The following is a 57543-nucleotide window of genomic DNA, read 5'->3' as shown; positions in this document are numbered from 1 at the left end:
TCCGTTGACCGGCTCGACGCCGAGCAGGAAGTCGCCGCTGATACCGCCCCAGTCGCCGAGCGGCAGGCCCAGCAGCGGGTCGAGCATGTCCTCGTGCAGCTCCTCCGGCGGGTGTCCGAAGGCCTTGACGATCAGCGGCGCGAAGATCGCGACGACGATCAGCAGGAGCACGATGACACCGCCGGCCAGCGCGACCTTGTCGCGCTTGAGGCGCAGCCAGGCGATCTGCCACGGGGAGCGCCCCTCGATCGCCTTCTGCGGAACGTCGGGGGCGGCCACGGCTGCGGGCTCGGCCGCGCTGGTGTCGTGCAGTGGTGCCGTCATCGTGGTGGGGACCCCTCTCGGCCGACGGTGGCCGGCCCATGCCCGCCGCTGTGGCGGCTTGGTTCAATCGGCGTCGCTGGTGGTGCGATTGGCGAGAAATGTGCCGGAAGTGCACGTGAAGAGTCGGTGCTTGCGAGATGGACCGGCCTTCGGTGGGGGGAGTCTTCAACGCCCTCTCAACCAGCCGCCAGACCCCCCGGGGATGTGATGCGCAACCGTGATCTGCGCCTACACCTTCCGTTATCCGAACCGCCAGACCTGTTGAGCGGTGAAACACCGCATGTTCGGCGCGGAACGGACATCCGACCCAACTGCCCTTTCGTACACGGATCTTGGGTGTAATCCGCCGAAAGACCGAAGGCCGCACCGATGGGTCCGGTGCGGCCTTCGAGATGGATGTCTCGGTATGCGGATGTCGTGTCGAGGTGTTCCCGCAGGTCGGGGAACGCCGGGGGCGGACCGGGTCAGTACGCCGGGGCCTGGCCCTCCCGGTCGTAGAAGGGGCGGGTCTGCGCCCGCAGCCACATCGCCACGGGATCGTGCTCGTCCGCCAGCGCCACGGTGCACACCGGGACGCCCTCGGGGACCGCCCCGACCGACTGGCGCATCATCTCCCGTACGGATTGCAGCGCCGGCGCGGAGGCGTCGTACAGGTCGAGCCCGACCGCGAGGTACGGGGACCCGAGCGCGGGCTGCACCCAGGCGCGGCGCAGCGACCGTACGGCCGGGGTGCGGTGCGCGTGCTGGGTCAGCAGCCCGTAGAACTGGGGCAGCTCGATGCTGGGCTCCGACAGCCGCAGCGGGCCCGCCGGCATCCGGTCCAGGCCGGTCGCGACGCGCCGCAGGTCCGCCCAGGGGACACCGAGGCCCCCGCCCTGCGCGTGCGGGTTGAGCCACAGGCCCCAGCGGTCGGGGTAGAGGGCGCGGGCGATGTCGCGCCCGGTGACCACCTCGTAGCCCCTGTTCCAGCCGCTCGCGGCCAGCTCCTGCGGGGAGGTGACGCACGGCGCGTAGCCGAGGCCGTCGACCTCCATGCCGCCGTACTGGGCGTCCGGTGACCCCGGCTGCCCCTGCCACAGCAGCATCCACAGCCGGCCCTCGGAGAGGGCGTGCAGCAGTGACTCGTAGCTCTCGTAGCGCCCGGGGGTCACCTGGCGCATCATGTGCTCGACCTGCCCGGCCGCGGCCGTGCCTGACGCACTCACCCGGTACCCCTCTTCGTCCGCCCGTCGCTCCACGCGTGCCTCACCCCGGACCGGCGCTCGCGCGTGCGGCCGGGAGATGTCACCAGCTTAAGCGGCCCTACGCGAGGTAGAAGGGGCGTACGCGCTCACGAATCCAGTCCGTGACCGGGTCCTGGGCCGCGTCCAGGAGGATCAACTGCACCGGCCACGGCGCCGGGACGCGCGTCAGGGCCCGCCCGAGCGCCTCCAGCGGGGCCTCGCGCACCTGCGGCTCCCATCCCACCAGGCGGACACCGATGAACAGTTCCGGGGCCCCGCCCTCGACGCTGGCGAGGCAGCGGTACGCCGCGGCGACCACACCGGCGGCACGGAACTCCTCGCCCGCCGCGGCCAGGAAGTCCACCGGGTCGTCCTGCCAGTCGGGCTCGTAGAGCCGCACGCGACCACCGGTGGCCGGGCCGTCGAGAGGGCTGCGGCCCGCCCGGCAGAGCTCGGCGACGGCGGGCGGGGGCAGCGGGACGCCGACGGCGCCCTCCGGATTGACCGCGATGCCCAGCTGCGGAGGCAGCCCCCGGGCGAACTCGACCGCCGGAGCCACCGCGAAGTCCATGCCGGGGCCGACGCAGGCGAGGAACTGGGACTCGGAGCTGTACACGGGGACGTACGCCGCCCCGCCGATGTCCATCGTGGGCAGGTCCAGGGCGGCTGCGTCGGGGCCGCCGCCTCCCGGCAGGGGCACCCACACCCGGCTGCGTCCGAGCACTTCCAGGATCCGGCCGCCGGCGTCCGGCTGCCCGAGCGCCGCCCCGAGCACCTGCTCCAGCTCATTCTCCGGCCAGCCGCTGCCCTGCATCCCGCCCCTGCCTCCGTCTGGTCCCTCGCGTGTCGCACCGCAGGCTACCGGCCCCCGGCCGGAGCGCGCCGCCGGGGCCGGACGGCCCGGAAGGTCAGCCCCGGAAGTCGATGCCCGTCACGGCGGCGGCCGAGCGGCGGTCCAGGAGGGTCGCCGAGGCGCAGCCGGCGGGCGGCCGGCCGGCCTCGGCGTCGCGCAGCAGGCGGCCCACGGCGGAGCGGTGGCGGGCGAAGGCGTAGGCGGACACGCGGCGGCCCCGCGCGTGCTGCCCGGAAAGGGCCTCCTCGGGGCTGCTGTCCAGGAGGAGGAGGTGCAGCGCGCGGCCCCGTCGGCGCGCGGCCGCGGCGAGCAGCCCGCGCACCCACGTCTGGGTGCCGCAGTCGTGGACGACCACGGAGGCGCCGGAGCGCAGGATGCGGTGGAGGCCCCAGTAGTGCGCGGCGCGCACGAGCGGGCGGTACACCGCGTAGGGCAGGGCGGCGGGCATCCGGCGCTCCCAGCGCTCACGGGTGTCCTGGGAGTCGACGGCCCCGCCCTCGGGGGCGGCCCGCTCGATCAGGGTGCTCTTGCCGCCGCCGGGGAGGCCGGAGACCACGACGATGTCGCCCTCGGCGAAGGTGAGCCGCCGCGGGCCGCGCAGGGCCGGGCCGCGCAGGTCGCGTACGAGGCCGAGGCCCCGGTCCGCAGCCCTCCTGCGCTCGCGTGCGCCGCGCCGCTGCGCCGGCACCGCCTCCACGGTCCCGGTCGTCGCCACCACTCCGAATCTCCGCACAGCCTCACCCTCCCCCGAATCGGGTCACCAGGACCTTCCCCACTGAGTGTAAAGAGACGGTGATCGGCATGTCCGGTTCCGCTCGGGCCGCTCGGACGGGCGTACGAAGTTTCGGACCCCGACCCCCGATCTCGGGCATGGCGTGCAATGATGTGCGCCATCTGGACCAACTGCATACCGGCCGCTTGAATCCGCGCGGGAGAGTCCCGGCACGCCGCAAGGCCGTGCCCGGGCGCCGAAGGAGCAAGAACCTCCCTTGAATCTCTCAGGCCCCGTACCGCGTGGATGAGGCAGATCTGAAAAGCGAGCTGCCCGGCAGCTCCACCCAAGGTGCAAGTCGCGGATACCGGCGATCGATGGATCGGCGGAACTCTCGGCGAACCTCTCAGGTTCCGATGACAGATGGGGAGGATCGTCCTCGTCATGTCATGTCGATGCCCTGGGACCCGGGAGCCACACCCATGAGCACTGCCCCCCGCCTGACCGCCCTCGATGCGCTGCACCGCTCGCTCGGTGCGACCATGACCGACTTCGCGGGCTGGGACATGCCGCTGCGGTACGCCAGCGAGCGCGACGAGCACAACGCCGTCCGTACGAAGGCCGGCCTCTTCGACCTCTCGCACATGGGCGAGATCACCCTGACCGGGCCGGAGGCCGTCAAGGCCCTCGACTACGCGCTGGTCGGCAACATCTCCACCGTCGGCGTCGGCCGCGCCCGGTACACGCACATCTGCCAGGAGGACGGCGGGATCCTCGACGACCTGATCGTCTACCGCCTCGCCGAGACCGAGTACATGGTCGTCGCCAACGCCTCCAACGCCCAGGTCGTCCTCGACGCCCTGACCGAGCGGGCCGCCGGCTTCGACACCGAGGTCCGCGACGACCGCGACGCATACGCCCTGATCGCGGTGCAGGGCCCGGAGTCCCCCGGCATCCTGGCGTCGCTCACCGACGCCGACCTCGACGGCCTGAAGTACTACGCCGGCCTGCCGGGGACCGTCGCGGGCGTGCCCGCGCTGATCGCGCGTACGGGCTACACCGGTGAGGACGGCTTCGAGCTGTTCGTCGCCCCCGGGCACGCCGTGGAGCTGTGGCAGGCGCTGACCAAGGCCGGCGAGGGCGTGGGCCTGGTCCCGGCGGGTCTGTCCTGCCGTGACACCCTGCGCCTGGAGGCGGGCATGCCGCTGTACGGGCACGAGCTGACCACCGCGCTGACCCCGTTCGACGCGGGCCTGGGCCGGGTCGTGAAGTTCGAGAAGGAGGGGGACTTCGTGGGCCGCGCCGCCCTGGAGGCCGCCGCCGAGAAGGCCGCGACCAAGGCGCCGCGCAAGCTGGTCGGCCTGATCGCCGAGGGCCGCCGCGTCCCGCGTGCCGGCTTCGCCGTCACGTTCGACGGAAAGGTGATCGGCGAGGTCACCTCGGGCGCCCCGTCCCCGACGCTGGGCAAGCCCATCGCGATGGCGTACGTGGACGCGGAGCACGCCGCGCCCGGCGCCTCCGGCGTCGGCGTCGACATTCGCGGTACGCATGAGCCGTACGAGGTCGTGGCGCTGCCGTTCTACAAGCGGCAGAAGTAACCCTCCGCGCACGACGTCCGCCGTCCGGGTACCGGTACGGCGCCGTCTCAGTACCCAAGACCGCAGTTCGTATCCACTCCCCCGCATCCAGGAGAATCAGGCCATGAGCACCCCCGAGAATCTGCGTTACACCAAGGAGCACGAGTGGCTGTCCGACGTCGTGGACGGCGTCGCGACGGTCGGCATCACCGAGTTCGCGGCCAACGCGCTCGGTGACGTCGTCTACGCGCAGCTCCCCGCGGTCGGCGACACCGTGACCGAGGGCGAGACCTGTGGCGAGCTGGAGTCGACCAAGTCTGTCTCCGACCTCTACTCCCCGGTCTCCGGCGAGATCGTCGAGGCCAACCAGGACGTCGTGGACGACCCGGCGCTCGTGAACACCGCCCCGTTCGAGGGCGGCTGGCTGTTCAAGGTGCGCATCTCGGAGGAGCCCAAGGACGTGCTCTCCGCCGAGGAGTACACCAAGCTCACCGCCGGTAACTGACCCCAGGGGATCCTGATGTCCGTACTGAACACCCCTCTCCACGAACTCGACCCCGACGTCGCCGCAGCCGTCGACGCCGAGCTCGTGCGCCAGCAGTCGACCCTGGAAATGATCGCGTCGGAGAACTTCGCTCCGGTCGCCGTCATGGAGGCCCAGGGCTCGGTCCTGACCAACAAGTACGCCGAGGGCTACCCGGGCCGCCGCTACTACGGCGGTTGCGAGCACGTCGACGTGGTCGAGCAGATCGCGATCGACCGCATCAAGGCGCTGTTCGGCGCCGAGGCCGCGAACGTCCAGCCGCACTCCGGTGCGCAGGCGAACGCCGCCGCGATGTTCGCGCTGCTCAAGCCGGGCGACACGATCATGGGTCTGAACCTGGCCCACGGCGGTCACCTGACCCACGGCATGAAGATCAACTTCTCCGGCAAGCTCTACAACGTGGTCCCGTACCACGTGGACGAGTCCGGACAGGTGGACATGGCCGAGGTCGAGCGCCTCGCCAAGGAGTCCAAGCCGCAGCTGATCGTCGCCGGCTGGTCCGCGTACCCGCGCCAGCTGGACTTCGCCGCCTTCCGCCGCATCGCGGACGAGGTCGGCGCGTACCTGATGGTCGACATGGCGCACTTCGCCGGCCTGGTGGCCGCGGGTCTGCACCCGAACCCGGTCCCGCACGCCCACGTCGTCACCACCACCACGCACAAGACCCTCGGCGGTCCGCGCGGCGGTGTGATCCTGTCGACGCAGGAGCTGGCCAAGAAGATCAACTCCGCGGTCTTCCCCGGCCAGCAGGGCGGCCCCCTGGAGCACGTGATCGCGGCCAAGGCGGTCTCCTTCAAGGTCGCGGCCTCGCCCGAGTTCAAGGAGCGCCAGGAGCGCACCCTGGAGGGCGCGAAGATCCTCGCCGCCCGCCTGGTCCAGGACGACGTCAAGGCCGTGGGTGTGGACGTCCTCACCGGCGGCACCGACGTACACCTGGTCCTGGTCGACCTGCGCAACTCCGAGCTGGACGGCCAGCAGGCCGAGGACCGCCTGCACGAGGTCGGCATCACGGTCAACCGCAACGCCATCCCGAACGACCCGCGGCCGCCGATGGTCACCTCGGGTCTGCGGATCGGTACGCCGGCCCTGGCCACCCGCGGTTTCGACGCCGAGGCCTTCACCGAGGTCGCCGAGATCATCGCGCAGGCGCTGAAGCCGGCGTACGACGCCGAGGGCCTCAAGGCGCGCGTCTCGGCGCTCGCCGCGAAGTTCCCGCTGTACCCGTCGCTCTAGGGCACCGGCTCGGGCGGGCCCGGCCTTGTTCCACACAGGGCCGGGCCTTTTCCGTGGCCCGGGCGCGGGCCTCGACGTCGGGGCCGCGAAAGTCGCCGTACAGGTCGGCGTAACCGAGCCCCTCACGAACTGACGTACGCTGATGAACCGGGCAAGGGCGCCCACGAGGTGGTCTTTGCCCGCAATCCCTGCACAGTCCGCACCCTCCGTCGGCCGCCTCGCTACGCTGCGAGAGCGACTGGACGGTCCGTTCCCCGCCACCGCGGGGATGACCCGGGAGTCCGCCACCGTGGCCATTTCCGTTTTCGATCTCTTCTCGATCGGCATCGGTCCGTCCAGCTCGCACACCGTGGGTCCGATGCGCGCCGCCCGCATGTTCGCTACGCGGCTGAAGAAGGACGGCGTGCTCGCCCAGACGGCCTCCGTGCGGGCCGAGCTCTTCGGCTCCCTCGGCGCGACCGGCCACGGCCACGGCACCCCCAAGGCGGTGCTGCTGGGCCTGGAGGGCCACTCCCCCCGCACCGTGGACGTGGAGACGGCCGACGACGAGGTGGAGCGCATCCGCAGGAGCGGCCGCCTGCGGCTGCTGGGCGCGGAGATAGGCGATGGCCACGAGATCGCCTTCGACGAGCCGAACCAGCTGATCCTGCACCGCCGGCGCTCCCTGCCGTACCACGCGAACGGCATGACGCTCTTCGCGTACGACGAGGCCGGCACCCCGCTGCTGGAGAAGACCTACTACTCGGTCGGCGGCGGCTTCGTCGTGGACGAGGACGCGGTCGGCGAGGACCGGATCAAGCTCGACGACACGGTGCTGAGGTATCCCTTCCGCTCCGGCGACGAGATGCTGCGCCTGGCGAACGAGACCGGCCTGTCGATCTCCTCGCTGATGCTGGAGAACGAGAAGGCCTGGCGCACGGAGGAGGAGATCCGCGAGGGCCTCCTGGAGATCTGGCGGGTCATGCAGTCCTGCGTCTCCCGCGGCATGTCCCGCGAGGGCATCCTCCCCGGCGGCCTGCGGGTCAAGCGCCGCGCCGCCGCCACGGCGCGCCAGCTGCGCACCGAGGGCGACCCGATGATGCACCGCAGCGAGTGGACGACGATCTACGCGATGGCGGTCAACGAGGAGAACGCGGCCGGCGGCCGCGTCGTCACCGCGCCCACCAACGGCGCGGCGGGCGTCCTCCCGGCCGTCCTGCACTACTACATGAACTTCGTCCCGGGCGCGGACGAGGACGGCGTGGTCCGCTTCCTGCTGGCGGCGGGCGCGATCGGCATGCTGTTCAAGGAGAACGCCTCGATCTCCGGCGCCGAGGTCGGCTGCCAGGGCGAGGTGGGCTCCGCCTGCTCGATGGCGGCGGGCGCCCTCGCCGAGGTCCTCGGCGGCACCCCGGAGCAGGTCGAGAACGCCGCCGAGATCGGCATGGAGCACAACCTGGGCCTGACCTGCGACCCGGTCGGCGGCCTGGTCCAGATCCCCTGCATCGAGCGCAACGGCATGGCCGCGGTCAAGGCCGTCACCGCCGCCAAGATGGCGATGCGCGGCGACGGCTCCCACAAGGTCTCCCTCGACAAGGTCATCAAGACCATGAAGGAGACCGGCGCCGACATGAAGATCAAGTACAAGGAGACCGCCCGCGGCGGCCTCGCGGTCAACGTCATCGAGTGCTGACCCCCGCCGGCTGACGTGGGCCGGCCGGACCCGCGGCAGCCGGGGCACGGGCGACGCACGGGTCCCGGCGCGCGGCTGCGTGCCGGGACCCGGCCGTCATGCGCGCAGGGCTTCGAGGCAGCCCTTGGCGAAGTCCTCCACGGACGCGTCGAACGCCTTGAGGCTCTCGGGGGTGGGCAGCGAGCGCGCCTCGGCCGTGACGGTGATGTCGATCATCAGGTTGCTGTCCCGCAGGCGCAGCTCGCGCACCTGGCGCCGGTCGTCGGGCTTGTTGAAGGCGAACCGGTAGGCCTCCCTGCCCACGCCCTCGACGTCCACGAGGACGCTGTCCGGCGAGGTCGTGCGCGTGTTCTCGCGGTTCCTGGCGAAGACGTCCTGGGCGAAGTCGACGCTCTCGGTGTAGGCGAGGTCCAGCTCGACCTTGACGTTCCCGTACTTCGCCGGGCCGGACTCGGCGAGCGGCTGGACGCACTGGACGCCCGGAGCTCCCCCGCCGGACCGTTTGATCCGATCAGCGGCCTCCTCCCGCGCACCCAGCGGATCGGCGAGCTCCCCGTACGGGAGCACGTTGCAGATCTCGTCCGTGGCCTTCCACGGGTAGCCGCCCTTGCCCTCCTGCGAGACCTCACGGTCGGCGCCGCCGCCGCAGGCGGTGGTGGCCAGGACCAGGGCCACGGCGACCGCCGCGTGGCGGGGAAAACGAGATCGTCGCATCCGGTTCTCTCCTGTCGAACGGGGCCGGTTCCACTGAACCACCCTGCCAGCAACGGCAGTCGCGCATCGGCGAAAAGCAGAACCAGAACGGGAACCACCGGCTCCGTGGCGGCGTCCTCAGCGGTGTCGCAGTCCCGTCACTCGAGAATCGAGGGGACGTCATGATCTCTCCGCGTCTCCGGCAGTTCGCGGCCCTGGCAACCGGCGTTCTGCTCGCCACCTGCCTCTCCCTCGCCGCGCCTGCCTCGGCCTCAACGACCGCCACCCAGACCCAGACCCCGCTCGTCGTCAATGCCCGCTGGGGCGGGCACGCCACGTTCGACCGGATCGTCATCGACCTGCAGGGGTATCCCCCCGGGACGACCGTCACTCCCGTCGCACAGCTGATCTACGACGGGTCCGGGAAACCCGTGCCGCTGGCCGGGAAGTACTTCCTGGAAATCCGCCTCAACCCCGCCGCCGCGCACAACGACGCGGGCGAGAGCGTCTACCAGGGGCCCAAGCTCCAGAAGGTCTACCTGAGCAAGCTCAAGGGCATCGCCCTGACCGGCGACTACGAGGGGTACGTGACCTTCGGCGCCGCCTTCGACACCCTCCCCTACTACCGGGCCTACAGCCTCCACTCGCCCGAGCGGTTCGTCGTGGACATCGCCCACTGAACCGGCGGTTCGGACGGCCGGCCCGGGGCGTCGCCCGCCCCGGGCCGGCCTGTTCTTCACCTGCGCCAGAACAGGTGGTGCGTCACGCCGCTGCTCGGGCTGGGCACGACCTCCAGGTGGAATCGGTCGAGCAGCTCCTCGGGCGCCCTCCACAGCCGCACCCCGGAACCGAGGTCCAGGGGTGCGACCGCCACGTGCAGGGTGTCGACGAGGCCGGCGTCGAGGAACTCGCGGATCGTGGTCGCTCCGCCGCCCAGCCGCACGTCCTTGCCCCCGGCCGCCTCCCGGGCCGCCGCGAGGACCGCTGCCGGGTCGTCGTCGACGAAGTGGAAGGTGGTGTCGGACAGGGTGAACGAGGGACGCGGGTGGTGGGTCATGACGAAGACCGGGGTGTGGAACGGGGGCTCGTCGCCCCACCAGCCCTGCCACTCGTGGTCGGCCCAGGGCCCGCGCTGCGGCCCGAACTTGTTGCGGCCCATGATCTCGGCGCCGATGTTGTGCGTGAAGTCGCGGGTGAAGTAGTCGTCCAGGCCCCGGCTGCCGCCCGGGTCGGTGCGGTTCGGCCAGCTCGCGGTGGCCCCGGCCCACGCGAACAGGGGCCCGGGGTCGGCGTGGCCGAACGGCCGTTCCAGGCTCTGGTGCTCACCGGTACCGAATCCGTCGCGCGAGACGCAGAAGTTCTGGACTCTGAGCAGTTGCTCCACGGGCTTCCTCCAGTCGTGTCGTCCCGTTGAGACCGTCCGGGCGCGGAGAACTCGTCGGCGTCCGGGACCGGGAAGGCCGCTTCTCGGGGGCGGTCGCGCACCCCAGCCTGCGCACCCCCGCGCGGCGGCCGCCAGTGGGCCTGGCCCGTACGGGGACGGCTGCTCGGAGGTGAACGCCGTACCCGGGCCGCGGCAAACCTAGGATGGCGGCATGTCGCTGCCGCACGCCATCCTCACCGCCCTGCTCGAGAAGCCCTCGTCCGGACTGGAGCTGACCCGGCGGTTCGACAAGTCGATCGGCTACTTCTGGTCGGCGACGCACCAGCAGATCTACCGCGAGCTCGGACGGCTGGAGGAGGCGGGGCTGATCCGGGCGCTGCCCAGCGAGGTGCCCGTGCGCGGGCAGAAGAAGGAGTACGAGGTGCTGCCCGCCGGGAGCACCGAGCTGGCCCGGTGGGTCGGCGAGAGCCAGGACCCGAAGCCGATGCGCGATCCGCTGCTGCTGCGGATCCGCGCGGCGGGCGTGGTGGGGCCGCAGGGACTCGGTCCCGAGCTGCGGCGCCATCTGGACCTGCACCGTCGCCAGCTCGCGCAGTACGAGGCCATCGAGGAGAAGGACTTCCCGCCGGGCCGCGACGCGGTGGAGGACCGGCTGCGGCGGCTCGTCCTGCACGGCGGGATCGCCCTGGAGACCTTCTGGCTGGCCTGGCTGGAGGAGGCGCTGGCCGAGGTCGAGGACGTGGCGGACCCGTCGGGGCCGGCCGCCTGACGCGCGTTCCCGCTCCGGCCCGGGGCCGGAGCGGGAAGCGGGAGACTACTGGTCCAGGGAGGCCCAGAACTCGTCGAAGCTGAGGAGCTTGTCGCCGTTGGCGTCCTTGGAGGCGACGACGGAGTCCGCGACCGCCGGGCTCACGTGGGCGTCGCCCATGGCGCGCATCGCGGCGCTGTACTCGTCGGCCGTGATGAAGCCGTCACCGTTCACGTCGAACCGGTCGAACGTAGCCCGTGCGCTCTCGATGTCCGCCACTGGGTCCACCCCTTCTTGGTGCTTGTTGACCGGCCCAGGGTAGCGGCAGCCGGGGGCGGACGGACCCCCGGGGCCGGACCCGGGGCCGGAGCCCGGGGGCCGGGCACGGGGCCGGGGCGCCTAGCGGAAGATCCCGGTGTGGCCGAGCGAGTAGCGCCCGGGCTGCGGGTACACGGCGAGTCCGTGGGGGCCGCCGCCCACCGGGATCCGGGCGAGCTGCTTGCCCGTCGTGGTGTCGACGGCGTACACCTCGGAGTTGTAGCGGCCGGAGAGCCACAGCACCTTGCCGTCGGCGGAGACGCCGCCCATGTCGGGGCTGCCGCCGTCCGGCAGCGTCCACTTCTTGGTGAGCTTCTTCTGCGGGAAGTTGTAGACCGAGATGGTGCCCTCGCCGCGGTTGGACACGTACATCTCCTTGGAGTCGCGGCTCACATAGAGGCCGTGGCAGCCCTTCCCGGTGGGCAGCAGCTTGGGGGTCTCGAAGGTGTCCCCGCTGAGCACCCACATGCCGTGCGCCATCATGTCCGCGACGTAGAAGGTCTTCCCGTCCGGGGAGACCTTGACGTCCTGCGGCATGGCGCCCTCGAACGGCAGCTTCTGCTGGCCGACGACCTCCATCCGCTCGGTGTCCACCTTGAGCAGTTCGCCGGAGAACTCGCAGCTCACGATGAAGTAGCGGCCGTCGGCGGAGAAGTCGGCGTGGTTGACGCCGAAGCAGGTCACCGGGACGGTCTTCACGCGGTCCATGGTGTGCGGGTCGCGGAAGACCAGTTCCTTGTCCAGTGAGGCCATCACGATCGCGTACTTCCCGTTGGGCGTGAAGTACAGGTTGTACGGGTCGTGCACCTCGACGGGCTTGCCGGCCTCGCCGGTGGCGGGGTTGATCGGGGTGAGCGTGTGGCCCCGGTTGTTGTTCACCCACAGGGTCTTCAGGTCCCAGGAGGGCACGACGTGCTGGGGCTGGATCCCGACCGGGATGGTGTCGATGACCTGGTAGGTCTCGGGGTCGATGACGGACACCGTGTTGGAGTTGGTGTTCGGCACGTAGACGCGGGACGGGAAGTCCTTGACCACCGGGGACAGCTTGCCCGGCCGGTCCGCCGCGTAGACGTCGTTCGGGTCCAGCAGGGGCGGCATGCCGGGCAGCCCGGGAGGTGCGGCCGGCACGGCCTTGACGGGCTTGGCGGGGCCCTTGGTGCCGAGCGCCTCGGCGGGTCCCTTGCCGGCCGATCCGCAGCCCGCCAGGGCGGCGAGGACCAGACCGGCCAGCAGGACGCCGGCATTCCGGGGAAGGCGGGTGGTCTTCATGGGGTCAGCAGCTCCGTGGTGGTCACCGCGCGCAGCTTGCGGCGCGCGAGTTCTTGGAGGAGGGAGGGCATCGCGTCCACCGTGTCCGCGTAGCCGAAGTGCAGGCTCACCACGGATCCGGGGCGGATCGTCCCGGTGACGTTGCGGACGACGGCCGCGGCGCCGGGCGAGGTGAAGTCGAGGGAGTCGACGTCGTACGACAGGACGTGCGGGTAGCCGGCCCGCTGGGCCAGCTTCCGGACGAGCGGGGTCGCGTACTGCGTCCGGGACGGCCGGAACCACGTGCCGATGGAACCGGTGAGCCGCTTCAGGCGCTCGGCGCAGCCGGTGATCTCGGCGTACGCCTCCGCCTCGGTCAGGTCGTTGATCGCGAGGTGGCGCCGGGTGTGGTTGCCGAGCTCGTGGCCGCCGTCGAGGATCCGGCGGGCCATCTCCGGGTGGGCGTCGAGCCAGGAGCCGATCGCCAGCACGGTGACCCGCGCGCCCTCCTTCTCCGCCGCGGCCAGGGCCGCGCGCGCGAGGGCGGGCTCGCCGTTGCCGTGGAAGGTGAGGGCGACGCGGTCGCGGTCACGTGGACCGTGGCCGATCTCGACGGGCTGCCCGGCGAACCGGCGCGGGGCGGCGGGGGCCGCCTGGGCGGGCCGGGGCGGACGGTCGGGGCCGGGGGGCGGGGAAGACGGTCCGGCGGGCGCGGAGGCGGTGCCGGCGGCAGGGCGCCCCGGGCCGCAGCCGGCGGCGAGGCCGGCCGTCGCGGCGCCGGCCAGGCCGAGGCCGGCCGTTCGCAGCGCCGCACGCAGGGCCGCACGGCGGCCTGGAGGGGAGAGCACCTGCCCATTTAAGAGGTGCATGACCCGAAAGGTAATGATTGACCCATTTCGGGGTGATCATCGAGGAGGCGGATGCGAGGGCCCCTCCGCCTTGTGATCAACGATTTACTCAGAGCAGTCAATACTTATTCATGGATTGCGAGGTAGGTGGCCCACCTCACCTAAGATTTAGCTAGAAAGTCTTATGATTTGCCCACTTATGTCCAAGTAGGGACTTTTGGCGTTCGAGCCCTCGTCTGTCATAGTCGAGGCACGACTTGCCCATTGACCCGAGCGAAGTCGCCACGCCGAGGATCACACCCCCTTCGATCCTCGGCGCTCCCATGAAGCCCCCACACCGCCCCACCGGGCGAGCCGGGGGCTTCAGGCGTTCTGGCGGTCCGCCACCCGCATCTCGAACCAGGTGATCTTCCCGCGGGGCAGCAGGTCGGCGCCCCAGCGGTCGGAGAGCTTGTCCACGAGGAACAGTCCGCGGCCGGTGGTGTCCAGCTCGTGGACCGGCATGAGGCAGGGCAGTCCGCGCGAGGGGTCGCGCACCTCCACCCGGATCCAGCCGCGCCGCCGCAGCATGCGCAGGCCGAAGGAGCGGGCGCCGGTGTGGCGGACCGCGTTGCCGACGAGCTCGGAGACCAGCAGCACGGCGTGCTCGGAGATCTGCGGCGAGAGGCCCCAGAGGCGGACCACCACGCACTGGGTGAGCCGGCGCGCGGTACCGGCGGACTCCGGCATGGACGGCAGGGTCACTTCGGCCTCGGCGGGATTGCCGTACAACTCCAGGGCCCGGAGTCCCTGTTCCTCCTCGACGGCCGCAGTGAGCCGTACCGCCGAAGCACCGCCGCGTTGCCGCGGCTGTTCCACACCCTCCAGGCCCGCCATGCACCCATCATGGACGGCAGGCCTGCCCGCCCGAGGCGTTCCCCGGGAAAACGCCCCCCGGATTCAACCAGTCCGAGGGGGCGTCCTGTCATATGCGGAGGGCAACAAGGGGACCTCACGGCGGGCCTGACCTGGTGTGACGCTCCGCACGGAGGTGATCACAGCGAGTGGATCACCCGAGCGCCTTAAGGCTGCCTTAAGGCCTGGCTAATCCACCCCCACGGAGGACCGGCAGGGCGCCGCGGTCAGACGAACTTCGCCTTGCCCGGGCCCTCTTCGACGAAGCTGCGCATGCCGCGCTCGCGGTCCTCGGTGGCGAACAGGCCCGCGAACCAGTTGCGTTCGATGGTGAGGCCGGTGTCGATGTCGGCCTCCAGACCCGCGTCCACGCACTCCTTGGCGGCGCGCAGCGCGATCGCCGGCCCCTGCGCGAGCTTGGCCGCCCAGGCATGCGCCTGCTCGTACACCTCTGCGGCGGGCACCACCCGGTCGACCAGGCCCAGGGTCAGCGCCTCGTCGGCCTTCACCATGCGGCCGGTGAAGATGAGGTCCTTGGCCCGGGAGGGTCCCACCAGCCGGGACAGCCGCTGGGTGCCGCCCGCGCCGGGGATCAGGCCGAGCAGGATCTCGGGCTGGCCGAGCTTGGCGTTGTCGGCGGCGATCCGGTAGTCGGCACACAGGGCGAGCTCGCAACCGCCGCCCAGCGCATAGCCGGTGACGGCCGCGACGACGGGCTTGGGGATGCGGGCGACGGCGGTGAAGGCGTCCTGCAGCGCGCGGGACCGGGCGACCATCGCCGCGTGGTCCATCGTCTGCATCTCCTTGATGTCCGCGCCCGCCGCGAACACCTTCTCGCCGCCGTAGAGGATGACCGCGCGGACATCGGCCCGCTCGGTCGCCTCCACCGCGAGCTCGCGCAGCCGGTCCTGGGTGGCGATGTCCAGGGCGTTCATGGGCGGCCGGTCCAGGCGGACGGTGCCGACGCCTTCGGAGACTTCGAGAGAGATGGTCATACGGGTCAGGTTAGCGGCGGTTAACGCGAAGCGGCCCGGTGCTGTGTGTCACAGCACCGGGCCGCCGTCACCGCGTACGGGCCGGGTCTACTTGATCCACTCCGCCCAGTCCATGTTCCAGCCGTTGAGGCCGTTGTCCGGGGCGATCTGCTTGTCCTTGGAGTTCTTCACGATGACCACGTCGCCGATCAGCGACTCGTCGAAGAACCAGGCCGCGGGCTGCTTGGAGTCGCCCGCGCCGCGGACGTCCTTCAGGCCGATGCAGCCGTGGCTGACGTTGGCCGAGCCGAAGGTGGCGGCGGAGGCCCAGTAGTTGCCGTGCACGAAGGTACCCGACTGCGAGAGGCGCATGGCGTGCGGGACGTCGGAGATGTCGTACTCGCCGCCGAAGCCGACGGTCGCGCCGTTCATCCGCGTGACCTTGTACTTCTCGCTGATGACCATCTGACCGTTGTAGGTCGTGGTGGCGGGGGCGCCCGCGGTGATCGGGACGTCCTTGAGGACCTGGCCGTCCCGGACGACCTGCATCGTGTGGGCGGCCGCGTCGACCGTGGAGACCTGGGAGCGGCCGATCTTGAAGGTGACCGTACGGGTCTGCTTGCCGTAGACGCCCGGGCGGCCCTCGACGCCGTCCAGGGCGAGCTTCACGGTGACCGTGGTGCCGGCGGCCCAGTACTTCTCGGGACGGAAGTCGAGGCGGTCGTTGCCGAACCAGTGGCCCTCGACCGGGACGGCCGGGTCGGCCGTCACCGTGATGGCCTTCTCGACGGCTTCGGGGTTGGTGATGCCGCGGGTGAAGTTGATCGAAACCGGCATGCCCACGCCGACGGTCGCGCCGTCCTCGGGCGTGTAGTGGCCGATGAAGGTGTTGGTGGGTGTCAGGGTCGTGAAGGAGGTGTCCTTGGCGGACTCCCGGCCGGCCTCGTCCTTGGCGACCGCGTGGACCTTGTACTCGGTGGCCGAGGCCAGGTGGCGGGCCGGCTCCCAGCTCGCGCCGTCGGCGGAGAGCTTGCCCTCGACCGCGTTGCCCTTGGTGTCGGCGACGGTCACCGTGCTGAGCTTGCCGCCGGTGCTCGTTATCTTCAGGACGCCGCTGGTGGCGACCTCCTTGGCCCCGTCGTCGGGCTTGACGCTGACGACGGCCTTCGAAGCCTCGGTACCGGCCTTGCCGCCACCCCCGGCGTTGTCGCTGCCGCTGCCGTTGCTGTTGCCGCCGCCACCACCGCCGCCGCAGGCGGTCGTGAACAGCAGGGCCGCTCCCAGCAGCAGGGCCGGCAGACCGGTCCGGGCGCGGCCGCGTATCGGCTGCAGGTTCACTCGTGTTCTCCCCATGTCCCCCGCGCGCGGACAGTCGCGCGCATGTCGACAGGAAAGCACACGGGAGGATCACGATGAGCCACGGTCGTGTCACCGTTCCGTCCCAAGTGCCGCGACACGGACGGAACGGCTTGGCGGGTCAGTCCTCGGTGCCCGGCTTGGTGCCCCAGACGTAGACGGCGTCGCCCTCGGCGAGCAGGTTCCAGAGGCGTTTGGCATCCGGTTCGGTGAGGTTGACGCAGCCCGCGGAGCCGCCGCCCTCGTAGAGGGTGCCGGGAGAGCCGTGCAGGGCCTGGCCGCCGTCGAAGAACTGGGCGTACGGCATGGGCGATCCGTACAGCGTGGAGACGTGGTCCTTGCTGCGCCAGTACACCTCGTGCCAGCCGGTCCGGGTCTCCTGCACGTCGCGGCCGGTCCGGATGGGCACGGGCCGCAGCACGATGTCGCCGCCCTTCTGCACCCACAGCAGTTGGCGGTCGAGGTCGACACAGGTGACACGGTGGGTGCGCTCGGGGCAGTCGCCCGCGGCGTTGGGGTCCGGGCGGGCCGTCACGACGAGCATCGTGCGGTAGGTGGCCACGCCCGCGTAGCCGTCGGCGGGGCTGACAGCGTTCGCGTGCTGGAACGCACGGACCGCGCGGCAGTCGGCCGGGGACTGCACCCCGTCGACCGGCCGGCCGAGGTGGTGTTCGAGCTCCCGCTGGTAGGGGCCGGTGCCCGCCACGCACGCGCTCTCCGGCTCCGCCGCGGCGGCGGCCGCGAAGGCGGGGTGCGGGCCCGCCAGGGCGAGCAGGGTGCCGAGTACGGTCGCCCGTGCCGTCCGGCCTGTCCCCTGACGTACGGCCATGGCGGGCCTCCTCGGTCTGCGAGCGCGACGGTCGTACCCCAGCCAAGCCGTGCGGCCGGGGTACGGCTCGCGCTGCTGCGCCGCCGGGGTGAGGAGGTCACTCCACCGGCGCACACCGGGCTACGGGGTCCGGGCCCGGTGGCCGTCCGCCTTCGCGCCGGCGCCCCGGCTCCGGCTCTTGGAGTTCAGCGGGATCGGCTCGGCGCGCCGGGTGCGGACGGTGAGCACCAGCTGCCGGCCTCTCGCGCCGTCCAGCCGGTAGGGGCCGCTCACCGGGCTCTTCGGCATGACGTACCCCTCGGGGACGTCCTTCTCCACCAGGAAGTACCCGCCGTCGGCGAGCCCGTCGAAGGTGCAGGTGCCGTCGGCGTCGGTGGCGCAGCCGGGCCTGACGCGCTGGTCGGCGTCGGTCCCGCCGGTCTTGAGGCCGGTGGTGCCGTTGGTCTCCTTCCACACCTCGAACACCGCTCCGCGCAGCGGCCGTCCGGTCTTGGCGTCCTTCGCGCGGACCTCGACCCAGCCCTCGTACGCCGTGTCCCGGCGCCGGTTCGGGACGTTGACGACGAGCCCGTTGCGGGCGGCGGCCGCGCCCAGGTCGAAACCGGTGGCCGGTTCGTCGACCCAGGCGTAGCCGGCGGGGACGGCGACCTGGAGCGCGTAGTACGTCTCGCCGGTCGCGAGCTCCACCGTGCACAGGCCCTTCGCGTCGGTCAGGCAGCCGCGGTCGCGCTCCCTCTCGTCGGCGCCCTGGCCGGTGCTCTGGAGCCCCGCCCGGTCGTTGGTCTCGCGCCACAGCTCGAACCGGGCGCCGGGCAGGGGCGCCCCGGTGTCCAGGTCGGTGGCCCGCAGGACCACCTTGGCGTCGCCGTCCGCCGCCGTGGGCGGTGCGGCCAGGGCCGGCGCCGCCGCGGTGAACGCCACCGCCGCGGCCAGACCGATGGGCCACACCCTCGTCGTCCTGGCTTTCATGCCGCTCCGTCCGTCGTACCGGGCCGGGGACCTGGTCCGGGATCAGGCCCGGGGGCCCTTGGCGTCCTTCGGGTGCTGGGAGTGCCCGTCCTGGCCCTTGCCGTGGTCGCCCTCGCCCTTGCCGTGGTCACCCTTGCCCTTGCCGTGGCCGTCGCGCTCGTTGCGGAGCGTGATGACGAGGCGTCGGTCCGGCGTCGCGGCATCCAGCCTCAGCGGGCCGGTGACCCGGTCGGCGGGCAGGGCGTACCCCTCCGGCACGGCCGTCTCGACCAGGTAGTACCAGCCCTCGGGAAGCGGGCCGAAGTCGCAGACCCCGCCGCGGTCGGTGGCGCAGCCGTCGGCCGCCCGGCGGTCGGCATTGATGCCGCGCGTCTGGAGGCCGGCGGTGCCGTTGGTCTCCTGCCACACCTCGAACACCGCTCCGCGCAGCGGCCGTCCGGTCTTGGCGTCCTGCTTGAGGACCCGGATGGCTCCCTCGTACCGCTCGCTCCGCGTGTTCGGGACGGTGACGGTGATGCCGTCCGTCACGTCGGCCCCGGTCAGGTCGAAGCGCGTGACGGGGTCGGCCGGCGGTTCGTACCCGTCCGGGACGGCGGTTTCCCGCCAGTAGTACGTCTGCCCGACCGGCAGCTCCACCGTGCAGGTGCCCCGGGCGTCGGTCACGCAGGCGCCGTCCAACGGGGTGTCGCCGCCCGGGGTGGCGGTCTGCAGCCCCGGGGTGCCGTTGCTCTCCCGCCACAGCTCGAACCGCGCGCCGGGCAGCGGCCGGCCCGTCGCCCCGTCCGTCTTGCGCAGCACCACGCGGGCGCCGTCCGCCGGTTCGGGGCTGCGCCGGTTGTCCGCCTCGTAGCGGACTCCGGCCTGTGCGTTCTCGGCGGTGAGCCTCAGCGTGCCCACCGGCTGGGGCGGGAGCACGTAGCCGGGGGGCGCCTGGGTCTCGCGCCAGTAGTACGTGCCGAGGCCGGTGGTCCGCTCGCACACCCCGCTCGCCGGCGTGGTGCACTCGGTGACGCGGGTGTCGGCGCCCGGGCCGGTGGGCTGAAGCCCGGCGGTGCCGTTGGTCTCCCGCCACAGCTCGAACCGCGCCCCGGCCAGCGCGGCGCCCGTCTCCGCGTCCCGCTTGAGGACGGAGACCGAGCCGGTCACGGGGGCCGGGCCGCCGCAGTCGGGCAGGTCGCCGGTGAAGGGGTAGGCGTGGAACTCCTGGCCGCCGCCCCCTGCCGTCCCGCTGCCGTGGGTCACGGAGCCGGTCGTGAGGAAGCGGCCGTTGATGCCGGGCAGGGTGACGGTGGTCTCGGAGCTCTGCTGCCCCATCAGGAAGCTGCCCTGGAACTGGCCGCCGCCGGTCAGCCGCACCGTGGTGGCGTCGGGGAAGTTCCACAGCAGCCGCTCGCGGTGGGCGTTGAGGGGGTCGGTGTCCTCCAGGCCGCCGCTGTAGGTGTTGATGGTGCGGTCGGTGCCGAGGACGTTGACCAGGACGGTGGCCCCGGCCGGGATCCGGTCGAAGCGGATGCCCTGCATGCCGCCCCCGGTGCCGACCATGTCGGCGTCGACGTGGAACACCTGGAGCGCGGAGGTGCCGTCGCCGGTGAAGAGGGTCTCGTAGCCCCGGTTCACGACGGTGCCGGTGGCCGGGCGCGGCTGTCCGCCGACCCGGGCGTAGCACTGGCTGGCGGCGCTGAGCCGGTCGCGCAGTCCCGCGTACGGGGTGGCGGCGGCGGGGTCCCGCACCAGGGTGCCGGTCACCACCCCGGTGAGGGCGCCCGCGTGGCGGACCACCCCGCCGTCGGCGAGCAGGCGTTCGCCCTGGGCGACGGTGACGTCCCCGCCCGTGGTGAGGAAGTCGGCGCCGGCGGGGGGCGGTACGAGCGATCCGGCGCCGACGATCCCGACGTTGTACCGGCTGTCGCCGCCGGCGGCCTTGTCCTGGTCGAAGTCGCCGAGGACGACGAGGCGGCCCTCGGCCTCGGAGGCCCGGCCCCGGACGCGGAAGTCACCGCCGGCGAAGACGTTGATGCCGTTGTCCCGTCCCCGCAGCACGCCGTCGCTGTGGATCGGCGGGAACGGGGCCGGGCAGTCGCCCGGGACGCACGGACCGAGCCCGTCGGGCAGCGGCGCCCGGGCCGCGGCCGCCGGCCGGTCGGCGCCCGGTCCCGCGGCGAGGGCCGTGGGGGCCGCGGCGGCCAGCACGGCGCCGACCGCGAGCCCGAGGGCCCAGTTCCTTGCTGACATGGTGCTCCGTCCGTTTCCCCTGCTGCCCTCCCGTGCCCTGACAGGCTGGGGGCAGGGTGCGGCGGTGCGCGGCGCGGACACTCACCGCTACGGCATTCCGATCACACAAGTCACCCTTGCGGGGTGGGGTGGCCGTCAGACGACGGCGGAGCCTGCCACCCAGTCGGCCCACGACATGTTCCAGCCGCCCAGCCCGTTGTCGGCGGCGACCGTCTTGTCCTGCGAGTTCACGACCTCCACCACGTCCCCGATCAGGGTCCGGTCGAAGAACCAGCCCGCCGGGGTGTCGGAGCCGCCGCCCTTGTCGTCGCGCAGGCCGACGCAGCCGTGGCTGACGTTGGTGGTGCCGAAGGTGTCGGGGCTGGACCAGTAGTTGCCGTGCAGGAAGGTCCCGGAGTTGGTCAGGCGCATGGCGTGCGGTACGTCGGGGATGTCGTACTCGCCGCCGAACCCCACGGTCTGCCCGTTCATCCGGGTGACGTCGAAGAGCTCCATGACCACCATCTTCCCGTTGTAGGTGGTGGTCTTGGGCGCTCCGGCGCTGATCGGCACGGTGGAGAGCAGCTCCCCGTCCCGGCGGACCTCCATGGTGTGGGCGGCCGCGTCCACCGTGGAGATCTGGGAGCGCCCGACGGTGAAGGTGACGGTCTTGGACTGGATCCCGTACGAGCCGGGCGCGCCCTCGACGTCGCGCAGGTCCATCCGCACGGTGACCTTGGTGCCGGGCTTCCAGTACTGCTTGGGCCGGAAGTCGAGGCGTTCCTTGCCGAACCAGTGGCCGGCGACCTCCACGGGCGGGTCGGCGGTGATCCGGATGGCGCGCTCCACCTCGGCACGGCGTTCGATGGCACGGCTGAACTTGAAGGAGACGATCATGCCGGTGCCGACGGTCGAGCGGTTCTCGGGCTTGAAGTAGCCGATGAAGCGCTCCTCGGGGACGTAGGTGGTGAAGGTGGTGTGCCGGGCCTGGCGCCGGTTGTGCCCGTCGAGGGCGACGGCGTCGACGGTGTACTTGGCCGCGAGGGAGAGCTTGCCGGCCTGCGGGGCGGGGCTCCAGCTGAGCCCGTCGGCGGCGATGGCGCCGGGGACCTCCTCCTGCTGCGCGTCCTCCACCTTGGTCACCTTCACCCGTTCCAGCCGCCCCTCGGGGACGGTGACGGTCAGCCGCCCGTCGGCCGGAACGTCCTTGGCGTTGTCGCCGGGGGTGATGCGGATGGCCTCGTCCGGCGAGCGGACCCTGCCGGGGAGCTGGATCTCGACGGGCGACTTGCCGTCCTGGGTGCAGCCGGCCAGCCCGCCCAGCAGGCCCGCCCACACCGCCACGGCGGCGAAACCCGCCCCTGCCCGCCTCGTCAGAAGTGTCACGATCCTTCCAACGACGGGAGCCCTCCGGGGGAAACGTGAGCGCGGGCGACGTTCCGGGCAGAACTGTCCGGGCAGAACAGTGGGAAGGACCAGACGGGGGCGGGACCTGGCCGGGACGCCGGGGCCGTGCACTCCCCTCCCCTGCCGGTACCGAGGAGCCGTGGAGGCGGGCAGTGTCGAGCGCAGCCGAGCAGGAGGCGGTGGAAGCCGTCAGCGATGCCGCAGCAGCGGTACGGAGCGGGCAGGCCGCGCCCGTACCGCATGTCGACGGCCCAGCGGGCGGCCCCCTGGGCCGGCCGCCGGACGGGCGGCCGGACGGCCGGACGAACGGCCAGGTCAAGGGGCAGGTGCCACGGGTGCACGCGCGCCCGGCCCCGGCGGTGTGGCCGGGGTCGTCGCATCCCCTGGGTGCCCGCTTCCACCACGGTCCGGACGGGACCGCCGGGACCAACTTCGCGGTGTGGGCCCAGGGTGCGGAGGCGGTGGAGGTGTGCCTGTTCGACGAGGGCGGAACCGAGACCCGCTGCCTCCTGACGGAGCTCACGCACGAGATCTGGCACGGTTTCGTGCCGGGCGTGCGCCCGGGGCAGCGGTACGGCTTCCGGGTCCACGGCCGATGGGACCCGTGGACGGGGGTCCGGCACAATCCGGCGAAGCTGCTGCTGGACCCGTACGCGCGGGCCGTCGACGGGGACTTCACCCTGCCGCCGGAGGTGTACGGGCACGTCCGGGACTGGCCGCAGCAGTACATCGCGGACACGGTGCGCGACGACCGGGACTCCGCGCCCTTCGTGCCCAAGGGCGTGGTGGTGCACGATGACGACGACTGGGCGGACGACGTCCGGCCGAAGACGCCGTGGGCCGATTCGGTGATCTACGAGCTGCATGTGCGCGGTTTCACGATGCGCCATCCGGGTGTTCCCGAGGAGTTGCGCGGCACGTATGCGGGCCTGGCCCATCCGGCGGCGGTCGAGCACCTGGTGAAGCTGGGCGTGACGGCGGTCGAGCTGCTGCCGGTGCACCAGTTCGCGCACGAGGACCACCTGCTGCGCAGGGGGCTGCGCAATTACTGGGGGTACAACTCGGTCGGCTACTTCGCGCCGCACGCGGGCTACTCGTCGAGCGGTACGGCCGGGCAGCAGGTCGGCGAGTTCAAGCGGATGGTCCGGGCGCTGCACGCGGCCGGGATCGAGGTCATCCTCGACGTGGTCTACAACCACACGGCGGAGGCGGGCGAGCTGGGGCCCACGCTGTCGCTGCGCGGTTTCGACAACCGGGGCTACTACCGGCTCCAGTCCGACCAGCGCCGGTACGCCGACTACACGGGCTGCGGGAACACCCTGCACGCGGGGCGGCCGCACGTACTGCGGCTGATCACGGACTCGCTGCGCTACTGGGTCACCGAGATGGGAGTGGACGGTTTCCGCTTCGACCTGGCGGCCGCGCTGGCCCGTTCGATGCACGACGTGGACATGCTGTCGCCCTTCCTCGCGGTGATCGCCCAGGACCCGGTGCTGCGGCGGGTGAAGCTGATCGCGGAGCCGTGGGACGTGGGTTCGGGCGGCTACCAGGTGGGGGCGTTCCCCCCGCTGTGGACCGAGTGGAACGACCGCTACCGCGATGCCGTGCGGGACTTCTGGCGCGGGGCGCTGCCCGACGTGCGGGACCTGGGCTACCGGCTGTCGGGGTCGAGCGACCTGTACGCGTGGGGCGGGCGGCGGCCGTACGCCTCGGTCAACTTCGTCACCGCGCACGACGGTTTCACCCTGCGCGACCTGGTGTCCTACGAGCGCAAGCACAACGACGCGAACGGGGAGGCGGGCCGGGACGGGACGAATGACAACCGGTCGTGGAACTGCGGGGCGGAGGGGGAGACGGACGACGTCCGGGTGGGGGTGCTGCGCCGCCGCCAGCTGCGCAACCTGCTGACCACCCTGCTGCTGTCGACGGGGGTGCCGATGCTCGTGGCGGGTGACGAGTTCGGACGCACCCAGGGCGGCAACAACAACGCCTACTGCCAGGACAACGAGACGGGGTGGGTGGACTGGTCGCTGCTGGAGGATCCGGCGTGGCGGTCGCTGTTCGCGCTGACGGCGCGGCTGATCTCGTTGCGCCACGCCCATCCGGTGCTGCGGCGGCGGGCGTTCTTCTCCGGCCGGCCGCAAGCGGCCGACGGGCTGCGGGACCTGGCCTGGTTCACGCCCGCGGGTACGGAGATGACCGAGCGGGACTGGTACGCCCCCGCGGCGGCGATCGGCATGTACCTGTCGGGGCGGGACATCCCGGGGCGTGACGAGCGGGGCCGGCCGGTGACGGACGACAGCTTCCTGGTCCTGCTGCACGCGGGGGACCGGCCGGCGGCGTGGGTGCTGCCGGGGGCGCCGTGGGCCCAGGAGTACGAGCTGGTCCTGGACACCTCCCTGGAGGAGCAGGGTGTCGTGCCCGGCACCCGGCACCGTGCCGGCGAGGGCCTGACCGTGCCGGCCCGTTCGGTGCTCCTGCTGCGGGTCGGCGGTTCTCGACCGCCGGCAGCATCCGCTTGAGGCGGGCGGCGAGCGCAGGGCGTTCGGCGTCGTCGAGGGGCTCGACCATCCCGTCCTCGGCGACGCCGCGCCGGCGCATGGCGTCCAGCCGCGGCGGCGGCCCTCCTCGGTGAGTTCCACGTCGACCCGGCGGCGGTCGGCGGCGGCGCGCGGCCGGCGCACCGGGCCGGACTTCCGGGCCTAGTCTTCTGGGCATGTTCACGCCGATCCGGCGGCTGCTCGTCGGTCGCGCCTTCGCCGCATTCGCCTCCGCGCTGGTGCCCACCACCCTCACCCTGGCCCTCCTGCAGGCCGGTTCCGCGGGCGACCTGGGCCTGGTACTCGCCTGCGAGCTGCTTCCGATGCTCCTGCTGCTGCCCGTCGCCGGAGTGGCCGCCGACCGATTCCCCGCCCGGCGGGTGATCCTCGTCGCCGACCTCGTGCGGGCGGCCGCCCAACTGGCGACGGGGGCCCTTCTCATGAGCGGGCTCGACGGACGGGTCCCCGAACTGGCCGCGCTGGCCGCCGTGACCGGCGCCGCGGTCGCCTTCGGCACGCCCGCCGTACGCACGCTCGTGGCGGCCGCCGTCCCCGAGGAGGGGCGGCTGCGCGTGAACGCCCGGCTCGGGGTGGCCACCGGGCTCGCGAACGTGGCGGCGCCCGCGGCCGCGGGCACGCTGTCGCTGACCGTGGGCGGGGGCTGGGCCTCGCTGCTCACCGGGGCGCTCTTCGCCCTCTCCGCGCTCACCCTCGGCGGCCTGCGCACCCGCGCGGTCGCGCGCAGCGCACCACGCGCCGCCTTCGGCGCGGAACTGCGCGCCGGCTGGGCCGAGACCCGGCGCCACCCGTGGTTCCTCGCCAACGTGCTGGCCCACGGCGTCTGGCACCTGGCGGCCGGCTTGCTGCTCACCCTCGGCCCGGTGATCGCCATGGAGGACCTCGGGGGCAAGGGCGCCTGGGTGGTGGTCGCGCAGACCGGCACCGTCGGGATGCTCGCCGGCGTCTGGGCGGCCGGCCGGCTGCGGCTGCGCCGCCCGCTGTACGGGGTGGCCGTCGGGGCCGCCGTCCAGGCACTGCCGCTCACCGCCTTCGCGCTGCGCCTGCCGCTGCCGGCGACCGCGGCGGCGTTCGGCTGCGCCATGTTCGGCCTGGGGGTGCTGAGCCCGCTGTGGGAGACGGAGATGCAGCGCCGGATCCCGCTGGAGACGCTGGGCCGGGTCGGCTCCTTCGACACCCTCATCTCGTTCGCCGCCCGCCCCCTGGGGCTCGCCGTGGCCGCCCCGCTGGCCGCCGCCGTGGGGGCCACGCTCCCGTTGCTGGCCGCCGCCGCCCTCAGCGCCGCGGCGAACCTGTCCGTACTGCTGCTTCCGGACGTCCGCCGGCGTCCGGAACCGACTCGCTCACCTGTCCTGCGATGATGTGTTCGACATCGTCGCTGAGGGGAGCCCCTGCATGGGCAGAGTCGGGACCGCGCTGCGGGAACTGCGCGGGGCGCAGAAGTCGGCGAAGGGAGTGTCGCTCTACTCGCGGTTCGTGAACCGACCGGCCGGGCGCTACCTGGCCGCCGCTTCCCACGCCCTCGGGCTCACGCCGAACCAGGTGACGCTGATCAGCGCCGCCTTCAGCTTCGCCGCGGTGGCGGCGGTCGCGCTGGCCGGGCCCTCCTGGGCGCTGGGGATCGCCGTATGGGCCGCGCTCGCGGTCGGCTTCGCCTTCGACTCGGCCGACGGACAGCTGGCGCGGCTGCGCGGGGGCGGGAGTGCGGCCGGCGAATGGCTGGACCACGTCGTGGACGCCGCCAAGCTCACCGCGCTGCACTCGTGCGTGCTGGTGGCGTTCTACCGGTTCCCCGAGGAGTACGGCACGACGGCCGACGGCTGGCTCCTGGTGCCGCTCGGCTTCCAGTTCGCCGCCGTCGTCACCTTCTTCGGCGGGTTGCTCACGGAGAAGCTCAAGCCCCGGCCGGTCCCCGGAAGCCCCGCCGCAGCGCCCTCGACCCTGCGCGCGGTGGCGCTGCTGCCCGTGGACTACGGGATGTTCTGCCTGGTGTTCCTGGTGCTGGGCGGCGGGGAGCTGTTCGCCTGGGCCTACGCCGGACTGGGTGCGGTGGCCGCGCTCTTCCTGCTGGCCTTCCTCGCCAAGTGGTTCCGGGAGCTCAGCGCCGTTCCCCGGTGACCTGGCCCGGCACCGCGGCCGGTTCGGCGAGCGCGTCCAGCGCCCGGCGCAGCTGGGTGCTGGAGGTGTGGACGGTGTAGGGGAAGTAGACGACGTCGACGCCGTGGGCGGCGAAGTCCTTCTCCAGCTTGTCGCCCTTGGCGGTGCCCCGCCAGTCGTCGCCCTTGAAGATGACGTCGAAGCGGACCTGCTTCCAGGTCTCCACCTTGTCGGGCACCGTCTCGACGAAGGCGGCGTCGACGTACTTGACGCTGCGTACGATCTCCAGGCGCTCGACGAGCGGGATCATCGGGCGGCGGCCCTTGGCGCGTTCGGCCATCTCGTCGGAGACGACACCGGCGACCAGGTAGTCGCACTGACTCCGGGCGTGCCGAAGGATGTTGAGATGCCCGATATGGAACAGATCGTAGGCGCCCGGCGCGTAACCGACTCGATACGGTCGACGCGAAGGCGCACCGATGTCCGACATGAACCGCTCCGTCATCTCTTTGTCCCCAGCGGCCACACCCCCCGGTGTAGCGGATTAGCAGACAATAGCGTGCACGTTCCGCGGCACGCGGGTGAACGAATAGGGTGACGTGCGCATCATCCAGGGGAAGAGGGGACGCACGGTGTCCAGATCCGGTCAGCGGCGCATGCTGCTGGTTTCCACGAACTACGCTCCGGAGCACGCCGGGATCGGCCCGTACGCCACCCAGATCGCGGAGCACTGGGCGGATCTCGGCCACGAGACGCACGTCCTCGCCGGCATGCCGCACTACCCGGCGTGGTCGCTCGAACCGGAGTACAAGGGGGCGCTCCAGCGCACGGAACAGCGCGCGGGAGTCACCGTGCACCGGCGCGCGCACACGGTGCCGCAGCGCCAGACCGCCGTGAAGCGGGCCCTGTTCGAAGGATCGATTCTCCTGCACGGCGCGGTGGCCCCGCCGAAAATGCCCCGCCCCGACGCCGTTCTCGCCCAGATGCCGAGCCTGGCCGGCGGCGTGCTCGCCGCCCGGCTCGCAGCACGCTGGAAGGTCCCCTACGTCCCGGTCGTCCAGGACCTCATGGGCGCAGCCGCCGCGCAGAGCGGCATCAGCGGAGGCGACAAGGCGGCCGCGATCGCCGGCCGCGCCGAGGCGTACGCCCTCAAGCGCGCCACCCTCGTCGGCGTCATCCACGAGACCTTCGTGGAGCGGGTCGTGGGCATGGGCGTGGACCCGGGCCGGATCCGCCTCGTCCCCAACTGGTCCCACGTGCCCAAGCCCACCAAGCCGCGCGGCGAGACCCGCCGGCACCTGGGCTGGGGCCCCGGCGAGACGGTCGTGCTGCACTCCGGGAACATGGGCCTCAAGCAGGGGCTCGAAGTCCTCGTGGGGGCCGCGCGACTGGATCCGAACGTCCGTTTCGTCCTGATGGGCGACGGCAGTCAGCGCTCCGCGCTCGCGGACCTTTCCGCGGACGTACCCAATCTGGACATCATCCCCCCTGCCGCTGACGGCGAGTTCCCGGATATCCTCGCCGCGGCGGACGTTCTCGCGGTCACCCAGCACGCCGCCGTGCTGGACATGAGCGTCCCCTCGAAGCTCACCTCCTACTTCCAGACCGGCCGGCCCGTCGTCGCCTCCGTGGCGGCGGAGGGCGGGACCGCCCAGGAGGTGGAACGCTCGGGCGCAGGGGTGCTCGTACCGCCGGAGGACCCCGAGGCCCTGCTGAAGGCCGTACGGGCCCTGGCGGAGGACCCCGAGCACGCGGACGCACTGGGAGCGGCCGGACCCCGCCACGTGGCGGCCCACCTGAGCCGCGAAGCGGGCCTGGCCCGCATCGACGCACTGATGGACGAAGCACTTGGGGGAACCCGGCCGTGATCGAGACGAACCGCCCGGCAGCGGCACCGGTCGACGACGAACCCGACCTCCTGCGGGACCAGTTCCGACAGCTCCTTCGCTACCGCAGGCTGATCGGCGCGGGTATCGGCGTCGGTCTGCTGGGCGGCGTCTACCTCGGCATATCCACCGCGGACACCTACGTCGCCACTGCCGACGTCGTGCTGCGCGCGCCCACCGACGACCCGTTCAACCCGAGCCTCGCCCCGGACAAGGCGATCAACATCGGCTCCGAACGCCAGGTCGCGCTCAGCTCCTCCATCGCCAACGAGGCGGCCAAGAAGCTGGGGGTGTCCGCCAAGGACTTCGCCGCCCTGCGCGCCGGCCTCCAGGTGACGAACCCGCCGCAGACCATGGTGTTGCGCTTCACCTACACGGCGGACTCCCCCAAGGAGGCGGCCAAGCGCGCCAATGCCATGACCGAGGCCTACCTGCTGAAGCGGCAGGAGTCCCTCGACGCCACCCGCGACAAGATGGTCAAGGGCTACAAGGAACAGCGCGACCCGATCGCGAAGCAGCTGGATGAGACCTCCAAGGAGATCGCCCGGATGCCGGCCGGCGCCGGGCGCGACGCGGCCAGCTCCGCCAAGACCGACCTGCAGAGCGAGGTCGGCAGCTACAACACCAAGATCACCAAGCTCGAAGCCCTGGACATGACCCCGGGCCGCGTCACCAGCGCCGCGACCGCGCCCACCGCCACCGACGGCCCGGGCATCGTCATGTCCCTCGCGCTGGGCGCGGCCGTGGGCCTCGCACTCGGCCTGCTGGCCGCCTGGGTCCGGCTCGTCTTCGACCCGGCACCGCGCTCCGAGGGCGACGTCGCCCGTGCCCTGCGCGCGCCCGTACTGGGCTACCTGCCGCGGGACCGGACGGGCGGCGGGCCGCTGCTCGCCGCCGGCGAGGCCGACCCCCGCCTCGCCGAGGAGTACCGCTCGGTGGCCTTCCGCCTGGCCTACGACTCCCGCTTCGCCGACCGGCGCCGGCTCCTCGTCGTCGCGCCGCGCGGCAGCAGCGAGACCGCGGCCGCCGTGGCCGTGAACCTCGCCGCCTCCTTCGCCGAGACCGGCAAGGACGTGCTGCTCATCGAGGCCGACCTGCGCACCCCGGTGCTGGCCAGCCAGCTGCCGACCGACGCCGGCGGCCGGCCCCGCTGGAGCCAGGGCCAGAGCGGCGCGCCCGCGCCGGGACGCCACGCCGACTCCGAGTGGCCCGACGGGCGCCAGCTCGTGGTGGACGCCGGGGAGTCCGGCTCCTTCGACCTCATCCCGGGCGACCGGGCGCGCAACGTGCCGCGTGCGCTGACCTCCGCCCGCGCCACCCGGCTGATCTCCGAGGCCGACGCCCCGAACTCCACCGTGGTCGTGCTCGCGCCGCCGGTGCTCTCCTACGCCGACGCCCTGGCCCTCGTCGACCGCGTCGACGGCGTCCTGGTCGTCACCGATCCGCGGGCCATCCACCGCACCGACCTCATCCGGATCCGCGAGCTCATCAGCGGCGCCGGCGGCACGGTGCTCGGTGCGGTGCTGCACGCGCCGCTGCCCGGCGAGAAGCGCGGCAAGGGCAAGGACAAGGGCGGACCGGCCGCGGCCGGTCCGGGAGCCCCGGCGACGGCGGCCAAGAGCGCCCCGCAGCCCCAGCCGATCCCGTACGAGGTGGCCGAGCCCGAGCAGCACATCCCGGGCGACGGCACCGACACCGTCGCGCTGCGCACCGTGCGCACGGGCCGCAGGTGAGCCGACGCGGCCTCGCCGCCGCCGCCTCGGTCCTGGACCAGGCGGCCTCCAGCGCCACCAACATCCTGGTGCTGGTGCTGGCCGCCCGGCTGTCCTCGGCCTCCGCCTTCGCCGACTTCTCGATGGTGTACGTGGCCTTCAGCGTGCTCCTCGGGCTGAACATGGCCTACGTCGGCCAGAGCCTGGTCCTGGAGAAGGGCGACGGGCTCGGTGCGGCCTGCCGGTCGGCCGCCGGCTTCACCGCGGCCGCCTCCGCCGCCGTGGGCGTCCTGCTCGCGGTGGTGGGCCTGGCGCTGCCGGGGGCCACCGGGCAGGCCTTCCTCGCGCTGGGCGCGGTGCTGCCCCTGGTGCTCCTCCAGGACGGGCTGCGCTACTGCTTCTCCGCGCTGCGCGCCCCCGAGCGGGCGCTCGCCGCGGACGCGCTGCGCCTGCTGTGCGTGGTCGCCGCGCTGGCCGTGCAGCCCGAAGGGGCCTCCGCCGGGCGGTTGGTGCTCGTGTGGGGCCTGTCCGCACTGCCGGCCCTGGCGGTGGGGCTGTGGCTGCTGCGGCCGTACGTCCGCGGCCGCCGCGGTGACCTGCGGCCGTACCTGCGGCGCGGGCACCTGGGACAGCGGTTCGTCGTCGAGTTCGCGGTGGGCAACGGCTCCAGCCAGCTCGCCGTGCTGGGCCTCGGCGTCTTCGCGACGCCGCTGGCGGTCGGTGCGCTGCGGGGTGCGACGACGCTCTTCGGGCCGCTGAACGTGCTGTTCAACTCGGCGAACGCGTTCGGGCCGCCGGTGCTCGGGCGCCTCGGCGGCAAGCGGGCCACGGTGCGGGCGACGGCTGCGCTGGGGCTGCTGCTGGCGGCGGTCGGCGCGGGCTGGGGGACGGCGCTGTACCTGCTGCCGGACCGGCTGGGCCGGGAACTGCTCGGTGACACCTGGGCGGCGGCGTCCGCGCTGCTGCCGGCGACGGGGGCGCAGTACGCGGTCATGGGGCTGGGGACGTGCGCGCTGCTGACCCTGCGCGTCCTGGCCCCGAAGGCCACCTTGTCCCTGCAGGTGGTGTTCTCGCTGCTGTCGGTGGGGCTGCTGCTGGGGGGCTACGCGGTGTGGGGGGTGGCGGGTGCCGCGTGGGCCTTGGCGGCCGGCTCCGCGCTCAAGGCTCTGGCCGCCTGGCTTCGGGTCGCCCGCCTGCGCGTCCCCGCTGCGCAGGACCGCGAGCCCCTGCCGGCCTCCGCGGCCTGACCGCCGCCGCCGCGCGGGCGTGTCCCCCGGGCGCTGCCCGGACCCGCGCCTCGAACGCCGGCGAGGCTGGGACACCCGGCCGCCCGGCCCCATCCAGCCCCGCCGGCGATTGAGGCGCAGGGTCCGGGGCGGAGCCCCGGCAGGGGGCGGGGGCGGGACGGGACCGGCGGTAGGTCAGCGGAGGGTGGTGGACCTGTCCGTGCGGTAGGTCGCGACCAGCGCCAGGCAGAGGGCCGCGATCGCGACCCGGCCCGACGCCTGGAGCAGCGGTCCGCGCAGCAGGATGAAGGAGTAGCCCGCGACCAGCGGGACGACCACCGAGATCAGGCTGCCCGGCGGCGCCCGCCGCGTGGCCCGTTTCGCGTAGCGCCGGTCGACGCGGGCGGCGGCGTACCCCATGCCCAGCAGCCCGGCCCCCATCCCCAGCGGCCCGAAGTCCAGCCACAGTTCCGCCCAGATCGGCGAGGAGAGGTTGGTGTTGACCGTGCCCATCCACTGGCCGACCATCACGCCCGTGTCCCTCGGCTTGCCCTCCCAGACCGACCTGGGCACCGCGAAGAAGATCGACCCGGCCAACTGGCGCCCGTAGTAGTGCCCGGGGCCCGACTCCGAGAAGGTGATGGTGTTCGCGAACATGCCGATCTGGTCGTAGTCCTTCAGCGCCATCGGCTCCAGGAAGGACGTGGTCTCCACCGGCCGGTAGTTCTTCTCGTCGTAGCGGAAGCGGTCCGCGAACGGGAAGATCAGCAGGGCGACGACCACCGCCATCGACAGGGCCACCCGGTACATGGCCGCGCTCACCGGGAACACGGTGAAGAGCAGCGCGAACATGACCGTCAGGAACCAGTACCGCGGGTTCGAGATGGGGTTGTTGACGACCAGGTTGAGGCCCGCGAGCGCCGCCCACGTGACGATGATCGACACCTTGCGGCGGGCGAACTTCGAAGTGATCAGCCAGCGCGTGTACAGCAGCAGCGAGAGCAGGGCCGGCACGGTGCCGAAGCCGCGCAGCAGGGCTTGGCCCGCCTGGCCGTCGCCGTTGGAGACGCCCGCCTCCTGGATGCCGGCGATGATCTCCTGGCGGCTGGAGAAGAAGACGGCGGGGCCGCCCAGTTTCATGATGAAGGCGGCGCTGCACAGGAACGACAGGACCGTCAGCAGCTGGAGCCGGCGCCGGTGCGCCATGACCGGCTTCGACTCCTTCTGGGAGCCGCCGGCGCGGCCGGCCGGCCGGTGCCGGGCCAGCAGCACGCCGACGTCGAAGGCCGTGCACCCGAGCAGTACCAGCCCGATGGCGGCGGTCAGGTCGGAGCGCGGGCCGACGACCGGCGTCGGGACCTGCCCGAGGACGGCCTGCGCGAGCGGGGCCACGCCCATGGCCATGTAGACGAACAGCCAGAAGGAGCCCTGGAGCAGCTTGCGCCGGCTGGTGAGCACCATCGCGGAGAGCCGGGCGCCCGCGTACATGGTGAGCAGCAGCTGGAGCCAGAAGGCCGCGTCGCGGGCGCCGGCGCCGGTCTGGACGGCGACGAACAGCGGCAGGAAGACGGTGAAGCCGAGCGCGAGCGGTACGGACAGGGCACGGGAGAGCAGGGTGCGCGGAAGGGTCTCGCGGCCCCACATGCTCTCGTCCTCGAAGGGGGACGGGACGACCGGCCTGGCGGGAGTCGCGGCGGGCTTGCGTATGTCCGTCGTCACTGCGCCGCCCCCACCCGATGTGCCTGGTCCGCGCGCAGTCTAGTCTGAGCGGGCCGCGCCCGGGGAGGCCGCGGCCGCGAGCACGATGGGGGCTTCTGTTGCGTGATCTTCCTTCCTTCACGCTGGCCGGGTACGACAAGGGGCGCGGGCTGCTGACGCAGGTGCTCTGGTTCGCCGTGATGAACACGGTCTTCATGGCCTGGTTCTGTCCGGCCCGGCTGCGGGTCTCGCTGTTGCGGGCCTTCGGGGCGAAGATCGGCGAGGGGGTGCTGATCCGGCACAGGGTCCGCGTGCTGTGGCCGTGGAAGCTCACCGTGGGGGACCACGCGTGGATCGGCGAGGGCGCCTGGGTGCTGAACCTGGAGCCGGTGACGATCGGTTCGCACGTCTGCCTCTCGCAGGAGGCGATGCTGTGCACCGGCTCGCACGACCACCGGGCCGCCGACTTCCGCTACCGCAACGCGCCGATCACCGTCGAGGACGGCGCCTGGGTGGCGGTACGGGCGACCGTGCTGGCCGGGGTGACCGTCGGCCGGTGCGCTGTCGCGGGCGCGGGCGCCGTCGTGCACAAGGACCTGCCGGAGTTGACCCTGCAGACGCAGGACGGGCGGCGCCGCCCGGTGGAGGAGCCGAAGTGAGTGCCGCGATGAGAGTCCTGCACGCCGTCACCCTGCACTCCCCCTCGCACGCCTTCGGGGGGCCGGTGCGGGTCGCACTGAACCTGGCCAAGGGACTGCGGGCCCGGGGCCACGAGGCGCGGCTGCTGGCGCTGGGCGACGGCTTCGACGCGTGGCCCACCTCGGTGGAGGGGGTACCGGCGAAACTGTTCCCGGCCCGCCGGCTGCTGCCCCTCGGCTTCAGCGGGATGACCTCGCCGGCCCTGCTGGCCTCCGCCGGACGCCTGGTGCGCGACGCCGACGTGGTGCACGTCCACCTGGCGCGCGACCTGGTGACCCTGCCGGTGGCGCTGGCGGCGCTGCGCGCGGGCAGGCCGCTGGTGCTGCAGACCCACGGCATGGTGGACCCCAGCGACAAGCTCCTGGCGAAGGTCCTGGACGCGGTGGCGGTACGCCGGCTGCTGCGCGGCGCGGACACCGTGCTGTACCTGACCCCCCACGAGCGGGAGGGCCTGGACGCGGTGGTCGGCGGGCCGTTGGCGAACGCGGTCCGGCTCGTCAACGGCACCCCCGCGCAGGAGGCGCGGCCCGCGCCCGAGGGGGCGCCGCGCGTGCTGTACTCCGCGCGCCTGCAGGCCCGCAAGCGGCCGGTGGACTTCGTGGACGCGGCCCCCGCGGTGCTCGCGGAGCACCCGGACGCGCACTTCGTCGTGGCGGGCCCGGACGAGGGCGAACTGGGAGCCGTACGCGCCCGGATCGCGGGCCTGGGCCTGTCGGACCGGTTCACGGTCCCCGGGGCGCTGTCCGGCGAGCAGGTGCTGGCCGAGCTGCGCCGGGCCCACGTCTACGTGCTGCCCTCGGTGGACGAGCCGTTCCCGATGTCCGTTCTGGAGGCCCTCTCCGTAGGTGTCCCCTCCGTCGTGACCCACTCCAACGGGTTGGCGCGGGACATCGCGCGGACGGGGGCGGGTCGTGCGGTCGAGCCCGGACCTGCGGGCGTGGCCGCCGCCGTCCTGGAACTGCTCGACCCGGAGGCGGGCCGCACGGCCTCGCTGGCCGCGCGGGAGCTGGCCGCGGCCTCCTTCTCCATGGACGCGGTCCTCGACGCGCTGCTGCCCGTGTACGGGGCTGCCCGCGGCCGGTGAGGGTGCGCCGTCGGGTCAGATGACGTCCCGGCGGTGCTCCTCGACCACCGGGATCGCGCCGGCCGCCCGCCGCCGCTTGTAGATGCTGGTGTAGACGGCGAGGCCGATCCCGCCCACCGCCATCATGATCAGGCCGACCAGGTCGAGGTTGACGCTCTCCATCTCCCAGTCGCTGGCGAAGGTGAGGATGGCGCCCACCACGATCAGGCCTATGCATCCGCCGATGCCCATGGGTCCGCCTTCCGGTGTGGTGACTGTGACCGCGCGGCTACCCGCGTATCGGGTACGAAAACGCCCCGCAGGTCCGGAAGTGCGGTCCTGCGGGGCGTCCTTGGGGTCTGCGGCGGTGCGCGCTCCGGGTGCTAGGCCGGGATCCAGGCGTAGCAGCCGGAGGAGTTGAACTCCGCGGTGCCCGCCGGGATGGCGGCCGTGATCCGGTCGCCGGCCTTGGGCGGGGTCTCGGGGCCCGACGCGAGGACGGAGCCGTCCTTGCCCTTCGCCTCCCAGGTGCAGTTCGTGGCCTGGGTCAGCGCCCGGTAGGTGCCTGCGGCGGGCGACGGGCGGGGGCCTTCGGGGAAGCCCTTCTCCGCCGCGGCGAGGATCGGCTTCTGGTCCGGGCACAGGTGCGTGATCGCGTCCTTGGCGCCGGGGATCTCCCCGGTGATGACGGCGCCGGTCGCCGCGTCCTTGTCGCGCTTGGCCGTGCGGGCCACGCGCTGGCAGGACTCCTGGCCGCTCTGCAGGACGGCCGCCGGGTCCGTCTTCTCGGGGACCCGCCCGCTGAGGTACTTCTTCTCCTGCGCGGTGAAGCTGCCCGTCTTCGGCTTCAGTTCGGCGTCGGGCAGGACCGGGCCGGTCGGCTTGGCGTCGGCGGCGGGCGCCGACGGGGCCGGGGTGTCCGCCGGGTCGGGGGCCGCCGACGAGGCCGGCGGCTTAGCCTTCGCGTCTGCGTCGGCGTCGTCCCCGCCCGAGCTGCAGGCGGTCAAGGTCAGGGCGGCGGCGAGCAGGACAGCAGCCGCTGCGGAGCGTCGGTACATCGGATGGCTCCCGTACTCAAAAGGGTGTGCTGTGCACAGGAAGGCGGGGCCCGGCCACGCAGCCGGGCCCCGCTTTCCTGGAGGCGGTTGCTTCGGTGCCGCTACTTCGCGCCGAAGGTGAGGACCAGCTGCGGAGTGCCCTCCGCGGCCGTGGACTCCGAGGACCAGATCCACAGCGGGTCGGAGCCGTTGCTCGTCAGGCCCAGGCTGTAGCTGCTGCCCAGCACCGCGGTGACCGCGGCGGTGTCCAGCTCGACGTTGTGCACCGCCGAGCCGTCCGGCACGCCCGCGATGGTGCCGAGCGGGGTGGCGCCGAGGGCCGGCTTGGTGTTGAACGACGTGCTCGCGCCGCTCCAGGTTCCGGTGACCGGGACCACGGACACGGTGTCGGCGGTGCCGGCACTGGCCTGGGTGCTGGTCTTGAACTGCAGCGAGGCGGACTTCAGGACCTGTCCGGCCGGAGCGGCCGGGAGGTCGAAGCGCAGGTACGACTGGTACAGCGAGCCGCTGCCGCGCACGGCGAGCGAGGTGGCGGTGCCGTAGGCGGTGCTCGGGGCGCCCTGGTTGACGTAGGTGTCCTCGGTCGTCTTCACCGTGGAGACCGTGTCGGTGGGCGCCTTGGCCAGGTCGAAGTGGTTCTTGACCTGGGCCTGGGTGAGGGCCGTCGGGTAGACGGCGGTCTCGTCGAGCTGACCGGCGAAGAAGTTGCTCGTCGGACGGCTCGGCCAGCTGCTGAGGTTGTCACCGCCGACGTGCCAGTAGCCCGCGTAGGTGGCGTTGCTCGCGGCGTTCAGCGTGCCCTTGTTCTGGCCGTCGACGTACAGGGTGATGCCGCCGGGGCCCTGGGTGCCGACCACGTGGTGCCACTTGTTGTCGTTGTACGTCTCGAACAGGCCGGTGGAGACCGTCCGCGTCGAGCCGTTGTAGACGCCGAACACCAGGCGACCGGTGTTGGTCATGTAGAGGTGGCGGTCGTAGGAGCCGCTGTTGCGCGTGGTGTTGTTGCCGAAGCCGATCAGCTTGCCGCCGCGCGTGGTGTTCGTCTTGAACCAGGTCTCGATGGTGAAGGTGCTGCCGACCGACTGACGGCGGTCGCTGTGCACCTGCTGGCTGGTCCCGTTGAAGCCCATCGCCGTGCTGCCGGGGACGGCGCCGGGCGACTGCTTCAGGGCGGGGGCGTTGACCTGGATGCCGCTGCGGTTGCCCGCGACCGAGGAGTCGGCCGTGTACGGGCTGACCGCGTCGTCGTAGCGCCAGTACAGCTCGGCGCCGTCGGTGCGGACCTGGTTCGGGTAGGACTGGACCGACGTCGGGACGGTCACCGAGGTGGTGGCCGACAGAGCGCTGGTGTTCCCGGCGGCATCGGTCGCGGTCACCCGGTAGGTGTACGACTGTCCGGCCTTGACGGTGGTGTCGCTCCAGGAGGCCTGCGGGCGCTCCCACTCCAGCGAGCCGGCGGTGACGGTGGCGGCCGGGGTGGCCGAGCCGTTGCGGTAGATGCGGTACGTGAGCTTGCTGTCGTCCGCGTCGTAGCTGGTGCGCCAGCGGACCTGGACCTCGCCCGGCTTGACGCTGGAGGCGCTGACCACCGGGGTGGTCGGGGCGCCGACGTCGCCGGTGGAGGCGAAGCGGGTCAGACCCTGCTGGGCCTTGCCGTTGATGAGGGTGAACTCACCGCCGACCCACATGTACTTGACGTCGTTCTTCTGCGCCACGGCCATCACGCGCGGGCCGATGCCCTCGCCGAGACCGTCGTTGGCCGTGGGGTGCCAGCCGAGCTTGCCCGGGCCGCGCACGAAGCCGTCCACGGGCGCGGGGGCGGCGCCTTCGTGGTCGGTCGGCTGCGCCAGCAGGAAGTGCCGCTTGCCGTCGGGGAACTCCTGCTCGGTGGAGCAGTCGTGCGCGTGCGAGGAGCTGTACAGGACGCCCTCGTACGGCAGGACGAACTGGGTGGCGCCGAGGCAGCGGTCGCGCCACTTCTCGGTGAAGTCGCTCAGACGCAGGCCGATGCGGCCGTCGAAGACACCGCCGCCGGAGCCCTCGTTGCCCGTGTAGAAGCCGGTGGCGTCGGTGGAGATGTCCTTGACGACCGAGTTCGACGGGATGTTGCTGTAGGTCTTCTTCACGGCGCCGGACGCGGCGTCGACGACGGCCAGCGCGTGGCTGTTGGTGTTGTTGACCGTGAAGAAGTCGCCGCCGAGCAGCACGTTCTTGCCGTCGGGGGTGACCTCGACGGCGCGGCCCGGCTCGTCGACGTTGGCGACGAACGGCTTGAGCGCACCGGAGGTCGCGTCCACCGCGGCGAACCGCTCGCGGGTCTGGCCCTCGACGGTGGTGAAGTCACCGGCCGCGTAGAGGGTGTCGTCCGTGACCGCGAGCCCGCGCACGGTGGCGGGGAAGCCCGGGTGGAACGCTGCCTTGGGGGTGCAGCTCGCGATGTCGATGGCCGCGACGCTGGAGACCGGGGTGCCGTTGACGGCGCCGAAGTAGCCGCCCGCGTAGAGGGTCTTCTGGTCCTTCGAGACGACCAGCGTGCGCACCGTCGCGGTGCCCTCGCCGATGGTGAACGCCAGCTTGCAGGACGTGGGGTTGCCCGTCGCGGCGTCGAGCGCGACGAAGTTCACGGCCTCCCGCTCGGCACCCGCCACGCCCTCGGGCGGGCGGACGGCGGAGAAGGTGCCGCCGGCGAAGACGGTGCCCTCGGCCTGGGCCATCGCCCAGACGATGCCGTCCGGCTGCCAGGTCGGCAGTTCGTCGGCGGTGAATGCCACCGGTGCCGTGATGGCGGACGCCTGCGGCATCAGCACCAGGCCTATACCGGTGCCCGCACCGGCCAGTGACAGTACGAGGGCGGCAGTCAGCCCTCTTGATCTACGCATGAGCCCCCCAGGGCAATCGCCCGGTTTGATGGCTGGAACTATCCGATCAGCCATATGTATCTGGCGCAGACTAGGGCTCACGCGGGGGCCTGGTCACCTCCCTTGACCCGTTGCATACCAACTTGGAATCAAAGGTTCAGCATGGAGGGTGCACTAGGGACATACGGCACGTTTGCCCCGGTCGCGCTGGCTCGGAACCGCCTGCATGACCGGAACACGGCAAATCGTAGGGGAAATATAAGGCCTCAGCGATCGATACGGACCGTTGCGCCCGCCAGTTGGTCCTCGACCTGGCGGATGTCCGCGTCGACCATGATCTGGGCCAGTTCGGTCACCAGGACCGACGGCTTCCAGCCGAGCAGCTCCTGGGCCTTGGAGGCGTCACCGATGAGGGCGTCCACCTCGCTGGGACGCTCGTACTTGGCGTCGTAGCGGACGTGCTCGGTCCAGTCGAGGCCGGCGTGCGAGAAGGAGGACTCGACGAACTCGCGGACGGTCGCGGCCACCCCCGTGGCGACGACGTAGTCGGTGGGCTCGTCCTGCTGGAGCATCCGCCACATGGCGTCGACGTACTCGGGGGCGTAGCCCCAGTCACGGACCGCGTCGAGGTTGCCGAGGTAGAGGTGGTCCTGCAGACCGGCCTTGATGCGGGCGACCGCGCGCGTGATCTTGCGGGTCACGAAGGTCTCGCCGCGGCGCGGGGACTCGTGGTTGAACAGGATCCCGTTGACGGCGAACATGTCGTACGCCTCGCGGTAGTTCACCGTGGTCCAGTATGCGAACACCTTCGCGGCGCCGTACGGGCTGCGGGGGTGGAACGGGGTCTGCTCGTTCTGCGGCGGCGGTGTGGACCCGAACATCTCCGAGGACGAGGCCTGGTAGATGCGGGTGTCGACGCCGCTGGCCCGGATGGCCTCCAGCAGCCGCAGCGCGCCGAGGCCGGTCACGTCACCCGTGTAGAGCGGGGCGTCGAAGGAGACGCGGACGTGGGACTGCGCGCCGAGGTTGTAGACCTCGTCGGGGCGTATGTCGCGGAGCAGGTTCACGAGCGCCACGCCGTCGGAGAGGTCGGCGTGGTGCAGGACGAAGGACCGGTTGGGGGCCTGCGGGTCCTGGTAGATGTGGTCGACCCGCTCCGTGTTGAAGCTGGAGGACCGCCGCACGAGACCGTGCACCGTGTAGCCCTTGGAGAGCAGGAGCTCGGCGAGGTACGAGCCGTCCTGTCCGGTGACTCCGGTGATCAGTGCGGTCTTGCCCATGGGGTCCCCTTGTTGGTAGCTGCTGTGTGTCGTGGTGAGGCGTGGCCTCGGGGTGGTGCGGAGCGGGCCGTCCCGGGCGGCGTGCGGAGCGGTCGGGCCGCGGCGCGGGGGCTGGATGCGTACCGTACACGGCCGGCTTCCTGCGCCCGGTGAGGGGCGCACGGCTCTGTGCTGCGGACGCCGCCCGGTACGCCCCCGGTTCCGGGGCCGCCCGAAGCCGCGGCCGGCGGGTCGGCCGGGACCGCGGTCCGGTCCGGGCCGCGGACCACTGCGGCCCGCCGCGGGAGCGGACTGGCATCATCGGCGGTATGACAAGTTCGCTGCCGCTTCTGCCCCCGAACGCCCGCGTCTTCGTCGCGGGCCACCGCGGCCTCGTGGGGTCCGCGGTCGCCCGCCGGCTCACCGCCGACGGCCACGAGGTGCTCACCCGGGGCCGTGCCGACCTCGACCTGCGCGATGCCGCCGCGACCGGGGCGTACCTGAAGGACGTCCGGCCGGACGCCGTGGTGCTGGCCGCCGCCAAGGTCGGCGGCATCATGGCCAACAGCACGTACCCGGTGCAGTTCCTGGAGGAGAACCTGCAGATCCAGCTCAGCGTGATCGCCGGCGCCCACGGCGCCGGCGTGGGCCGGCTGCTGTTCCTCGGTTCGTCCTGCATCTACCCGAAGCTGGCGCCGCAGCCGATCCACGAGGACGCTCTGCTGACCGGCCCCCTGGAGCCGACCAACGAGGCCTACGCCCTCGCGAAGATCGCCGGCATCGTCCAGGTCCAGTCGTACCGCAAGCAGTACGGGGCCTCGTACATCTCGGCCATGCCGACGAACCTGTACGGCCCCGGTGACAACTTCGACCTGGAGACCTCGCACGTCCTGCCCGCCCTCGTCCGGCGCTTCCACGAGGCCGCCGCCGAGGGCCGCGAGGAGGTCGTCCTGTGGGGCTCCGGCACCCCGCGGCGCGAGTTCCTCCACGTGGACGACCTGGCCGCGGCCTGTGCCGTGCTGCTGGGCAGCTACGACGGCGACGAGCCGGTCAACATCGGCTGCGGCGAGGACCTGACCATCCGCGAACTGGCCGAGACGGTGGCCGAGGTGACGGGCTTTCGGGGGCGGCTCGCCTGGGACACCTCCAAGCCGGACGGGACACCCCGCAAGCTGCTGGACGTCAGCCGCCTGACCGCGCTCGGCTGGAAGCCCGGCATCCCGCTGCGGGACGGCATCGCCTCCACCTACCGGTGGTGGCGCGAGCAGAGCTGATCGCACGGGCGGCCTCGGCCCCTCAGTAGGCTCCGCGACCGTCGACGACGGCGCGGAGCGTACGGCCCATCACGTCGACGTCACTGGTGAAGGACCAGTTGTCGACGTACTGCAGGTCCAGCTGGATCGTCTCGTCCCACGACAGGTCCGACCTGCCGCTGATCTGCCACAGCCCCGTCATCCCGGGCCGCACGGTCAGCCGGCGCAGCTCGACCTCGTCGTACTGGGCCACCTCCTCCGGCAGCGGCGGCCGCGGGCCGACCAGTGACATGTCGCCGAGGAGCACGTTGACCAGCTGCGGCAGCTCGTCGAGAGAGGTGCGGCGCAGCAGTCGGCCCACCCGGGTGACCCGGGGGTCGCGCCGCATCTTGAACATCAGGCCGTCGTTCTCGTTCACCCCGGCCAGCTCGGCCTTGCGCGCGTCGGCGTCCACGACCATCGTGCGGAACTTCCACATGACGAAGGGGACGCCGTCGCGGCCGATGCGCCGCTGGCGGTAGAAGGCGGGGCCGCGCGAGCCGAAGCGGATGGCGAGCACGAGGCCGAGGAAGAGCGGGGAGAGCAGCAGCAGTCCGGCCGCGGCGCCCACCCGGTCGAGGGCCGACTTGAGCAGCGTCTGCACACCGCGGCTGACCGGCGGCGCGACGCGCAGCACGGCCAGTCCGCCCGCGGACAGGGTCTCCAGCCGCTTGACGGAGACCTCCACCAGTCCGGGGAAGACGGCCAGTTCCAGCCCGGCGTCGTGCAGGGCCCAGGCGATGCGGCGCAGCCGCTCCCCCGTCATCCGCACGCCGGGGGCCACCAGCACCAGATCGGCGTGGTGGCTGAGGACCGCGCCGAGGACGGCCGCGGAGTCCACGCCGGGTGCCTCGGGGGTGTCGGCGTCGAGCCGCACCGGCACGGGGACCCCGCTGGCGAGCGGGCCGGTGCCGACGGGGACGACGCCGACGACGACGTACGGGTGGTCGGTGCGGGCGGCGAGGTGGGCGATGACGTCCTCGGCGGCGTCGGGCTCCCCTATCACCAGGACGCGGCTGACGGCCTGGGCCTCGCGGCGGGCGGCCGAGAGGTGGCGGTAGGTCAGTTTGTGGCAGGCGACCGTGATCAGCAGGGCGGGCAGCAGGGCCCCGAGGGCGGACAGCCGGGGCGTGGCCTCCTCGGTCACCACGCGTGCCACGGCCAGGACGCCGATCAGAATCAGCCAGTCATGGAGGACCGGCAGCACTCCGCGGGACTCCCCGAGCGCGCGGGTGGCGTACCGGCGGCGCAGCGCCTGTATGCCGGTCCACGCCACGGCGGCCGCCAGGGCGCAGTGGACGGGCCGGACCTGCTGGGCGGCGTCGAAGACGAGCCCCACGGGGACGGCGGCGCCGACGAAGTCGGCGGCTATCGCGGCCGGGCGGTACCAACGGGCCTTGTCCCCGAGGCGCCGCACCGGCGCCAGGGGCTCATGGGCCGCCCTGGCCACTCGTTGCGCAGGAAAATGGACATGCCTCATGGGCCCCCCTGGCAAGCACATGGTCTATGACGTCGGCAAGTGTCCATGCTTCCCCTGGCAAGGGACATCTGCCGCACCGGCAAACAGTACGACAAACACACGTACGGCAAATGCCGTTTCGGTCAACCCGGTCCCTTGTTGCGCAAGTGTTAGCAACCGGTAGCGGCCGTTCCGAATCCTGGACGCGATGCGCGGCACACGACGGTGAATGGTCCGGATACCGGATACGTATCTTCGAACAACGAACCGTTTCCGGCCAACCTTTTGACGCGACCCTGACATCCGCCGCGCCAGGTGGCACTCTTCGACCGTTCATCGCACCGCACCTGCTCTGCCCGGAGGCCCACCCAGCCATCCGGAACCCCCCTTGCAGAAGGAGTCTGCGTTGAGGTCCACCCCCCAGAGGCGTGCCACCGCGGCGGGCGCGCTCGTTGCCGCGGCAGCCCTGCTCGCCGTAGGTATACAGACCGGCACCGCCACCGCCGACGCCACCGCGTCACAGGCACCCAAGGCCGCCCAGTCCAATCCGGGCGCGGCCAACCGCGTACTCAGCGCATCGGAGCGTGCGACGCTCCTCGCCGAAGCCAACTCGACCACCGCGCAGGCCGCAAAGGCGCTCGGCCTCGGCAGTGGCGAGAAGCTCATCGTGCGCGACGTCGTCCAGGATGCGGACGGAACCACGCACACCACGTACGAGCGGACCTACGACGGACTGCCCGTCCTCGGCGGCGACCTGACGGTCCATGCCAAGAACGGCGTCACCAAGAGCGTGACGAAGGCCACCCACCACGAGATCAAGGTCGCCACGACCGAGGCCTCGGTCACCCCGGCGGCCGCCGAGAGCCAGGCGGTCTCCGCCGCGAACGCCGAGGGCTCGAAGGAGGCCAAGCCGTCCAAGAACGCCCGCAAGGTGATCTGGGCGGCCGAGGGCGCTCCGGTGCTCGCCTTCGAGACGGTCGTCGGCGGCCTGCAGCACGACGGCACGCCCAACGAGCTGCACGTGGTGACCGACGCCCGGACCGGCGCGAAGATCACCGAGTGGCAGGCCGTCGAGACCGGCACCGGCAACACGATGTACAGCGGCCAGGTGACCCTCGGCACCACGCAGTCGGGCAGCTCCTGGAACCTGACCGATGCCGCGCGCGGCGGCCACAAGACCTACAACCTCAACCGCGGTTCGTCCGGCACCGGCACGCTCTTCTCCGGCCCCGACGACGTCTGGGGCAACGGCCTGCCGTCGAACCTGGAGACGGCCGGCGCCGACGCGCACTACGGCGCCGCCGTCACGTGGGACTACTTCAAGAACGTGCACGGCCGCAACGGCCTGCGCAACGACGGCGTGGCCCCGTACAGCCGGGTCCACTACGGCAACAACTACGTGAACGCCTTCTGGCAGGACTCCTGCTTCTGCATGACGTACGGCGACGGTGACGGCAACGCCAAGCCGCTCACCTCCACCGACGTGGCCGCGCACGAGATGACCCACGGCCTGACCTCGGTCACCGGCAACATGACCTACAGCGGCGAGCCCGGCGGCCTGAACGAGGCCACCTCCGACATCATGGCGGCCGCGGTCGAGTTCTACGCCAACAACCCGCAGGACGTCGGCGACTACCTGGTCGGCGAGAAGATCGACATCCGCGGCAACGGCACCCCGCTGCGCTACATGGACAAGCCGAGCAAGGACGGCTCGTCCAAGGACGCCTGGTACTCGGGCATCGGCTCGATCGACGTCCACTACTCCTCGGGCCCGGCCAACCACTGGTACTACCTGGCCTCCGAGGGCTCCGGCGCCAAGGTCGTCAACGGCGTGAGCTACGACTCGCCGACCTCCGACGGCCTGCCCGTCACCGCCATCGGCCGCGACGCCGCCTCCAAGATCTGGTTCCGCGCGCTGACCACCGGTCTGTTCAAGTCGAACACCAACTACGCGGCCGCCCGTACGGCGACCCTGCAGGCGGCGGCCGACCTGTACGGCGCCGGCTCGACCACCTACAACAACGCGGCGAACGCCTGGGCGGCCATCAACGTCGGGCCGCGCATCGTCAGCGGCGTCTCGGTCACCCCGATCGCCAACCAGACCACCCAGGTCAACACCGCCGTGAGCCTGCAGGTCCAGGCCACGAGCACCAACCCGGGTGCGCTGAGCTACGCGGCGACCGGTCTGCCGGCCGGCCTGTCGATCAACTCCTCCACGGGTCTGATCTCCGGTACGGCCACCACGGCGGGCACGTCCAACGTGACCGTCACCGTGACCGACTCGCAGAGCAAGACCGGCACGGCGTCCTTCACCTGGACCGTCGGCACCGGTCAGCAGAACGTGTTCGAGAACACGAACGACTACCAGATCGCGGACAACGCCACGGTCGAGTCCCCGATCGCGGTGACCCGCACGGGCAACGCCCCGAGCACGCTGAAGGTGGACGTGAACATCGTCCACACCTACGTCGGTGACCTGGTCGTCGACCTCGTCGCCCCCGACGGCAGCGTGTACAACCTGCGCAACCGCTCCGGCGGCAGCGCGGACAACATCGTCCAGAGCTTCACCGTGAACGCCTCCTCCGAGGTGGCCAACGGCACCTGGAAGCTTCGCGTCCGCGACGCTGCCAGCCTGGACACCGGCTACATCAACAGCTGGAAGCTCACCTTCTGACCCCTCCGGGGGCGCGTGAGCACCGGCCGCACCGATAGATAGACACGGGGCCGCCCGGGAGAAGACCTCCCCGGGCGGCCCTGTCCCATGTCCGCCCGGTCGGCCGACGGCGCCCGGGACCGGCGGGCGAGGTCCTCCACCGGGGAGGTTCCCCCGCGCGGACACCGCCGAGGCGCGGGGGCGGACGGCCCGCCTCGCCCCCGCGCACGGCGGTGCTACCGCAGCAGCACCCCGCCGCCGTTCTCCGAGTCCGCCGGAGCCGCGACCAGGCCCAGTTCGGCCGGGGTCGCCAGCAGCGGATGCGTCGGCAGGATGCGCACCGTGTAGCCGAAGGGCCCGGTGCGGTCGAGGGCGAGCGGCCCCTCGAAGACCCAGCGGCCCTCCATGTCGGGACCCGCGGCCGGCTTCAGCGGGAAGGTCCGCGCGTCCCGGATCACGTCCTGCGGGTCCACCCGGCCCGCGACCGCCTGCACCTCCACGTCCTGGGGCGCGAGCGCGTCCAGCGACACCTGCACCCTCAGCGTGAGGGTCGCACCCAGCTCGGCCGTGCCGTTGACGGGAGCCGCGGCCAGCGCCTCCACGTGCTCGACGCCCACCCGCGGCCACGCCGCCCGGACCCGGCCCTTCCACCCGGCAAGGTCCCGCGCCGCGTCCGCCGTGAGGCCGCGGTGGGCCAGCGCGGCCGGCGCGTACAGCCGCTCCACGTACTCGCGCACCATCCGTCCCGCGAGGACCTTCGGCCCGAGCGACACGAGCGTGCGCCGGACCATCTCGATCCACCGCACCGGGAGCCCGGCGCGGCCGGCCCGGTCGTAGAAGCGGGGCGCGACGCGGCCCTCGATCAGCTCGTAGAGGGCGTTCGCCTCCAGCTGGTCCCTGCGGTCCTCGTCGGCGCCGAGCCCGTCGGCGGTCGGGATGGCCCAGCCGAAGTCCGGCTCGAACCACTCGTCCCACCACCCGTCCAGGACGGACAGGTTGAGACAGCCGTTCAGCGCGGCCTTCATGCCGCTCGTGCCGCACGCCTCCAGGGGGCGCAGCGGGTTGTTCAGCCAGACGTCGCAGCCCGGGTAGAGCTTCTGCGCCATGGCCATGCCGTAGTCGGGCAGGAAGACGATGCGGTGGCGCACCCGCGGGTCGTCCGCGAAGCGCACCAGCTCCTGCACGAGCCGCTTGCCACCGTCGTCGGCCGGGTGGGCCTTGCCCGCGACGACGATCTGCACCGGGCGCTCCGGGTCGAGCAGCAGCCTGCGCAGCCGGTCGGGGTCGCGCAGCATCAGCGTCAGCCGCTTGTACGAGGGCACGCGCCGGGCGAAGCCGATGGTCAGCACGTCGGGGTCGAGCACGGTGTCCACCCAGCCCAGTTCGGCGGCGGCGGCCCCGCGCTGGAGCCACGAGGCCCGCAGCCGGTCCCGTACCTCCAGCACCAGCTGCTCGCGCAGCACCCGGCGCAGGTCCCACACGTCCTGGTCGGGGATGTCGGCGACCGCGTCCCAGCGCCGCGAGCCGCCGACCGACAGGGCGTCCTCGGTGCGGCCCGCCCCGATCTGGCGGGCGCCGAGCCGGACGACCTCGGGGGCCACCCAGGTGGGGGCGTGGACGCCGTTCGTCACGGAGGTGATGGGCACGTCGGCCGGGTCGAAGCCCGGCCACAGCCCGGCGAACATCTCCCTGCTGACCTCGCCGTGGAGGGTGGACACGCCGTTGGCCCGCTGGGCCAGCCGCAGTCCCATCACCGCCATGTTGAACACGCCGGGGTCGCCCCCGGGGAAGGACTCGGCGCCCAGTTCCAGGATCCGCTCGACCGGGAGGCCGGCCAGCTCCCCGCCCTCGCCGAAGTGGCGGGCCACCAGGCTCCGCTCGAAGCGGTCGATCCCCGCCGGGACGGGGGTGTGCGTGGTGAACACGGTCCCGGCGCGCACCGCCTCGACGGCGGCGTCGAAGTCCAGGCCGTGCTCCCGCTCCAGTTCCCTTATGCGCTCCAGGCCCAGGAAGCCGGCGTGGCCCTCGTTGGTGTGGAACACCTCGGGGTCGGGGTGGCCGGTGATCGCGCAGTACGCACGCACCGCGCGCACGCCCCCGATGCCGAGCAGCATCTCCTGGAGCAGCCGGTGGTCGCTGCCGCCGCCGTAGAGCCGGTCGGTCACCTCGCGGGCCGCTGCGTCGTTGTCCTCCACGTCGGAGTCCAGGAGCAGCAGGGGTACGCGCCCGACCCGCGCCTGCCAGACGTGGGCGTGCAGGGCGCGACCGCCGGGCAGGGTCAGCGAGACGCGTGCGGGGGTGCCGTCGTCCTGGCGGAGCAGGCCGAGCGGGAGTTCGTTGGGGTCGAGGACGGGATAGTGCTCCTGCTGCCAGCCGTCGCGGGAGAGCGACTGGCGGAAGTAGCCGTGCCGGTAGAGCAGTCCCACCCCGATGAGCGGGACGCCGAGGTCGCTGGCGGCCTTCAGGTGGTCCCCGGCGAGGATGCCGAGGCCGCCGGAGTACTGGGGCAGGGCGGCGGTGATCCCGAATTCGGGCGAGAAGTACGCGACGGCGGCAGGCAGTTCCGCGCCGTTCTCCTGGCTCTGGTACCACCTCCCGCCGTTCACGTAGTCATCGAGGTCGGCGGCGGCGACGGCCAGGCGCCGCAGGAAGCGGCGGTCCGCGGCCAGTTCTCCGAGCCTGGCGGCGGAGACGGTGCCGAGCAGCCGGACGGGATCTCCGCCGGCGGCCTGCCAGCCCTCGGGGTCGACGGATTGGAAGAGTTCGCGGGTCTCGGCATGCCACGACCAGCGCAGGTTGCGCGCGAGAGCCGTGAGCGGCAGCAGGGACTCCGGGAGGACGGGGCGCACGGTGAATCGACGGATAGCCTTCACACGTTCCACCTTCGCAGGGGATTGCGGATCGGAGCGGCCGCACCACGCTGTGCACCCGCGCATCACCCCGGGAAGGCTAGCGACGCCCCCGCGTTCCGGCCATGCCGCCTACCGCCGCCCGGCCGCGGGCGGCTCGCCGACACGCCGACACGCCGAACCGGCTTTTTTCGGCCACATCTGTCGAACCGTGTGAACCAGGAGCCTCTCCCACCCCGTGGTGGTGCCGACCCGCTGTCTGCCGTACCCCCGCGCGGGTGGTTCCCGAGGGGCTCGGGAGACCCGTGAGACGGGTGTTTCGCGCCTCTACGGCCACTGGACCCGGCCGACTTGACGGAGCCTCTCCGGATGTCGAGCGGGAGCTCGCCCTTGCCCGTGCCACTACGTACGAGTAGTTAACCAAGTGCGCGGATTGGGCTGGGGGAGAGTGGGAAGGGCTCCCCGGGTACACGTGGTACACGCACGGCGCACCCGCCCACAAACCCTCTCCCCGCCACCCGAGTGAACGCGGACAGGAGCGGCCATGCCCGCAGCCCAGCCGTCTCTTGAGCGGCTAGAAACAGAGCGAACAGAGCGTGCACTACCAGTCGTGATACCGGCTGGCCTGTTGTCACCGAGCCCTGCGAACTGCCCCCAGGTGATCCCATCATGATCGGTCGCATTCCCGTGCTGGACGTCCGCCCCGCCGTCGACTGCGGCGCCAGACCCGCCAAGGCGGTCGTGGACGAGGTCTTCGAGATCTCGGCCACCGTGTTCCGCGAGGGACATGACGCCGTAGCCGCCCACGTCGTCCTGCGTGATCCGAAGGGGCGGCTGCGGCCCCCCGTGCCGCTGAGGGAACTCGCCCCCGGCACCGACCGGTGGGGGGCCCGCGTCTCCGCCGAGGTGGAGGGGAGGTGGACGTACACCGTCGAGGCGTGGAGCGACCCGGTGGGCACCTGGCGGGCCCATGCCGCGGTCAAGATCCCGGCCGGGATCGACACCGGGCTGGTGCTGCTGGAGGGTGCGGAGCTCTACGAGCGGGCCGCGGCCCGGATCCCCAAGCGCGACGGCCGCGAGGCCGTGCTCGCCGCCGCCGACACCATGCGCGACGAGGACCGTCCTGCCGCCGAGCGGTACGAGGCCGCCCTGGCCCCTGCCGTGGCCGCCGCCCTCGCCCGGCGCCCCTACCGGGAGCTGGTCACCGCGTCCAAGCCGCTGCCCGTCCTCGTGGAGCGCAAGCGGGCCCTCTTCGGCTCCTGGTACGAGATGTTCCCGCGCTCCGAGGGCGCGGTGCTGGAGCCCGGCGAGGCCCCGGTCAGCGGCACCTTCCGGACCGCCGCCGAACGGCTGCCGGCGATCGCCGCGATGGGCTTCGACGTGGTCTACCTGCCGCCCATCCACCCGATCGGCAGCACCTACCGCAAGGGCCCCAACAACACGCTGTCGGCGGGAAGTTGGGACCCGGGTGTGCCGTGGGCCATCGGCTCCACCGAGGGCGGGCACGACGCGGTCCACCCCGAACTGGGCACCATCGAGGACTTCGACGCCTTCGTCGCCCGGGCCCGTGAGCTGCGCATGGAGATCGCGCTGGACTTCGCCCTGCAGTGCTCCCCCGACCACCCGTGGGTGGAGAAGCACCCGGAGTGGTTCCGCCACCGTGCCGACGGGACGATCGCGTACGCCGAGAACCCGCCGAAGAAGTACCAGGACATCTACCCCGTCCACTTCGACACCGACATGGCCGGCATCGTCGAGGAGACCTGCCGGATCCTGCGGCACTGGATGGACCACGGGGTGCGCATCTTCCGGGTCGACAACCCGCACACCAAGCCGGTGGTCTTCTGGCAGAAGGTGATCGCGGACATCAACAAGTCCGACCCGGACGTGATCTTCCTGGCGGAGGCCTTCACCCGGCCCGCGATGATGCGCGCGCTCGCCTCCGTCGGCTTCCAGCAGTCGTACACGTACTTCACCTGGCGCAACACCAAGGCCGAGCTGACCGAGTACGTGACCGAGCTGTCCTCCACCGCGTCCGCCTCGGTGATGCGGCCGAACTTCTTCGTCAACACGCCCGACATCCTCCACGCGTACCTGCAGAAGGGCGGCCGTCCCGCCTTCGAGGTGCGCGCGGTCCTCGCCGCCACCCTGTCCCCGACCTGGGGGATCTACTCCGGCTACGAGCTCTGCGAGAACACCCCGCTGCGCGAGGGCAGCGAGGAGTACCTGAACTCCGAGAAGTACGAGTTCCGGCCGCGCGACTGGGCGGCCGCCGACCGCGAGGGCCGCACCATCGCCCCGCTGATCACCGCCCTGAACCGGCTGCGGCGGCGCAATCCGGCGCTCCAGCAGCTGCGCGACATCCACTTCCACCCGACCGACAACGAACAGGTGATCGCCTATTCGAAGCACGCGGGCGCCAATTCCGTACTGGTGGTCGTCAACCTCGATCCGCACCACACCCAGGAGGCGACGGTCTCGTTGGACATGCCGGTACTCGGCCTCGACTGGCACGGGTCCCTCGCGGTGCGCGACGAGCTCACCGGCGAGACCTATCACTGGGGCAGGGCGAACTACGTGCGTCTAGAGCCGGGCCGCGCGCCCGCGCACGTGCTGGCCGCTCTGCGACCGTCCCCGCCCACCGGAGGGTCACCCACCACATGATGATCAACGATCCCGTCCACGACACCTTCGAGGACACCCCCGCCAAGGACCGCGATCCCGACTGGTTCAAGCGGGCCGTCTTCTACGAGGTCCTCGTCCGCTCCTTCCACGACAGCAACGGCGACGGCGTCGGGGACCTCAAGGGCCTGACCGCCAAGCTGGACTACCTCCAGTGGCTCGGCGTCGACTGCCTCTGGCTGCCGCCGTTCTTCGCCTCGCCCCTGCGCGACGGGGGCTACGACGTCTCCGACTACACCTCGGTACTGCCCGAGTTCGGCGACCTCGCCGACTTCGTGGAGTTCGTGGACGCCGCGCACACCCGCGGCATGCGGGTGATCATCGACTTCGTCATGAACCACACCAGCGACCAGCACGAGTGGTTCCAGCAGTCGCGCAAGGACCCGGACGGCCCCTACGGCGACTACTACATGTGGGCCGACAACGACAAGCAGTACCAGGACGCCCGGATCATCTTCGTCGACACCGAGACCTCGAACTGGACGTACGACCCGCTCCGCAAGCAGTACTACTGGCACCGCTTCTTCTCCCACCAGCCGGACCTCAACTTCGAGAACCCGGCCGTCCAGGAGGAGATCATCTCCGCCCTCCGCTTCTGGCTGGACCTCGGGATCGACGGCTTCCGCCTCGACGCCGTGCCCTATCTGTACGCCGAGGAGGGCACCAACTGCGAGAACCTCCCGCGCACGCACCAGCTGCTCAAGAGGGTCCGCGCGGAGATCGACGCGCACTACCCGGACACCGTGCTGCTCGCCGAGGCCAACCAGTGGCCCGAGGACGTCGTCGACTACTTCGGCGACTTCGCCAAGGGCGGCGACGAGTGCCACATGGCGTTCCACTTCCCCGTCATGCCGCGCATCTTCATGGCGGTGCGAAGAGAGTCGCGCTACCCGGTCTCCGAGATCCTGGCCAAGACCCCGGCCATCCCGAAGAACTGCCAGTGGGGCATCTTCCTGCGCAACCACGACGAGCTGACCCTCGAAATGGTCACGGACGAAGAGCGCGACTACATGTACGCCGAGTACGCCAAGGACCCGCGGATGCGCGCCAACATCGGCATCCGGCGGCGCCTCGCCCCCCTGCTGGACAACGACCGCAACCAGATGGAGCTGTTCACGGCCCTGCTGCTGTCGCTGCCCGGTTCGCCGGTCCTCTACTACGGCGACGAGATCGGCATGGGCGACAACATCTGGCTGGGCGACCGCGACGGCGTCCGCACCCCCATGCAGTGGACTCCGGACCGCAACGCCGGTTTCTCCTCGTGCGATCCGGGCAGGCTGAACCTGCCGGTCATCATGGACCCCGTCCACGGGTACCAGGTCACCAACGTCGAGGCGGCCATGGCGTCGCCCTCCTCGCTGCTGCACTGGACCCGCCGACTGATCGAGATCCGCAAGGCGAACCCGGCCTTCGGCCTCGGCTCGTACACCGAACTGCAGTCGTCCAACCCGGCGGTGCTCGCGTTCCTGCGCGAGTACGGGGACGACCTGGTGCTGTGCGTGCACAACTTCTCGCGCTTCGCGCAGCCCACCGAGCTGGATCTGCAGTCGTTCAACGGGCGGGTACCGGTGGAGCTCACGGGCGACGTGCGCTTCCCGCCGATCGGCGAGTGGCCCTACCTGCTGACCCTGGCGGGACACGGCTTCTACTGGTTCCGGCTGCGTGCCGAACAGCGCGGAGACCGCCGCGCCGAATAACCGGCACGGTCACAGGCGGACCACGCCTCGACCAGGGGGCGGGCGGCTCGAACGGGTCAATCGCCCGCCCCTGTACGGACCATCCTGACCCGACACACGCACATGCCGGAGAAGCAACTGCCGCGCATCCGGGACACTCTGCGCATTCTGTGACGGCCCGGGGAAAGGACGCGACGCCATGTCGGAGGCTGCATCCGCCCGGAGCCGGCTCACGGCCGACCGGGCCGCCGGGATCGCCCCGCTGGAACCGATGCTGCGGGCCTGGCTGCCCGCCCAGCGCTGGTTCGCGGGCAAGGGCCGGGCCATCAGCAGACTCACGACCGTCTCGGCGGCCGACCTGCTGCCCCCCGGCTCCACCCCCGGGCTGCTGCACGTGCTGCTCGACGTGGACGGGGACTGCTACCAGCTGCTGCTGGGCATCCGCCCGTCCCTGCCGCCCGCACTCGCGCCCACCCTCATCGGCCACGCCGAGGAGGGGCCGTATGCCGGCCGAGCGGTCTACGAGGCGCTGGGCGACCCCCGGCTCGCGGCGATGCTGCTGGAGCGGTTGCGCTCCCCCGGGGTGCTGGGCCCGCTGCGCTTCGACCGGGACCCGGCCACGCCGATCCCGGCCGGGCTCACGCCCAGGCCGCTGTCCGGGGAGCAGACGAACTCCTCGCTCATCTACGGAGATTCGTTCATCCTGAAGGTCTTCCGCCGCGTCGGCCCCGGCATCAACCCGGACCTGGAGCTGCCCCGGGCCCTGGCCGCCGCCGGCTGCACACGGGTGCCGGCACCCGTCGCCTGGTACGAGGCCGAACCGCCCGGCGGCGAACCACTGACCCTGGGGGTGCTCCAGCCCTACCTGCGCGGCTCCGACGACGGCTGGCAGCTCGCTCTGCGCCGGCTGGGCGCAGGCGAGGACTTCACCGCCGAGGCGCACGCCCTCGGCCGGGCCACCGCCGAGGTGCACAGCGCACTCGCCACCGCCCTGCCCACCGTCGCGCTCGGCCCGAAGCAGACCGCCCGGCTGGCCGCCGGGATGACGGCCAGGCTGGCCGCGACCGCACGCGAGGTGCCCGCACTGCGGCCTTACGAGGCCGGGCTGCGCGCGGCCTTCGACGCGCTGGCCGCGTCCCGCGGGACCGGGGTGTCGGCCCAGCGGATCCACGGCGACCTCCATCTGGGGCAGACCCTGCGCACCCTCGACGGCAGCTGGTCGTTGATCGACTTCGAGGGCGAGCCGGCCCGGCCCCTGGCCGACCGGCGCCGCCCCGAACCGGCGGTGCGCGACATCGCCGGGATACTGCGCTCCTTCGACTATGCCGCGCGCTCGCACCGGCCGTTCGCCCCCGCCTGGGCGGACGACTGCCGGGCCGCCTTCTGCGAGGGCTACGCCCGCACCACCGGACGGGACCCGCGCGAGGACCCCGTACTGCTGAGGGCGTACGAGACGGACAAGGCGGTGTACGAGGCCCGGTACGAGTCCCGGCACCGTCCGGACTGGCTGCACGTGCCGATGGCCGCGATCCGGCGGCTGTCGGAACCCGTGCGGCCCGCCCACCGCGTGCCGCCGACCCTGCCCGCCCCGGGCGCGCTCTCCCCCCATCCGCACCCCCATCCGAAGCCCCCGAGGAGGCCGCTCGCGTGAGCGCCGCACGACAGCCGTCACCGACCGTCCGCGACGAAGCCGCACCCGCCCCGTCGGCGGCCAAGAAGCCACGCACACCGCGGGCCCGCCGCGCCGACCCGCCGAACGGGGCCCGGCCGGCGCCGGCGCTCGGCCCGGAGGAACGGGCCCGGCTGCTGGAGGGCCGCCACCACGACCCGCACGCGGTGCTGGGGGCGCACCCCCAGCGCGGCGGGGTGGCCTTCCGGGCGCTGCGACCCCACGCCAAGGCGGTCACGGTCGTGGCCGAGGGGCTGCGGGCCGAGCTGCACGACGACGGCGACGGGCTGTTCTCCGGGCTGCTGCCGCTGACGGCGGTGCCGGACTACCGGCTGCTGGTGGCCTATGAAGGCACCGAGATCGAGGTGCACGACCCCTACCGGTTCCTGCCCGCCCTGGGCGAGCTGGACCTGCACCTCATCGGCGAGGGCCGCCACGAGCAGCTGTGGACGGCGCTGGGGGCGCAGCCGATGGAGCACCAGGGCGTGGCCGGCACCCGGTTCACGGTGTGGGCGCCGAACGCGCAGGGGGTCCGGGTCACCGGGGACTTCACGTACTGGGACTCCGTCGCCCATCCGATGCGCTCGCTCGGCGCCAGCGGCGTCTGGGAGCTCTTCCTGCCCGGGATCGGCGCCGGGACGCTGTACAAGTACGACATCACCCGGCCGGACGGCAGCCACACGCTGCGCGCCGACCCGATGGCCCGCTCCGCGGAGGTCCCGCCGGCGACCGCCTCGGTGGTCACGGCCTCGCAGTACGAGTGGCAGGACGCGGAGTGGATGGCGCGGCGCGGCGCCCGGCCCGTGCACCAGTCGCCCTTCTCGGTCTACGAGCTGCACCTGGCCTCCTGGCGGCCGGGGCTGTCCTACCGGCAGCTCGCCGAGCAGCTCCCCGCGTACGTCAAGGAGCTGGGCTTCACGCACGTGGAGATGATGCCGGTCGCCGAGCACCCCTTCGGCGGCTCGTGGGGCTACCAGGTCACCGGTTTCTACGCGCCGACCTCGCGGATGGGCACGCCGGACGACTTCCGCTTCCTGGTGGACTCGCTGCACCGGGCCGGCATCGGAGTGATCGTCGACTGGGTGCCGGCGCACTTCCCCCGGGACGATTGGGCGCTCGCGGAGTTCGACGGGCGGCCGCTCTACGAGCACGAGGACCCGCGGCGGGCCGCGCACCCGGACTGGGGGACGCTGGAGTTCGACTACGGGCGCAAGGAGGTCCGCAACTTCCTCGTCGCGAACGCGGTCTACTGGTGCGAGGAGTTCCACATCGACGGGCTGCGCGTGGACGCGGTCGCCTCGATGCTCTACCTGGACTACTCGCGCAACGAGGGCGAGTGGGCGCCCAACGAGCACGGCGGCCGGGAGAACTGGGACGCGGTGGCGTTCCTCCAGGAGATGAACGCCACCGTGTACCGGCGCTGCCCGGGGGTGGTGACCATCGCGGAGGAGTCCACCGCCTGGGACGGCGTGACCCGGCCGACGGACGGCGGCGGGCTGGGCTTCGGCCTGAAGTGGAACATGGGCTGGATGCACGACACCCTGCGGTACATGTCGAAGGAGTCGGTGCACCGCAAGTACCACCACCACGACATGACCTTCGGGATGATCTACGCCTACAGCGAGAACTACGTGCTGCCGATCTCCCACGACGAGGTGGTGCACGGCAAGCGTTCGCTGGTGTCGAAGATCCCGGCGGGCGACTGGTGGCAGCAGCGCGCCGCGCACCGGGCGTACCTCGGCTTCATGTGGGCCCACCCCGGCAAGCAGCTGCTGTTCATGGGGCAGGAGTTCGCGCAGGGCTCGGAGTGGTCGGAGAGCCACGGGCCGGACTGGTGGCTGCTGGACGCCTCCTACTCGGCGGCCGGCGACCACCGGGGCGTGCGCGAGGAGTGCTACGGCGGCAGCGGGGTGCACCACCGGCAGCCGTTGCGGCCCGAGCCGGTGCCGGCGCAGGGCCGTCCGGTGAGTCTTCGGCTGACGCTGCCTCCGCTGGCGACGATCTGGCTCCAGCCGTAGCCGTCCGGCAGGCGGGTTCACCGTGGCGGAGGACGAGCAGGTCGGCGTGGACCGCATCCCCACCGGGTCGAGGTGAGGGGTGCGGTCCGCGTCGGTCGGCGGGGCCCTCGCCACCCCCGTATGCGAGGGCCCCACAGGAACCACGTACGGGAGGGCGTTCCGGTTCACATTCCGTGGAGGCCGTGTGAGGGGTATTGCGTCGGGGTGAGTTGGCTGGAACCGTACGCAGTACTGGATCTTCGAGTGCACCGATTACCGGACGGTCGCCGGAAAACCCGCCAAAAGCCCCCTACTTCCTAGGACTTTCCTACGAGGTATGGGCTTGTTTGTTTGGTCTGTAGGCGGCGCAGCCCGGCCACTTCTACGGTGTGCGGTGTGCACTCCAGCCCACCCTTCAATGCCCCCGCCGCGCGGCGCCTGCGTGCGGCCCTGGGCATGGCTCCCGGACATGTCGCCTACGGCCTGAGGGCCCAGTACGGCCTCGTCGTCGCGCCCGAGACGGTGATGGCCTGGGAGCGCGGGGAGATATCACCGTCCTCCGCGGAGCTGACCGCGCTGGCGGGGGTGCTGTGGTGTTCGCCGGGTGAACTCCTCGCCGAACCGGTCACCTTGCGGGAGCACCGGTTGGCCCGCGGGCTGGGGGCGGACGAGCTGGCCCGGCGGATCGGCCTGGAGACGAGCTCCTACCAGAAGATGGAGGACACCGGGCGCTGGAGGGGCAACGAGCGGCAGTCCGCCGCCCTCGCCACGGTGCTCGGGCTGACCCTGGCCCAGTTCGTGGCGGCGACCGGAAAGCGCGAGGAACTGGCGGAGCTGCTGCGCAGCGCGGTCACCACCCGCTGGCAGGCCTACGTGAAGCCGCTCGGCAAGCTGCTGCCGATCCCGAAGCAGCACCTGGAGCGGGTACTGGAGCAGCTCCACGGGGACTACCAGTCGCGGATGGTGGCGACGCTCAGTTGGGGCGGCGGCCAGGGCGAGGCCGCCAGCGGGGATGCGGGCCGGGAGTTCCTCACCCACATAGTGGACCGCTTCTGGCAACTGGCGGGCGGCGCGTCGTAGCCCGCGGTCGCGGCATGCACCCGCACGGGCCCCGGCCCTCCCGGCGCGGGGCGGT

At 72.2% G+C, this 57543-nt stretch carries 46 protein-coding genes and 1 riboswitch (2 of these 47 cut by a window edge); of the genes, 21 read left to right on the top strand and 25 right to left on the bottom strand.

Going from position 1 to position 57543, the window contains the following annotated elements:
- From IF89_RS0119085 to IF89_RS0119070, 4 genes are all read right to left on the bottom strand, one after another.
- A protein-coding gene (locus tag IF89_RS0119085; RefSeq protein WP_030769152.1) for an ABC transporter permease crosses the window boundary here: on the bottom strand, positions 1-324 show its 5' portion. It extends 672 nt beyond the left edge of the window; the window shows 324 of its 996 coding nt (coding positions 1-324); it begins with the start codon at positions 322-324; its stop codon lies off the left edge, out of view.
- Positions 325-788: 464 nt separating this feature from the next.
- On the bottom strand, positions 789-1529 hold the full coding sequence (locus tag IF89_RS0119080) for an enhanced serine sensitivity protein SseB C-terminal domain-containing protein (protein WP_030769150.1): 741 nt from the start codon (positions 1527-1529) through the stop codon (positions 789-791).
- A gap of 97 nt (positions 1530-1626) precedes the next feature.
- Positions 1627-2361 carry an enhanced serine sensitivity protein SseB gene (locus IF89_RS0119075; protein WP_030769148.1) on the bottom strand — a complete coding sequence of 245 codons (735 nt, stop codon included), beginning with the start codon at positions 2359-2361 and terminating at the stop codon, positions 1627-1629.
- Between the two features lie 94 nt (positions 2362-2455).
- A complete protein-coding gene (locus IF89_RS0119070; protein WP_051807273.1) occupies positions 2456-3115 on the bottom strand; it encodes an AAA family ATPase in 660 nt (219 codons plus the stop codon).
- A gap of 204 nt (positions 3116-3319) precedes the next feature.
- A riboswitch (glycine riboswitch) is annotated at positions 3320-3423 on the top strand.
- Positions 3424-3594: 171 nt separating this feature from the next.
- On the opposite strand from IF89_RS0119070, the gene gcvT reads away from it, so the two are divergent.
- From gcvT to IF89_RS0119050, 4 genes are all read left to right on the top strand, one after another.
- Positions 3595-4710, top strand: coding sequence for a glycine cleavage system aminomethyltransferase GcvT (gene gcvT, locus IF89_RS0119065; protein ID WP_030769142.1), 1116 nt, complete (start codon positions 3595-3597; stop codon positions 4708-4710).
- 103 nt (positions 4711-4813) lie between these two features.
- The gene (gene gcvH / locus IF89_RS0119060) at positions 4814-5194 is read left to right on the top strand and encodes a glycine cleavage system protein GcvH (RefSeq protein WP_030655701.1); all 381 of its coding nucleotides are present in this window, start codon (positions 4814-4816) and stop codon (positions 5192-5194) included.
- Between the two features lie 15 nt (positions 5195-5209).
- Positions 5210-6466 carry a serine hydroxymethyltransferase gene (gene glyA / locus IF89_RS0119055; RefSeq protein WP_030769140.1) on the top strand — a complete coding sequence of 419 codons (1257 nt, stop codon included), beginning with the start codon at positions 5210-5212 and terminating at the stop codon, positions 6464-6466.
- Between the two features lie 289 nt (positions 6467-6755).
- Complete coding sequence (locus tag IF89_RS0119050) at positions 6756-8138, top strand: L-serine ammonia-lyase (RefSeq protein ID WP_030769138.1); 1383 nt, start codon at positions 6756-6758, stop codon at positions 8136-8138.
- A 96-nt stretch (positions 8139-8234) separates the two neighbouring features.
- Here IF89_RS0119050 and IF89_RS0119045 read toward each other — a convergent pair whose 3' ends face one another.
- Positions 8235-8852, bottom strand: a complete 618-nt coding sequence (locus IF89_RS0119045) for a hypothetical protein (RefSeq protein WP_158717887.1) — start codon at positions 8850-8852, stop codon at positions 8235-8237.
- A 161-nt stretch (positions 8853-9013) separates the two neighbouring features.
- Between IF89_RS0119045 and IF89_RS0119040 the strand changes: the two genes are divergently transcribed.
- Complete coding sequence (locus IF89_RS0119040; RefSeq protein WP_030769132.1) at positions 9014-9511, top strand: AMIN-like domain-containing (lipo)protein; 498 nt, start codon at positions 9014-9016, stop codon at positions 9509-9511.
- A gap of 56 nt (positions 9512-9567) precedes the next feature.
- Here IF89_RS0119040 and IF89_RS0119035 read toward each other — a convergent pair whose 3' ends face one another.
- On the bottom strand, positions 9568-10215 hold the full coding sequence (locus tag IF89_RS0119035; RefSeq protein ID WP_030769129.1) for a dihydrofolate reductase family protein: 648 nt from the start codon (positions 10213-10215) through the stop codon (positions 9568-9570).
- A gap of 211 nt (positions 10216-10426) precedes the next feature.
- Between IF89_RS0119035 and IF89_RS0119030 the strand changes: the two genes are divergently transcribed.
- A complete protein-coding gene (locus IF89_RS0119030) occupies positions 10427-10984 on the top strand; it encodes a PadR family transcriptional regulator (protein ID WP_030769126.1) in 558 nt (185 codons plus the stop codon).
- Between the two features lie 45 nt (positions 10985-11029).
- Here IF89_RS0119030 and IF89_RS0119025 read toward each other — a convergent pair whose 3' ends face one another.
- The 10 genes from IF89_RS0119025 to IF89_RS0118980 all read right to left on the bottom strand — a co-directional run bounded on the left by IF89_RS0119025 (position 11030) and on the right by IF89_RS0118980 (position 21987).
- Positions 11030-11242 carry an EF-hand domain-containing protein gene (locus tag IF89_RS0119025; protein WP_030769123.1) on the bottom strand — a complete coding sequence of 71 codons (213 nt, stop codon included), beginning with the start codon at positions 11240-11242 and terminating at the stop codon, positions 11030-11032.
- A gap of 120 nt (positions 11243-11362) precedes the next feature.
- Positions 11363-12550: a YncE family protein gene (locus IF89_RS0119020; protein ID WP_030769120.1), complete on the bottom strand. Its 1188-nt coding sequence runs from the start codon at positions 12548-12550 to the stop codon at positions 11363-11365.
- Positions 12547-13398: a polysaccharide deacetylase family protein gene (locus tag IF89_RS0119015; RefSeq protein WP_078628395.1), complete on the bottom strand. Its 852-nt coding sequence runs from the start codon at positions 13396-13398 to the stop codon at positions 12547-12549. Before IF89_RS0119015 ends, IF89_RS0119020 begins: the two co-directional genes overlap by 4 nt.
- Positions 13399-13740: 342 nt before the next feature.
- Complete coding sequence (locus tag IF89_RS0119010; protein WP_030769112.1) at positions 13741-14253, bottom strand: ATP-binding protein; 513 nt, start codon at positions 14251-14253, stop codon at positions 13741-13743.
- A gap of 245 nt (positions 14254-14498) precedes the next feature.
- Positions 14499-15266: an enoyl-CoA hydratase/isomerase family protein gene (locus tag IF89_RS0119005; RefSeq protein ID WP_030769109.1), complete on the bottom strand. Its 768-nt coding sequence runs from the start codon at positions 15264-15266 to the stop codon at positions 14499-14501.
- 87 nt (positions 15267-15353) lie between these two features.
- Positions 15354-16598 (bottom strand): L,D-transpeptidase family protein, encoded by a 1245-nt coding sequence (locus IF89_RS0119000; RefSeq protein WP_051807253.1) that lies wholly within the window; start codon positions 16596-16598, stop codon positions 15354-15356.
- A 124-nt stretch (positions 16599-16722) separates the two neighbouring features.
- Positions 16723-17430, bottom strand: coding sequence for a L,D-transpeptidase family protein (locus IF89_RS0118995; RefSeq protein ID WP_030769103.1), 708 nt, complete (start codon positions 17428-17430; stop codon positions 16723-16725).
- A 120-nt stretch (positions 17431-17550) separates the two neighbouring features.
- Positions 17551-18399 (bottom strand): MSCRAMM family protein, encoded by an 849-nt coding sequence (locus IF89_RS40850; protein WP_158717886.1) that lies wholly within the window; start codon positions 18397-18399, stop codon positions 17551-17553.
- Positions 18400-18441: 42 nt separating this feature from the next.
- A complete protein-coding gene (locus IF89_RS46020) occupies positions 18442-20631 on the bottom strand; it encodes a choice-of-anchor A family protein (protein WP_158717885.1) in 2190 nt (729 codons plus the stop codon).
- 135 nt (positions 20632-20766) lie between these two features.
- Positions 20767-21987: a L,D-transpeptidase gene (locus IF89_RS0118980; RefSeq protein ID WP_030769094.1), complete on the bottom strand. Its 1221-nt coding sequence runs from the start codon at positions 21985-21987 to the stop codon at positions 20767-20769.
- 182 nt (positions 21988-22169) lie between these two features.
- Here IF89_RS0118980 and glgX point away from each other — a divergent pair, with 182 nt between their 5' ends.
- From glgX to IF89_RS0118965, 3 genes are all read left to right on the top strand, one after another.
- The gene (gene glgX / locus IF89_RS0118975; RefSeq protein ID WP_420706935.1) at positions 22170-24539 is read left to right on the top strand and encodes a glycogen debranching protein GlgX; all 2370 of its coding nucleotides are present in this window, start codon (positions 22170-22172) and stop codon (positions 24537-24539) included.
- A gap of 194 nt (positions 24540-24733) precedes the next feature.
- Positions 24734-25936: an MFS transporter gene (locus tag IF89_RS0118970; protein ID WP_051807248.1), complete on the top strand. Its 1203-nt coding sequence runs from the start codon at positions 24734-24736 to the stop codon at positions 25934-25936.
- Positions 25937-25970: 34 nt separating this feature from the next.
- Entirely contained in the window at positions 25971-26693 is a 723-nt protein-coding gene (locus tag IF89_RS0118965; protein WP_030769087.1) for a CDP-alcohol phosphatidyltransferase family protein, read from the top strand.
- Here IF89_RS0118965 and IF89_RS0118960 read toward each other — a convergent pair.
- Positions 26674-27162 (bottom strand): adenylyltransferase/cytidyltransferase family protein, encoded by a 489-nt coding sequence (locus tag IF89_RS0118960; RefSeq protein ID WP_030769085.1) that lies wholly within the window; start codon positions 27160-27162, stop codon positions 26674-26676. The two genes, IF89_RS0118965 and IF89_RS0118960, sit on opposite strands and share 20 nt — an antisense overlap.
- A gap of 166 nt (positions 27163-27328) precedes the next feature.
- Here IF89_RS0118960 and IF89_RS0118955 point away from each other — a divergent pair, with 166 nt between their 5' ends.
- The 3 genes from IF89_RS0118955 to IF89_RS0118945 are packed head-to-tail and all read left to right on the top strand — an operon-like array spanning position 27329 to position 31517.
- A complete protein-coding gene (locus IF89_RS0118955) occupies positions 27329-28540 on the top strand; it encodes a glycosyltransferase family 4 protein (protein WP_051807246.1) in 1212 nt (403 codons plus the stop codon).
- Positions 28537-30291, top strand: a complete 1755-nt coding sequence (locus IF89_RS0118950) for an LPS biosynthesis protein (RefSeq protein WP_030769079.1) — start codon at positions 28537-28539, stop codon at positions 30289-30291. The genes IF89_RS0118955 and IF89_RS0118950 overlap by 4 nt, the downstream gene beginning before the upstream one ends.
- Positions 30288-31517 carry a hypothetical protein gene (locus IF89_RS0118945; RefSeq protein WP_030769078.1) on the top strand — a complete coding sequence of 410 codons (1230 nt, stop codon included), beginning with the start codon at positions 30288-30290 and terminating at the stop codon, positions 31515-31517. The genes IF89_RS0118950 and IF89_RS0118945 overlap by 4 nt, the downstream gene beginning before the upstream one ends.
- Before the next feature lie 174 nt (positions 31518-31691).
- Here IF89_RS0118945 and IF89_RS0118940 read toward each other — a convergent pair whose 3' ends face one another.
- Complete coding sequence (locus IF89_RS0118940; protein ID WP_234327806.1) at positions 31692-33140, bottom strand: hypothetical protein; 1449 nt, start codon at positions 33138-33140, stop codon at positions 31692-31694.
- Positions 33141-33313: 173 nt separating this feature from the next.
- Between IF89_RS0118940 and IF89_RS0118935 the strand changes: the two genes are divergently transcribed.
- Complete coding sequence (locus IF89_RS0118935) at positions 33314-33853, top strand: WcaF family extracellular polysaccharide biosynthesis acetyltransferase (protein ID WP_030769074.1); 540 nt, start codon at positions 33314-33316, stop codon at positions 33851-33853.
- 8 nt (positions 33854-33861) lie between these two features.
- Positions 33862-34977 carry a glycosyltransferase gene (locus tag IF89_RS0118930; protein ID WP_030769072.1) on the top strand — a complete coding sequence of 372 codons (1116 nt, stop codon included), beginning with the start codon at positions 33862-33864 and terminating at the stop codon, positions 34975-34977.
- A gap of 15 nt (positions 34978-34992) precedes the next feature.
- On the opposite strand, the gene IF89_RS0118925 is transcribed toward IF89_RS0118930, so the two are convergent.
- The 4 genes from IF89_RS0118925 to gmd all read right to left on the bottom strand — a co-directional run bounded on the left by IF89_RS0118925 (position 34993) and on the right by gmd (position 40152).
- Positions 34993-35208 carry a DUF6458 family protein gene (locus IF89_RS0118925; protein ID WP_030026053.1) on the bottom strand — a complete coding sequence of 72 codons (216 nt, stop codon included), beginning with the start codon at positions 35206-35208 and terminating at the stop codon, positions 34993-34995.
- A gap of 131 nt (positions 35209-35339) precedes the next feature.
- Positions 35340-36014 carry a hypothetical protein gene (locus IF89_RS0118920; RefSeq protein ID WP_030769069.1) on the bottom strand — a complete coding sequence of 225 codons (675 nt, stop codon included), beginning with the start codon at positions 36012-36014 and terminating at the stop codon, positions 35340-35342.
- Positions 36015-36115: 101 nt separating this feature from the next.
- Positions 36116-38893, bottom strand: coding sequence for a DUF7594 domain-containing protein (locus IF89_RS0118915; RefSeq protein WP_030769066.1), 2778 nt, complete (start codon positions 38891-38893; stop codon positions 36116-36118).
- A 245-nt stretch (positions 38894-39138) separates the two neighbouring features.
- On the bottom strand, positions 39139-40152 hold the full coding sequence (gmd, locus tag IF89_RS0118910) for a GDP-mannose 4,6-dehydratase (protein ID WP_030769063.1): 1014 nt from the start codon (positions 40150-40152) through the stop codon (positions 39139-39141).
- Between the two features lie 308 nt (positions 40153-40460).
- On the opposite strand from gmd, the gene IF89_RS0118905 reads away from it, so the two are divergent.
- Positions 40461-41405: a GDP-L-fucose synthase family protein gene (locus IF89_RS0118905; protein ID WP_030769061.1), complete on the top strand. Its 945-nt coding sequence runs from the start codon at positions 40461-40463 to the stop codon at positions 41403-41405.
- Between the two features lie 22 nt (positions 41406-41427).
- Here IF89_RS0118905 and IF89_RS0118900 read toward each other — a convergent pair whose 3' ends face one another.
- Positions 41428-42903: a sugar transferase gene (locus IF89_RS0118900; protein WP_030769058.1), complete on the bottom strand. Its 1476-nt coding sequence runs from the start codon at positions 42901-42903 to the stop codon at positions 41428-41430.
- 385 nt (positions 42904-43288) lie between these two features.
- Between IF89_RS0118900 and IF89_RS0118895 the strand changes: the two genes are divergently transcribed.
- A complete protein-coding gene (locus IF89_RS0118895) occupies positions 43289-45556 on the top strand; it encodes a M4 family metallopeptidase (RefSeq protein WP_030769056.1) in 2268 nt (755 codons plus the stop codon).
- Between the two features lie 215 nt (positions 45557-45771).
- On the opposite strand, the gene glgP is transcribed toward IF89_RS0118895, so the two are convergent.
- Positions 45772-48408 carry an alpha-glucan family phosphorylase gene (glgP, locus tag IF89_RS0118890; protein WP_030769053.1) on the bottom strand — a complete coding sequence of 879 codons (2637 nt, stop codon included), beginning with the start codon at positions 48406-48408 and terminating at the stop codon, positions 45772-45774.
- A gap of 645 nt (positions 48409-49053) precedes the next feature.
- Here glgP and IF89_RS0118885 point away from each other — a divergent pair.
- From IF89_RS0118885 to IF89_RS0118865, 5 genes are all read left to right on the top strand, one after another.
- Positions 49054-51048: an alpha-1,4-glucan--maltose-1-phosphate maltosyltransferase gene (locus IF89_RS0118885; RefSeq protein WP_030769050.1), complete on the top strand. Its 1995-nt coding sequence runs from the start codon at positions 49054-49056 to the stop codon at positions 51046-51048.
- A complete protein-coding gene (gene treS / locus IF89_RS0118880) occupies positions 51045-52763 on the top strand; it encodes a maltose alpha-D-glucosyltransferase (protein ID WP_030769048.1) in 1719 nt (572 codons plus the stop codon). The genes IF89_RS0118885 and treS overlap by 4 nt, the downstream gene beginning before the upstream one ends.
- Positions 52764-52941: 178 nt before the next feature.
- Positions 52942-54393 (top strand): maltokinase N-terminal cap-like domain-containing protein, encoded by a 1452-nt coding sequence (locus IF89_RS0118875; protein ID WP_063831319.1) that lies wholly within the window; start codon positions 52942-52944, stop codon positions 54391-54393.
- Positions 54390-56429, top strand: a complete 2040-nt coding sequence (glgB, locus tag IF89_RS0118870; RefSeq protein ID WP_030769038.1) for a 1,4-alpha-glucan branching enzyme — start codon at positions 54390-54392, stop codon at positions 56427-56429. Before IF89_RS0118875 ends, glgB begins: the two co-directional genes overlap by 4 nt.
- Positions 56430-56864: 435 nt before the next feature.
- Positions 56865-57488, top strand: a complete 624-nt coding sequence (locus IF89_RS0118865) for a helix-turn-helix domain-containing protein (RefSeq protein WP_107047314.1) — start codon at positions 56865-56867, stop codon at positions 57486-57488.
- A 54-nt stretch (positions 57489-57542) separates the two neighbouring features.
- On the opposite strand, the gene IF89_RS0118860 is transcribed toward IF89_RS0118865, so the two are convergent.
- Position 57543: a 1-nt sliver of an ATP-dependent 6-phosphofructokinase gene (locus IF89_RS0118860; protein WP_030769032.1), read on the bottom strand. The gene runs 1025 nt beyond the window's last position; a 1-nt sliver of its 1026-nt coding sequence is all that appears in the window; its start codon lies beyond the right edge, outside the window — the gene reads right to left on this strand; the stop codon is cut by the window's right edge — 1 of its three bases falls inside, at position 57543.

Source organism: Streptomyces sp. NRRL F-2664 (assembly GCF_000719345.1).
Classification (GTDB): Bacteria; Actinomycetota; Actinomycetes; order Streptomycetales; family Streptomycetaceae; genus Streptomyces.
This window is presented reverse-complemented; position numbering and strand designations above follow the sequence as displayed.

Bases quoted from the DNA above. Each gene is read 5' to 3' on its own strand.
- IF89_RS0119075 (WP_030769148.1), bottom strand. From the start codon at position 2,361: ATGCAGGGCAGCGGCTGGCCGGAGAATGAGCTGGAGCAGGTGCTCGGG.
- gcvT (WP_030769142.1), top strand. From the start codon at position 3,595: ATGAGCACTGCCCCCCGCCTGACCGCCCTCGATGCGCTGCACCGCTCG.
- gcvH (WP_030655701.1), top strand. From the start codon at position 4,814: ATGAGCACCCCCGAGAATCTGCGTTACACCAAGGAGCACGAGTGGCTG.
- glyA (WP_030769140.1), top strand. From the start codon at position 5,210: ATGTCCGTACTGAACACCCCTCTCCACGAACTCGACCCCGACGTCGCC.
- IF89_RS0119045 (WP_158717887.1), bottom strand. From the start codon at position 8,852: ATGCGACGATCTCGTTTTCCCCGCCACGCGGCGGTCGCCGTGGCCCTG.
- IF89_RS0119040 (WP_030769132.1), top strand. From the start codon at position 9,014: ATGATCTCTCCGCGTCTCCGGCAGTTCGCGGCCCTGGCAACCGGCGTT.
- IF89_RS0119030 (WP_030769126.1), top strand. From the start codon at position 10,427: ATGTCGCTGCCGCACGCCATCCTCACCGCCCTGCTCGAGAAGCCCTCG.
- IF89_RS0119020 (WP_030769120.1), bottom strand. From the start codon at position 12,550: ATGAAGACCACCCGCCTTCCCCGGAATGCCGGCGTCCTGCTGGCCGGT.
- IF89_RS0119015 (WP_078628395.1), bottom strand. From the start codon at position 13,398: ATGCACCTCTTAAATGGGCAGGTGCTCTCCCCTCCAGGCCGCCGTGCG.
- IF89_RS0119010 (WP_030769112.1), bottom strand. From the start codon at position 14,253: ATGGCGGGCCTGGAGGGTGTGGAACAGCCGCGGCAACGCGGCGGTGCT.
- IF89_RS0119005 (WP_030769109.1), bottom strand. From the start codon at position 15,266: ATGACCATCTCTCTCGAAGTCTCCGAAGGCGTCGGCACCGTCCGCCTG.
- IF89_RS0119000 (WP_051807253.1), bottom strand. From the start codon at position 16,598: ATGGGGAGAACACGAGTGAACCTGCAGCCGATACGCGGCCGCGCCCGG.
- IF89_RS0118995 (WP_030769103.1), bottom strand. From the start codon at position 17,430: ATGGCCGTACGTCAGGGGACAGGCCGGACGGCACGGGCGACCGTACTC.
- IF89_RS40850 (WP_158717886.1), bottom strand. From the start codon at position 18,399: ATGAAAGCCAGGACGACGAGGGTGTGGCCCATCGGTCTGGCCGCGGCG.
- IF89_RS46020 (WP_158717885.1), bottom strand. From the start codon at position 20,631: ATGTCAGCAAGGAACTGGGCCCTCGGGCTCGCGGTCGGCGCCGTGCTG.
- IF89_RS0118970 (WP_051807248.1), top strand. From the start codon at position 24,734: ATGTTCACGCCGATCCGGCGGCTGCTCGTCGGTCGCGCCTTCGCCGCA.
- IF89_RS0118965 (WP_030769087.1), top strand. From the start codon at position 25,971: ATGGGCAGAGTCGGGACCGCGCTGCGGGAACTGCGCGGGGCGCAGAAG.
- IF89_RS0118960 (WP_030769085.1), bottom strand. From the start codon at position 27,162: ATGTCGGACATCGGTGCGCCTTCGCGTCGACCGTATCGAGTCGGTTAC.
- IF89_RS0118955 (WP_051807246.1), top strand. From the start codon at position 27,329: ATGCTGCTGGTTTCCACGAACTACGCTCCGGAGCACGCCGGGATCGGC.
- IF89_RS0118940 (WP_234327806.1), bottom strand. From the start codon at position 33,140: ATGTGGGGCCGCGAGACCCTTCCGCGCACCCTGCTCTCCCGTGCCCTG.
- IF89_RS0118930 (WP_030769072.1), top strand. From the start codon at position 33,862: ATGAGAGTCCTGCACGCCGTCACCCTGCACTCCCCCTCGCACGCCTTC.
- IF89_RS0118925 (WP_030026053.1), bottom strand. From the start codon at position 35,208: ATGGGCATCGGCGGATGCATAGGCCTGATCGTGGTGGGCGCCATCCTC.
- IF89_RS0118920 (WP_030769069.1), bottom strand. From the start codon at position 36,014: ATGTACCGACGCTCCGCAGCGGCTGCTGTCCTGCTCGCCGCCGCCCTG.
- IF89_RS0118915 (WP_030769066.1), bottom strand. From the start codon at position 38,893: ATGCGTAGATCAAGAGGGCTGACTGCCGCCCTCGTACTGTCACTGGCC.
- gmd (WP_030769063.1), bottom strand. From the start codon at position 40,152: ATGGGCAAGACCGCACTGATCACCGGAGTCACCGGACAGGACGGCTCG.
- IF89_RS0118905 (WP_030769061.1), top strand. From the start codon at position 40,461: ATGACAAGTTCGCTGCCGCTTCTGCCCCCGAACGCCCGCGTCTTCGTC.
- IF89_RS0118900 (WP_030769058.1), bottom strand. From the start codon at position 42,903: ATGAGGCATGTCCATTTTCCTGCGCAACGAGTGGCCAGGGCGGCCCAT.
- IF89_RS0118885 (WP_030769050.1), top strand. From the start codon at position 49,054: ATGATCGGTCGCATTCCCGTGCTGGACGTCCGCCCCGCCGTCGACTGC.
- treS (WP_030769048.1), top strand. From the start codon at position 51,045: ATGATGATCAACGATCCCGTCCACGACACCTTCGAGGACACCCCCGCC.
- IF89_RS0118875 (WP_063831319.1), top strand. From the start codon at position 52,942: ATGTCGGAGGCTGCATCCGCCCGGAGCCGGCTCACGGCCGACCGGGCC.
- IF89_RS0118865 (WP_107047314.1), top strand. From the start codon at position 56,865: ATGGCTCCCGGACATGTCGCCTACGGCCTGAGGGCCCAGTACGGCCTC.